This window comes from Sphaerochaeta pleomorpha str. Grapes (genome assembly GCF_000236685.1).
GTDB lineage: Bacteria > Spirochaetota > Spirochaetia > Sphaerochaetales > Sphaerochaetaceae > Sphaerochaeta > Sphaerochaeta pleomorpha.
Genome location: NC_016633.1, coordinates 2,126,042 through 2,182,672 on the forward strand (window position 1 = coordinate 2,126,042; position 56,631 = coordinate 2,182,672).

The 56,631-nt window shown below is 46.7% G+C and carries 53 protein-coding genes, 5 tRNA genes and 1 other RNA gene (2 of these 59 only partly in view); 26 read left to right on the forward strand and 33 right to left on the reverse strand.

From position 1 onward, the window contains the following. The 6 genes in view from bamJ to SPIGRAPES_RS17455 are tightly spaced (at most 28 nt apart) and all read left to right on the forward strand, a layout consistent with a single transcriptional unit that may run on beyond the window. A protein-coding gene (gene bamJ, locus SPIGRAPES_RS09575) for a BamJ family beta-barrel-assembly machinery protein (protein ID WP_014270564.1) crosses the window boundary here: on the forward strand, positions 1–37 show its end. Its footprint begins 914 nt before the window's first position; the window shows 37 of its 951 coding nt (coding positions 915–951); its start codon lies off the left edge, out of view; its stop codon occupies positions 35–37. A 25-nt stretch (positions 38–62) separates the two neighbouring features. Next, positions 63–1,424: a DNA repair protein RadA gene (radA, locus tag SPIGRAPES_RS09580; RefSeq protein WP_014270565.1), complete on the forward strand. Its 1,362-nt coding sequence runs from the start codon at positions 63–65 to the stop codon at positions 1,422–1,424. Then, complete coding sequence (locus SPIGRAPES_RS09585) at positions 1,421–1,630, forward strand: hypothetical protein (protein WP_041384582.1); 210 nt, start codon at positions 1,421–1,423, stop codon at positions 1,628–1,630. Before radA ends, SPIGRAPES_RS09585 begins: the two co-directional genes overlap by 4 nt. A 14-nt stretch (positions 1,631–1,644) precedes the next feature. Beyond that, complete coding sequence (locus SPIGRAPES_RS09590; protein ID WP_155816701.1) at positions 1,645–2,034, forward strand: hypothetical protein; 390 nt, start codon at positions 1,645–1,647, stop codon at positions 2,032–2,034. Positions 2,035–2,062: 28 nt separating this feature from the next. After that, on the forward strand, positions 2,063–2,431 hold the full coding sequence (locus SPIGRAPES_RS17450) for a GGDEF domain-containing protein (protein ID WP_041384584.1): 369 nt from the start codon (positions 2,063–2,065) through the stop codon (positions 2,429–2,431). A 22-nt stretch (positions 2,432–2,453) separates the two neighbouring features. Beyond that, complete coding sequence (locus SPIGRAPES_RS17455; protein WP_041384586.1) at positions 2,454–2,663, forward strand: diguanylate cyclase domain-containing protein; 210 nt, start codon at positions 2,454–2,456, stop codon at positions 2,661–2,663. 88 nt (positions 2,664–2,751) lie between these two features. Here SPIGRAPES_RS17455 and SPIGRAPES_RS09605 read toward each other — a convergent pair whose 3' ends face one another. Further along, positions 2,752–3,945, reverse strand: coding sequence for a TraB/GumN family protein (locus tag SPIGRAPES_RS09605; protein ID WP_014270566.1), 1,194 nt, complete (start codon positions 3,943–3,945; stop codon positions 2,752–2,754). Positions 3,946–4,024: 79 nt separating this feature from the next. On the opposite strand from SPIGRAPES_RS09605, the gene SPIGRAPES_RS09610 reads away from it, so the two are divergent. Next, entirely contained in the window at positions 4,025–4,969 is a 945-nt protein-coding gene (locus SPIGRAPES_RS09610) for a LysO family transporter (protein ID WP_014270567.1), read from the forward strand. Here SPIGRAPES_RS09610 and SPIGRAPES_RS09615 read toward each other — a convergent pair. Then, positions 4,966–5,409: a hypothetical protein gene (locus SPIGRAPES_RS09615; protein WP_014270568.1), complete on the reverse strand. Its 444-nt coding sequence runs from the start codon at positions 5,407–5,409 to the stop codon at positions 4,966–4,968. The two genes, SPIGRAPES_RS09610 and SPIGRAPES_RS09615, sit on opposite strands and share 4 nt — an antisense overlap. 18 nt (positions 5,410–5,427) lie before the next feature. Here SPIGRAPES_RS09615 and SPIGRAPES_RS09620 point away from each other — a divergent pair, with 18 nt between their 5' ends. Together SPIGRAPES_RS09620 and SPIGRAPES_RS09625 are read left to right on the forward strand one after the other, a co-directional pair. Next, entirely contained in the window at positions 5,428–6,132 is a 705-nt protein-coding gene (locus tag SPIGRAPES_RS09620) for a M48 family metallopeptidase (RefSeq protein WP_014270569.1), read from the forward strand. Between the two features lie 90 nt (positions 6,133–6,222). Continuing rightward, the gene (locus SPIGRAPES_RS09625) at positions 6,223–7,434 is read left to right on the forward strand and encodes an FprA family A-type flavoprotein (protein ID WP_014270570.1); all 1,212 of its coding nucleotides are present in this window, start codon (positions 6,223–6,225) and stop codon (positions 7,432–7,434) included. Here the strand turns inward: SPIGRAPES_RS09625 and SPIGRAPES_RS09630 are convergent. Genes SPIGRAPES_RS09630 through SPIGRAPES_RS09650 form a run of 5 tightly spaced genes read right to left on the reverse strand, consistent with a single transcriptional unit; the run spans position 7,413 to position 14,099 of the window. After that, on the reverse strand, positions 7,413–8,153 hold the full coding sequence (locus SPIGRAPES_RS09630) for a gamma-glutamyl-gamma-aminobutyrate hydrolase family protein (protein WP_014270571.1): 741 nt from the start codon (positions 8,151–8,153) through the stop codon (positions 7,413–7,415). The two genes, SPIGRAPES_RS09625 and SPIGRAPES_RS09630, sit on opposite strands and share 22 nt — an antisense overlap. After that, the gene (locus SPIGRAPES_RS09635) at positions 8,150–9,595 is read right to left on the reverse strand and encodes an aminoacyl-histidine dipeptidase (protein ID WP_014270572.1); all 1,446 of its coding nucleotides are present in this window, start codon (positions 9,593–9,595) and stop codon (positions 8,150–8,152) included. The genes SPIGRAPES_RS09630 and SPIGRAPES_RS09635 overlap by 4 nt, the downstream gene beginning before the upstream one ends. A gap of 32 nt (positions 9,596–9,627) precedes the next feature. Then, positions 9,628–10,812 carry an N-acetylglucosamine-6-phosphate deacetylase gene (gene nagA, locus SPIGRAPES_RS09640; RefSeq protein WP_014270573.1) on the reverse strand — a complete coding sequence of 395 codons (1,185 nt, stop codon included), beginning with the start codon at positions 10,810–10,812 and terminating at the stop codon, positions 9,628–9,630. 42 nt (positions 10,813–10,854) lie between these two features. After that, a complete protein-coding gene (locus SPIGRAPES_RS09645; RefSeq protein WP_014270574.1) occupies positions 10,855–12,228 on the reverse strand; it encodes an MATE family efflux transporter in 1,374 nt (457 codons plus the stop codon). Then, a complete protein-coding gene (locus SPIGRAPES_RS09650) occupies positions 12,225–14,099 on the reverse strand; it encodes a YgiQ family radical SAM protein (RefSeq protein WP_014270575.1) in 1,875 nt (624 codons plus the stop codon). The genes SPIGRAPES_RS09645 and SPIGRAPES_RS09650 overlap by 4 nt, the downstream gene beginning before the upstream one ends. 65 nt (positions 14,100–14,164) lie before the next feature. Here SPIGRAPES_RS09650 and SPIGRAPES_RS09655 point away from each other — a divergent pair, with 65 nt between their 5' ends. The 3 genes from SPIGRAPES_RS09655 to SPIGRAPES_RS09665 all read left to right on the forward strand — a co-directional run bounded on the left by SPIGRAPES_RS09655 (position 14,165) and on the right by SPIGRAPES_RS09665 (position 17,593). Further along, a complete protein-coding gene (locus SPIGRAPES_RS09655; RefSeq protein ID WP_014270576.1) occupies positions 14,165–15,097 on the forward strand; it encodes a diacylglycerol/lipid kinase family protein in 933 nt (310 codons plus the stop codon). 274 nt (positions 15,098–15,371) lie between these two features. Continuing rightward, positions 15,372–16,796: an MGH1-like glycoside hydrolase domain-containing protein gene (locus tag SPIGRAPES_RS09660; RefSeq protein ID WP_014270577.1), complete on the forward strand. Its 1,425-nt coding sequence runs from the start codon at positions 15,372–15,374 to the stop codon at positions 16,794–16,796. 5 nt (positions 16,797–16,801) lie between these two features. Next, positions 16,802–17,593: a TerB family tellurite resistance protein gene (locus tag SPIGRAPES_RS09665; protein ID WP_041384591.1), complete on the forward strand. Its 792-nt coding sequence runs from the start codon at positions 16,802–16,804 to the stop codon at positions 17,591–17,593. A 66-nt stretch (positions 17,594–17,659) separates the two neighbouring features. Here SPIGRAPES_RS09665 and recR read toward each other — a convergent pair whose 3' ends face one another. The 9 genes from recR to SPIGRAPES_RS09705 all read right to left on the reverse strand — a co-directional run bounded on the left by recR (position 17,660) and on the right by SPIGRAPES_RS09705 (position 20,989). Beyond that, positions 17,660–18,250, reverse strand: coding sequence for a recombination mediator RecR (recR, locus tag SPIGRAPES_RS09670; protein ID WP_014270579.1), 591 nt, complete (start codon positions 18,248–18,250; stop codon positions 17,660–17,662). 2 nt (positions 18,251–18,252) lie between these two features. Then, positions 18,253–18,570 (reverse strand): YbaB/EbfC family nucleoid-associated protein, encoded by a 318-nt coding sequence (locus SPIGRAPES_RS09675; RefSeq protein WP_014270580.1) that lies wholly within the window; start codon positions 18,568–18,570, stop codon positions 18,253–18,255. 27 nt (positions 18,571–18,597) lie between these two features. After that, positions 18,598–20,211 (reverse strand): DNA polymerase III subunit gamma/tau, encoded by a 1,614-nt coding sequence (gene dnaX / locus SPIGRAPES_RS09680; protein WP_014270581.1) that lies wholly within the window; start codon positions 20,209–20,211, stop codon positions 18,598–18,600. A 115-nt stretch (positions 20,212–20,326) separates the two neighbouring features. After that, positions 20,327–20,425, reverse strand: an RNA gene (gene ffs / locus SPIGRAPES_RS16735) — signal recognition particle sRNA small type. Positions 20,426–20,440: 15 nt separating this feature from the next. Beyond that, a tRNA-Ser gene (locus tag SPIGRAPES_RS09685) sits at positions 20,441–20,525 on the reverse strand. Between the two features lie 43 nt (positions 20,526–20,568). After that, positions 20,569–20,656: transfer RNA gene (locus tag SPIGRAPES_RS09690), tRNA-Ser, on the reverse strand. Between the two features lie 26 nt (positions 20,657–20,682). Next, a tRNA-Arg gene (locus tag SPIGRAPES_RS09695) sits at positions 20,683–20,756 on the reverse strand. Positions 20,757–20,778: 22 nt separating this feature from the next. Then, a tRNA-Ser gene (locus SPIGRAPES_RS09700) sits at positions 20,779–20,865 on the reverse strand. Positions 20,866–20,904: 39 nt separating this feature from the next. Then, positions 20,905–20,989: transfer RNA gene (locus tag SPIGRAPES_RS09705), tRNA-Ser, on the reverse strand. 156 nt (positions 20,990–21,145) lie between these two features. On the opposite strand from SPIGRAPES_RS09705, the gene SPIGRAPES_RS09710 reads away from it, so the two are divergent. Continuing rightward, a complete protein-coding gene (locus tag SPIGRAPES_RS09710) occupies positions 21,146–22,543 on the forward strand; it encodes a M28 family peptidase (protein WP_014270582.1) in 1,398 nt (465 codons plus the stop codon). Here SPIGRAPES_RS09710 and SPIGRAPES_RS09715 read toward each other — a convergent pair. From SPIGRAPES_RS09715 to SPIGRAPES_RS09725, 3 genes are read right to left on the reverse strand one after another with little or no spacing between them, the layout of a single operon-like run. Beyond that, complete coding sequence (locus SPIGRAPES_RS09715) at positions 22,533–23,129, reverse strand: IMPACT family protein (protein ID WP_014270583.1); 597 nt, start codon at positions 23,127–23,129, stop codon at positions 22,533–22,535. The two genes, SPIGRAPES_RS09710 and SPIGRAPES_RS09715, sit on opposite strands and share 11 nt — an antisense overlap. A 2-nt stretch (positions 23,130–23,131) precedes the next feature. Next, complete coding sequence (locus SPIGRAPES_RS09720) at positions 23,132–24,040, reverse strand: aldo/keto reductase (protein WP_081468785.1); 909 nt, start codon at positions 24,038–24,040, stop codon at positions 23,132–23,134. A 1-nt stretch (position 24,041) separates the two neighbouring features. Beyond that, a complete protein-coding gene (locus SPIGRAPES_RS09725) occupies positions 24,042–24,980 on the reverse strand; it encodes an 8-oxo-dGTP diphosphatase (protein WP_041385261.1) in 939 nt (312 codons plus the stop codon). Positions 24,981–25,108: 128 nt separating this feature from the next. Here SPIGRAPES_RS09725 and deoC point away from each other — a divergent pair, with 128 nt between their 5' ends. After that, a complete protein-coding gene (gene deoC / locus SPIGRAPES_RS09730) occupies positions 25,109–25,774 on the forward strand; it encodes a deoxyribose-phosphate aldolase (RefSeq protein ID WP_014270586.1) in 666 nt (221 codons plus the stop codon). After that, complete coding sequence (locus tag SPIGRAPES_RS09735) at positions 25,761–26,903, forward strand: thymidine kinase (RefSeq protein ID WP_014270587.1); 1,143 nt, start codon at positions 25,761–25,763, stop codon at positions 26,901–26,903. The genes deoC and SPIGRAPES_RS09735 overlap by 14 nt, the downstream gene beginning before the upstream one ends. 110 nt (positions 26,904–27,013) lie before the next feature. On the opposite strand, the gene SPIGRAPES_RS09740 is transcribed toward SPIGRAPES_RS09735, so the two are convergent. Continuing rightward, complete coding sequence (locus SPIGRAPES_RS09740) at positions 27,014–27,886, reverse strand: sugar phosphate isomerase/epimerase family protein (RefSeq protein WP_014270588.1); 873 nt, start codon at positions 27,884–27,886, stop codon at positions 27,014–27,016. A gap of 58 nt (positions 27,887–27,944) precedes the next feature. On the opposite strand from SPIGRAPES_RS09740, the gene SPIGRAPES_RS09745 reads away from it, so the two are divergent. The 5 genes from SPIGRAPES_RS09745 to SPIGRAPES_RS09765 all read left to right on the forward strand — a co-directional run bounded on the left by SPIGRAPES_RS09745 (position 27,945) and on the right by SPIGRAPES_RS09765 (position 34,424). Then, entirely contained in the window at positions 27,945–29,309 is a 1,365-nt protein-coding gene (locus tag SPIGRAPES_RS09745) for a glycoside hydrolase family 28 protein (protein ID WP_014270589.1), read from the forward strand. A 327-nt stretch (positions 29,310–29,636) separates the two neighbouring features. Continuing rightward, positions 29,637–30,620 (forward strand): prenyltransferase/squalene oxidase repeat-containing protein, encoded by a 984-nt coding sequence (locus SPIGRAPES_RS09750; protein WP_014270590.1) that lies wholly within the window; start codon positions 29,637–29,639, stop codon positions 30,618–30,620. A gap of 19 nt (positions 30,621–30,639) precedes the next feature. After that, the gene (locus tag SPIGRAPES_RS09755) at positions 30,640–31,608 is read left to right on the forward strand and encodes a hypothetical protein (protein WP_014270591.1); all 969 of its coding nucleotides are present in this window, start codon (positions 30,640–30,642) and stop codon (positions 31,606–31,608) included. A gap of 74 nt (positions 31,609–31,682) precedes the next feature. Beyond that, the gene (locus tag SPIGRAPES_RS09760; protein WP_014270592.1) at positions 31,683–33,170 is read left to right on the forward strand and encodes an alkaline phosphatase; all 1,488 of its coding nucleotides are present in this window, start codon (positions 31,683–31,685) and stop codon (positions 33,168–33,170) included. A 72-nt stretch (positions 33,171–33,242) separates the two neighbouring features. Continuing rightward, positions 33,243–34,424 (forward strand): YibE/F family protein, encoded by a 1,182-nt coding sequence (locus tag SPIGRAPES_RS09765; protein ID WP_014270593.1) that lies wholly within the window; start codon positions 33,243–33,245, stop codon positions 34,422–34,424. Here SPIGRAPES_RS09765 and SPIGRAPES_RS09770 read toward each other — a convergent pair. The 5 genes from SPIGRAPES_RS09770 to SPIGRAPES_RS09790 all read right to left on the reverse strand — a co-directional run bounded on the left by SPIGRAPES_RS09770 (position 34,421) and on the right by SPIGRAPES_RS09790 (position 40,987). After that, entirely contained in the window at positions 34,421–35,524 is a 1,104-nt protein-coding gene (locus tag SPIGRAPES_RS09770; RefSeq protein ID WP_014270594.1) for an ABC transporter ATP-binding protein, read from the reverse strand. The genes SPIGRAPES_RS09765 and SPIGRAPES_RS09770 overlap by 4 nt on opposite strands. An 11-nt stretch (positions 35,525–35,535) precedes the next feature. Next, positions 35,536–37,776, reverse strand: coding sequence for an ABC transporter permease (locus SPIGRAPES_RS09775; protein WP_014270595.1), 2,241 nt, complete (start codon positions 37,774–37,776; stop codon positions 35,536–35,538). Positions 37,777–37,851: 75 nt separating this feature from the next. Further along, positions 37,852–38,934 (reverse strand): ABC transporter substrate-binding protein, encoded by a 1,083-nt coding sequence (locus SPIGRAPES_RS09780; RefSeq protein WP_014270596.1) that lies wholly within the window; start codon positions 38,932–38,934, stop codon positions 37,852–37,854. A 140-nt stretch (positions 38,935–39,074) separates the two neighbouring features. Further along, positions 39,075–39,944: a GNAT family N-acetyltransferase gene (locus SPIGRAPES_RS09785; RefSeq protein WP_172635091.1), complete on the reverse strand. Its 870-nt coding sequence runs from the start codon at positions 39,942–39,944 to the stop codon at positions 39,075–39,077. 80 nt (positions 39,945–40,024) lie between these two features. Continuing rightward, on the reverse strand, positions 40,025–40,987 hold the full coding sequence (locus SPIGRAPES_RS09790) for a bifunctional 4-hydroxy-2-oxoglutarate aldolase/2-dehydro-3-deoxy-phosphogluconate aldolase (protein WP_014270598.1): 963 nt from the start codon (positions 40,985–40,987) through the stop codon (positions 40,025–40,027). Between the two features lie 163 nt (positions 40,988–41,150). Here SPIGRAPES_RS09790 and SPIGRAPES_RS09795 point away from each other — a divergent pair, with 163 nt between their 5' ends. The 3 genes from SPIGRAPES_RS09795 to SPIGRAPES_RS09805 all read left to right on the forward strand — a co-directional run bounded on the left by SPIGRAPES_RS09795 (position 41,151) and on the right by SPIGRAPES_RS09805 (position 43,423). After that, the gene (locus SPIGRAPES_RS09795; RefSeq protein ID WP_014270599.1) at positions 41,151–42,188 is read left to right on the forward strand and encodes a sugar kinase; all 1,038 of its coding nucleotides are present in this window, start codon (positions 41,151–41,153) and stop codon (positions 42,186–42,188) included. 217 nt (positions 42,189–42,405) lie between these two features. Further along, positions 42,406–42,744 carry a hypothetical protein gene (locus SPIGRAPES_RS09800; RefSeq protein ID WP_014270600.1) on the forward strand — a complete coding sequence of 113 codons (339 nt, stop codon included), beginning with the start codon at positions 42,406–42,408 and terminating at the stop codon, positions 42,742–42,744. A gap of 58 nt (positions 42,745–42,802) precedes the next feature. Next, the gene (locus SPIGRAPES_RS09805; protein WP_014270601.1) at positions 42,803–43,423 is read left to right on the forward strand and encodes a DUF2202 domain-containing protein; all 621 of its coding nucleotides are present in this window, start codon (positions 42,803–42,805) and stop codon (positions 43,421–43,423) included. Between the two features lie 29 nt (positions 43,424–43,452). Here the strand turns inward: SPIGRAPES_RS09805 and SPIGRAPES_RS09810 are convergent, their stop codons facing one another. After that, complete coding sequence (locus SPIGRAPES_RS09810) at positions 43,453–44,751, reverse strand: lysophospholipid acyltransferase family protein (RefSeq protein ID WP_014270602.1); 1,299 nt, start codon at positions 44,749–44,751, stop codon at positions 43,453–43,455. 165 nt (positions 44,752–44,916) lie between these two features. On the opposite strand from SPIGRAPES_RS09810, the gene SPIGRAPES_RS09815 reads away from it, so the two are divergent. Then, the gene (locus SPIGRAPES_RS09815; protein WP_014270603.1) at positions 44,917–46,026 is read left to right on the forward strand and encodes a DUF6930 domain-containing protein; all 1,110 of its coding nucleotides are present in this window, start codon (positions 44,917–44,919) and stop codon (positions 46,024–46,026) included. Between the two features lie 12 nt (positions 46,027–46,038). On the opposite strand, the gene SPIGRAPES_RS09820 is transcribed toward SPIGRAPES_RS09815, so the two are convergent. From SPIGRAPES_RS09820 to SPIGRAPES_RS09850, 7 genes are all read right to left on the reverse strand, one after another. After that, entirely contained in the window at positions 46,039–46,386 is a 348-nt protein-coding gene (locus SPIGRAPES_RS09820; RefSeq protein WP_014270604.1) for a cupin domain-containing protein, read from the reverse strand. A 10-nt stretch (positions 46,387–46,396) separates the two neighbouring features. Beyond that, a complete protein-coding gene (locus tag SPIGRAPES_RS09825) occupies positions 46,397–47,365 on the reverse strand; it encodes a Gfo/Idh/MocA family protein (protein ID WP_014270605.1) in 969 nt (322 codons plus the stop codon). 51 nt (positions 47,366–47,416) lie between these two features. Then, positions 47,417–48,202, reverse strand: coding sequence for an IclR family transcriptional regulator (locus SPIGRAPES_RS09830; RefSeq protein WP_014270606.1), 786 nt, complete (start codon positions 48,200–48,202; stop codon positions 47,417–47,419). Between the two features lie 3 nt (positions 48,203–48,205). Continuing rightward, positions 48,206–49,609 carry a glucuronate isomerase gene (gene uxaC, locus SPIGRAPES_RS09835; protein ID WP_014270607.1) on the reverse strand — a complete coding sequence of 468 codons (1,404 nt, stop codon included), beginning with the start codon at positions 49,607–49,609 and terminating at the stop codon, positions 48,206–48,208. A gap of 38 nt (positions 49,610–49,647) precedes the next feature. Further along, entirely contained in the window at positions 49,648–51,171 is a 1,524-nt protein-coding gene (locus SPIGRAPES_RS09840) for a UxaA family hydrolase (protein WP_014270608.1), read from the reverse strand. Positions 51,172–51,270: 99 nt separating this feature from the next. Beyond that, positions 51,271–51,675 (reverse strand): mannitol dehydrogenase family protein, encoded by a 405-nt coding sequence (locus SPIGRAPES_RS09845; RefSeq protein ID WP_014270609.1) that lies wholly within the window; start codon positions 51,673–51,675, stop codon positions 51,271–51,273. A 32-nt stretch (positions 51,676–51,707) separates the two neighbouring features. Beyond that, positions 51,708–52,679: a bile acid:sodium symporter family protein gene (locus SPIGRAPES_RS09850; RefSeq protein WP_081468786.1), complete on the reverse strand. Its 972-nt coding sequence runs from the start codon at positions 52,677–52,679 to the stop codon at positions 51,708–51,710. A gap of 97 nt (positions 52,680–52,776) precedes the next feature. Between SPIGRAPES_RS09850 and SPIGRAPES_RS09855 the strand changes: the two genes are divergently transcribed. Beyond that, positions 52,777–56,028: a helix-turn-helix domain-containing protein gene (locus SPIGRAPES_RS09855; protein ID WP_014270611.1), complete on the forward strand. Its 3,252-nt coding sequence runs from the start codon at positions 52,777–52,779 to the stop codon at positions 56,026–56,028. 98 nt (positions 56,029–56,126) lie between these two features. Then, positions 56,127–56,631: the 5' portion of an ABC transporter permease gene (locus SPIGRAPES_RS09860; protein ID WP_014270612.1), read on the forward strand. Its footprint extends 428 nt past the window's final position; 505 of the gene's 933 nt are visible here — the first part of the coding sequence; it begins with the start codon at positions 56,127–56,129; the stop codon falls past the right edge of the window.

Genomic DNA, 56,631 nt, shown 5'->3' on the forward strand with positions numbered 1-56,631 from the left:
CTATCTTGTATTTGATGTTGAGTTGATAAAGTTCTAAAATCTTTTATTAAAAGGATATATCTGTGAAAGACAGGGCCGTGCAGTTTGTATGTACAGAGTGTGGTAGAATTGAGACGAAGTGGCTTGGACGTTGTCCCGACTGCGGAAGCTGGAATTCTTTTGAAGAAGAGATTGCCGCCCCTCCCCTGCCGAAGGCGGGGAAGTCAGTGGTTATCAACACCAATGAAAGCCCTGTCTTTCTCAAGGATATTGCTATAGACCCTGGTTTTCGATTTGAAACCGGTATCTCCGAGCTAGATCGTGTCCTGGGAGGAGGAGTCATGCGTGGCTCCTCTATCCTGCTGGGGGGAGAACCGGGAATCGGCAAATCAACATTGATGCTTCAGATGATTGAGAAGTGTTCGTTTGGTCGTACCGTATTGTACGTCTCCGGGGAGGAATCACCTTCCCAGGTTAAGCTAAGGGCTGAAAGATTGGGGCTCTCCCTTTCCAACATAGCAATCTTTTGTGATACCCGGATAGAAATCCTTGCCACAATCCTTGAAAAAACAAAGCCAGATGTCGTTGTCGTCGATTCCCTCCAGACTCTTAGTAGCAACGAAGTCTCGTCCCCAGCCGGATCTGTGAACCAGATCAGATGCTGCTCCACGGAACTCGTAGGACTTTCAAAGCGATTAGGAATTTCCCTTTTTCTCATCGGCCATGTTACCAAGGAAGGCCTTCTTGCTGGACCAAAGGTTATTGAGCATTTGGTCGATACCGTGCTGTACTTTGATCAGGCAGGGAGTGGGGTCAGGTTGATCAGGGCGGCAAAGAACCGCTTTGGGTCAATCGATGAAATCGGAATTTTCCATATGTCTGAAAAAGGCCTGCTAGCGGTAACCAACCCGACTTCCTTTTTCATAACAGACAGGGAAGGTCAGAGCACCCCCCCCGGAATCGTCTATACCGCGGTAATAGAGGGTACCCGTACCTTCCTTGTAGAAATCCAGGCATTGACGGTTCCTGCCAAGAGTGGTTTTTCCCGGGTCTACTCAGACAGGATAGATAACGCCAGGGTAACCAGAATCGCTGCAGTGCTTGAAAGACATGCAGGTATCCGTCTCAATGACCAAGATATATATGTGAATGTAGCAGGAGGGATGAAACTCAATGAAGTTTCCATTGAACTACCCCTTGCTCTCGCCCTCTGGTCTGCCTTGATGGGTGTTAGTCTCCCTTCCAAACTCATTTCCTTCGGTGAACTAAGTCTATCAGGCGAAGTGCGGAATGTAGGTTTTTCCGAAAAAAGGGAGAAAGCTGCAGCAGAGCTTGGGTTTTCCAAGGTCTTGGTTCCGAAAACAACAAAATTGAACGGAACTCTAGCTATCTGCCGGTGTGAGAGTGTAAAAGAAGCACTTTTTGTTTGTGGGAAAATGGTGTGAACTATTCAAAGAGGGAATGGAACATCTTTTTTTTCAATCTCTTGATTTTTTCGCTATGTTTTTCAATGGCAATTGTCTTTGTGAGCAGGGAACGAAAAATAGATTTACAGAACGAAGCCACCCTTGCCCTTCTCGTTGAAGAATACGGGGGGATTTCCCATCTCTGGAAAAAATCAGTGAAAGACTTCTCAACTACGATTCGATAATCTCCCTTGTGTTGGTGGATAAAGAGGGCACGATGATTTCCTATGCTTCCCCTACGGGAGAAGTCGGCGATAACGATTTGTCAGGTTCTGATACAGAATTGGAGAGCCATATCAAAACCATGCAGGGGACTTCTTCTGTCTTATCCCTTGAAGGGGGGGAGATCGTAATTGTAGGAAAACAACCAATTGTAATCGGTGATTCTGAATTCTGGGGCAATGCATGCATCGTCTTGAAACTTTCAGCAGTACTGCTAGACTCTGATTTGCAACTATATACTGAACGGGGTTTCGATTACCGACTGAGTGTAGAATTGGGTGAGATCAATGGGGTTTCTTTGGTTTCGCAATCAACAGACAGGGCTTTGAAAAATGCCCTTGAAATAGGATTTGACTTGTTGTCTTAATCATTGGAACCTTGAAATCAGGCCAGTCATGGGCTGGGTTGTAAAACAGAACCTGTTTCTTCAGTCCTTGGTTTCGTTTCTGCTCAGTATCCTGTCTTCTTTTGCAATCACCTCTTCGATACATTGGAAATCTCAAAGGGAAACTCTTCGTTCTGTTTCAAGGACTGATTATCTTACGGGAATCGAGAACAGGAGGATTTTGGAAGAAGAGTTGGCAAAAAGGATGAAGAGAAAAGATAACGCTTTCATTTATTGCTTTGTCGACATGGATAACTTCAAGGAAATAAATGATAGCTATGGTCATCTGAGCGGAGATGAAATCTTACAACAAACCACTAAACGAATACTTTCAAAACTCGACTCCGGAGATTTTCTGGCAAGGGTCGGGGGGCGATGAGTTTGTGGTCCTACTGGAACATATGGATACGTTCCAGGGTACGCTTGATAAAATTCTGGATGAGGCCAGGCAATCTTATATAGTGGATGGTATGGTCATCCGTGCCTCGTTGAGTATTGGTTGGGCGGTTTTTCCAAAGGATGCAAAGTCTCTTGCCAGTCTCTCGAAAAAAGCAGATGAAATGATGTACTCCATGAAAAAGAAACATAAACAGGAACAAGAGGATTTGTAACAAATTTGCCAAATCCATAAACAGATACTGCCAGAAGGTTTTGACTTCTGGCAGTATCTGACTGTAAGCTAATTGGAACCCTGAATCATTATCCGAGCATACTTAAAAGGATTGGGAAGACCACGACATTACCCACTGTTGCGAAGATACTTGTCAGAAGGAATACCAGTAAGATATGGAGAACCCTGTTCTTGTACCAGCCCTTGAGCTTCAAGGCATCGTCGGAAAGTGTCTCGAAATCCTTTACCTTTGGTTTTCTCAGAGTGGCTTCCATGAGTCCGCTTACCATACCGATCCCGATTGCCGGATGCAAACTTGCCAAGGGTGCGGTTACGATACTTACCAATATGTTCAAGGGATGGGCGAGCGAGAGGATAGCCCCCAAAGCAGTAAACGACATGTTTGTTGCAAGCCAGTAGCCAAACATCTTTATCCCCTGGTCCTGCCCAAACTGGAAAAAACCATACAGAAGAATGCCCACGATAAAGGCGGGAAAAGCCCAGGAAAGAATTTTTCCTGCCTTACCTGCAGGAGGAATCTCGGTAATCTCCGAAAGGTCGGCAGAGAGTTGTTTGTCCTCAAGCTTCTGCATGCAGGATATTATTCCGTTCTGGTGTCCAGCCCCGATTACTGCAAGGATCTTTGTTCCCGGTGCCTGATAGATGCTTGTGGCAAGGTACCTGTCCCGTTCGTCGATCAAGACTGTCTTGACAGCAGGTAGCTCCTTGGCCATTTCGTCGAGCATCCCTTGCATAACATCTGATTTTTTCAGTTCTTCAAGCTCAGCTTCAGAGATTTCTTCCTTGCTGAAAACAGCAGAGATGATGGTAGCTATCAATTTGGCCTTGTTCCAGAGGTTCGATTTTCTCCAGGCGCGCTTAAAGGTAATTTGGATTTCCCTGTCACAGAGGCTATAGGGGATTTCCTTCTCTTTTGCAATCCGGGCTGCACCGAGAATCTCTTCGCCCGGGGCGCTTCCCGATTGGTTTCCCATTCTTTTTTGGAAAGAGGCGAGGGCCATATTTGTGATAAGGAGAAACCCCTTTTTTTCCTTAAGGACTTTTTTGATGTCCATGTTGGACCAAGAGCCCTCATCTTCCTTATTTTTGAAACGACCATCGTCTAGCTCGAGACAAATATGATCGGGCTTTTCGCTGTCTATATAAGAGGCAACCTCGTTTACACTTTCTTTGGAAACGTGCGCGGTGCCAACCAGAAGTATCTGCCGCCCGTCTTTGAAATTCAGACGGTGGATAGTATCACTCAGTTTTTCATTTGTCATGTTGTAAACTATACCCAAGGATTCGGGTTGAAACAAGTGAATTTGACACGTTGCAAGTATTCCTGTACATTTTCATCTTATGGACACTCTTATATATCTGGGAAAACTTGCAGCTGCCCTTGTTGGGGGTATGTTGCTAGCCCGTCATGTTGTAAGTCGGAAATTTTCCCGCCAGGCTTCAATAGCCCAGTCTTTTTTTGTCTGGACCTTGCTTTTCTTTATGGGTGTTAACACCGGAAGCATTGAGGGGATTCTTTCAAAGTTGGGTTCAATCGGTTTCTCTGCCTTGGCCTGTACGGTTTTTGGCATCCTTGGGACCGTTATCCTTTCGTTGGGAGCCTCCCGGCTTTTCAACAGAGGGAGTCAGAAACTAACAATCGCCATAGCCCCCCGGAAAGAGGGAAGCCTCTTGCGAAAGTTTTGGGACATCTTCAAGGAACCACTTTTTCTTGTTGGTATCGTACTCTCAGGAATGGTGTTGCGTCTCACGACACCTCTGTTTTCCTGGTTTGAATCTTCTTTTGTCTCCTACCTGTTATATGCAATGCTCGCCTGTGTCGGGATGGGGCTGGTTTATCAGAACATCAGTCTCAAAGGGATGGTATCGGATAAAAAGCTGTTGCTTTTGCCTTTGTTTACCATAGCAGGCTCTTACCTTGGCTCTTTGCTGGTTCCCTTGGTGACAACGTTTACCATAAAAGAATCTATGGGGATTGTTAGTGGCTTCGGATGGTACTCCCTTTCCGGGATAATGATCACGGATTTGGGGTATCCTGTATTAGGTTCCGTTTCCTTTGTGAGCAATTTGCTGAGGGAAAGCTTTGCCTTCTTTCTCATTCCATTCTTCGGGAGACTTGGCAAACAATATTACTATCCGGCAGTATGTACCGCAGGGGCTACAAGCATGGATGTTACCCTTCCCCTTCTTTCTTCCCGCTTTGGTTCTGTTACGGTTGTGGGTAGTATCTACCATGGGGTGGTCATGAGCCTTGTCTCCCCGTTATTGATCCCGTTGTTCTTCTAGACGGCCCAAATCACCTGTACGATAACCTCCAAAAGGTTTTCCTTGATCATCCTGATATAGATCGTGGAACAGCCGTCGCAAGCCTGTCTCTCTAATAGAGGCTGCAGTTCCTCTTCAATCTGTTCAGCTGTCGGGGTAAAGGGAAGCTGTACGAAATTATAGTCACCGGGCTCAATAGCCCAATCCTTTTTTCTTTCGGGAATGGTCTTACCCTGTTCTATAGCTAGTTTGGTTACTTCGTCAGGGGGATCCTGATGTCCTGAGAAAAGGACAGTCAATACCGATGACAGGGCAATGCAGGCTTCTGAACCAATTGCTGATCTGTCGATTCTCTCAAGCATGGTTCCATATGCCTGGAAAAGAGTCTTTGCATTCTCCGAATCGAGAATATATGGCATCTCCTGGAATAAATGGAGTATCATTGGTGTATTGTTTTCCATGGGAGTAACTGTAGCAAAATGAAAAGCATAGGTAAAGTACAAGCGGTTACTTACACGCTCTTTCGACAGCGTAACTGCAAGAATGTCACCATACGGGTACTATCCGATGGTTCGGTTAGGGTCTCTGCTCCCTTGAGTGTCTCTATTAGGTCGGTTGAACGGGTTATTGAGAAAAACTATGGAAAACTGGTGGCAACCGTTGCAAAGCAGCAGGAACTGGGTCGGCTGTATGCCCAAACCTGGGAGAATGGGGATCAATTCCTTTTTTGGGGGAAACTATGTCCTCTCTCCCTGATACCTTCTATTGAAGATTCTGCTGATTATGAAAACGATACCTTCAAGATACGATTCATCGGTGATAAGCCAGAGAAAGAAGAAATCCGAAAAATTATCAAGGAAATGTACAGGTCCTATGCACAGGCCAGAATAGGGGTGCATGTTTTTCGCTGGTCGGAAATCCTCTCCCTCCCGCTCCCCCCTTTCAAGGTGCGGGACAGCAGGAAGCGATGGGGTAGTTGCTCAGCCAAAGGGACTTTGAGCTTTTCCCTTCGAGCCGCTGCACTGGATGAAGGCGACTTGTCCTACCTCGTGCTCCATGAGATGGCGCATCTGGTTCATTTTGACCACGGAAAAAAATTCCATGCTTTTCTTTCTGAAAATATGCCAGATTGGAAAGCCCGCCAGAAACATATGTTTTCTATCCAGAGACAGTCTGAACTCTGAACAGAGAGGCTCTTTTCGAAGTCTTGTTACTGTAGGATACATTCACATTGGTTGGTATTTCGTGTATCTTTGCTATGAGGAGAAGATGATATGAAACCTGATAAGCTTACAAACGGAGTATACCGTGTTTCGGCAAAAATCGGAACAAGAGACCTGTTTGAAGGTATTTGGCCTATTCCCAATGGTGTCATGCTTAATACCTATATCGTGCAGGGAACAGAAAAAACAGCCCTGATAGACTTGGTCAAAGACTGGGATGGAGCCCTCAAAGCTGTAGATGAACAACTGTCTGACCTTAAACTTAACGACTCAGGCGTTGATTATCTGATAATAAACCACATGGAGCCCGATCATACAGGGGCAATGAATGCTTTTGTCAGCAAATATCCGAATGCAGAAATTCTCTGTTCCGAGAAGGCTGTTCCCCTGATTAAGAGTTTTTATAAAATTGAAAAAAACGTTCGCTCTGTCAAGGACGGGGAGACCGTGGACCTTGGTGGCAAGACCTTGAAATTCATAATGACACCGAACATCCATTGGCCCGAAACCATGATGACTTGCGCAGAGGAAGACCAGATTCTCTTCAGTTGCGACGCTTTTGGTTCCTTCGGTCGGTACGAGAAGTGTTTCGATGACGAATTGACGGAAGAAGAAAAAGTGTTGATCCTTGGGGAAACCGAACGGTATTATGCCAACATCGTATCCTCCTTTTCCTCGTTCGTGATACGGGGGATTGCCAAACTCGCAGAATGTCCTCTTACTATGGTTGCCCCAAGCCATGGGGTTGTCTGGAGAAAAGAACCCCAAAAGATTGTTGACTGGTACCTTCGGCTTGCCAAGTACAGCCAAGGTCCACGTGAAAAGGAAGTTACCCTTGTCTGGTCAAGCATGTACGGTAATACCGCAGCGCTTGTCCCTTCCCTAGTGGCAGGGCTCGAGAGTGAGAATGTTTTGGTCCATGTCATAGAGATCCCCAAGGTTCATGAATCCTTCGTACTGGAAAAAGCCTGGAGATCGGAAGGTCTGATAGTGGGGATGCCTACGTATGAATATAAGATGTTCCCCCCCATGTACCATGTTTTGGATATTCTCGAAAGAAGCCATGTTACCGGTCGCAAGACCATACGCTTCGGTTCTTTCGGCTGGTCAGGCGGGGCACAGAAGCAATTCTCGGAATTTGTAGAATCGATGAAACTCGATGTAATCGGATGTGTGGAATATCAGGGGGCCCCATCTGAGGAAGATAAGCAGAAAGCCTATGAAATGGCAAAATCGCTTGCTCAGGCAGTCCTGCTTGCATAGACGAAGGCCGAGAAAAGCGGAAGCATTTTTTCGGATGCCATCATCATTGCCTCAGGGTGCCACTGGACCCCTACACACCAGCTTTTGCAACTAGCCTCAATGGCTTCTATTCCACCGTCCTTTGTAAGGGCGGTGGTTTTTAGTCCTGGTCCCAAATCATGTATTTGTTGGTGGTGGAGGCTATTTACCTGCAAGTCCTTACACTTGAAAATGGAGGCTAACAGAGAATCCTCAGCCAGGGTGACTTGATGGCAGCCCTTTGTAGCGTTCTCGTAATGGTTGTGAAGAAACCCGTTTTCAGTGCGTAAGGTGAAGTCCTGGTACAGCGTCCCCCCGAAACATACATTAATCATCTGGGAACCCTTGCAAATACCCAAAACAGGTTTTTGCCTTGCAAGGGCCCTTTTTAGCAAGGCCAGCTGGAAGCCATCGGTTGTATTGTCGGAAAGGCCACATAGCCCATGCCTCGGTTCGTGATAGAATGCTGGGTCGATATCAGAGCCTCCGGGCAACAGCAGGCCGTCGCAAAGGTCTAGGAGGCTATCTAGTTGGGTTTGCGTTGCCTCTGAGAGAACAGGGAGCAAAATCGGGATAGAACCTGCCTTTACCAACGAAGACGTATAGGCCTCGTTGGTAAAATCGCGGTTCCATCCTATAAATGGGGAGTTTGCAGGGCAGGCGGCAAGGGTCCCTGCAATCCCTATCACCACACTTCTCATTCTATGATGGAAAGGAGATGACGGGTAAAACCACAGATTCTCTCTACAGAGGAGACTGAGATTTTTTCCTTTACCGAGTGCACATCAAACATATCGGGACCAAAGGAAACGGAATCCATCCCAGGTACCTGGCTATTGATAATCCCACATTCAAGTCCTGCGTGTATGGCAGTGATAACAGGTTTTTTCTTGGCATATTCCTCATAGGCCTTTGCACAGAAGGCAGTCAGTTTTGAGGATGGGTTCGGAGTCCAGGAAGGATATGCCCCTTCATAGGAAACCGTAGCACCACAGGACCGCAAAGCCTCTCCCATCCTGTGCGCAACATCATCGCGTGCGGAAAGGACAGAGGAACGGTGACTTGATATTACCGAGAAGATACCGTTTTGGAATCTGAGTATTGCGAGGTTCGAAGAGGTCTCCACGACGCCAGGAATAGTGAAACTCATTGCATCGACCCCATGGGGGGCAATATACAGGCTCCTTATAAATGCTTCACTTTGGGAAGCGTTTGCCGCCTGTTTCGGAAGGGGTGCCTCCACAAATTCCAGTTTGATACCTGGGTCGCTGATCCCAAATTCAAGGGAAAGTTCCTTCCCAGTTTTTTCAACGATAGCAGCAATGGCTGGAGCGTCTGCTACAGGTGCTGCAAAAGAGATGGTACAGGTTGAAGGGATAACATTTCGTTTTGTGCCTCCCTCTGCAGAGAACAGCATCTTGGTCTGTACTTGGACCAGCGCCCTGGCTACTGCTTTGATTGCGTTGGCCCGCTGCTTATGGATTTCTCCTCCGCTGTGTCCACCGAGCATTCCCTTTGAGGTGAGGGAGAACGCTTGGTATCCTGACGGGATGTCTTCCAGCACTGAGGGAAGTTGCGCCCTGACTTCAAGACCCCCTGCGCAGCCGATATACAAAACACCTTCTTCTTCACTGTCGAGGTTTAACAACAGGCGGCTTTTGATGGTTTCCTTTTCAATGCCGAAGGCCCCGGTCAACCCGGTCTCTTCGCTTACCGTGAAAATGGCTTCGAGTGGACCATGTTTGCATTCAGGGTCGGATAGTATATCCAAGGCTATGGCTATGGCAATTCCGTTATCGCCTCCAAGGGTAGTGTCCTTCGCGTGGAGAAAATCCCCGGTAAGAACAAGCTCGATAGGATCGGTAAGGAAATTATGCCTGCTCTCCTGTGTCTTTACACAAACCATATCCATATGGCCCTGTAGCGCAACGGAAGGACGGTTTTCAAAACCCTTTGAGGCAGATTTGCGGATAATGACATTTCCTGTTTTATCAGTGATTGCCTCAAGTGAATACTTTTTTGCAAAAGCGAGCAGGTACTGGCGGACACCATCTTCATTGCCTGATTCACGGGGAATCTGGGAAAGTTCATAGAAATAGTTCCAGACTTGCTCTGGTTTGAGAGCCTTGATAGCAGAATCCATTTTATTTACTCCTAAATGCTTGTTTGTGACTTTCAGGCAAAGCGGTCCCTGATTAGATCCCCGTTGATGAAAAGGCCTTTCATCTGCAGGTTCTGGTCAAGGATTACGATATCGGCCTGGTATCCGGGGACCAGCAAGCCTTGCTTGTTGAATGAGTAGATCCGGGCAGGATTGCTTGAAGACATCTGTACCGCTTGCTGCAACGGCACTTCCCAGTTTACAACATTTTTAACTCCCTGGAGCATCGTCAATGCAGATCCAAGGAAAAGATCCGGGTTGTTGGCGCTGACAAAGGCTCCCTCGGCGTTGAGTACGCAGGGGACTCCGTCGGCCGTGAGGGTTCCTGTGCGTTGTTTGGTCGGTTTGAGAGAGTCGGTAACCATGACTATATTGTCAGAGGGTTTTTCCCTCAGTAATAGCTTTACCAACTCAGGGTGGACATGTACGCCATCACAAATAATTTCACATTGCATGTCTCTCTGGATGAGGATGGCGCCTACTGTTCCTGGGTTTCTCTGGTGCAACCGGCTCATGGCATTGAAGAAATGTGTAGAGTGGAAAATGCCACATTGCATCCCTTCCATGATATTCTCATAAGTAGCATCTGTGTGTCCGGCAAGCAAGACTATATTTTCCCGTCTTGCAAGTAAGGCAAGCTCACGCATTTTCTTTAATTCTGGGGCGACAGTCATGCAGATGACCTTGCCCTCGCCGGCTTTGATCAATTGGTTGAAAATATCGATATTGACAGGCTGTACGCCTGCAGGGTTCTGGGCTCCGAGACGGATGGGGGAGATGAAGGGGCCTTCAATGTTCACCCCCATGATCTTTGCCCCTTTTTCACTTCCCATCGCAGCAACGATTGCCTTTATGCTGGCAATCATACGTTCGAGTTTATCGGTATAGACTGTTGGCATGAAGGCCGTCACACCGAAATCGGCAAGGCGTTCGCTCATTCCCAAAATTGATTCCGGGTCACAGTCTTCCGTGCCATATCCACCAATCCCATGTATATGGGAATCAATGAAACCGGGCATGATATAGCTGCCGGCGACATCAATCATTGTGGTTTCAGGAGGGAAATGCTTTTCTTCCAGCCGGCGCATGTTGAAAATATCACCGATAGTACCGTCTTCTTTAATATAAAGCGCACAATCCTTCAGTTTGGCATAACCGGTTACCAAGGTTCCATTTGTAAGAACAGTCCGAGTATTCATTGGATACCTTCCTTTATAGTAGAATATACGTGCATATACAGCCTAGGTCAATGAAGGTTTTTCCGTCAGGTCGTGAATCCATTTTCCTGCACGTACACGCGAAAGGCCGATAATTATCTTTACAACTTCTTCCATTCCAAGTAATAAGTATAGATTCCATATGGAAAGATGCAGTACCATGGAGCCAATAAAGGCAAGGGGGACCCCAACACACCAGACTCCAAACATTTCAGCGAACATGGAGAACTTTGTGTCTCCCCCCGCTCTAAGGATGCCCACGATTACCGACATGTTTATGCTCTTGATAGGTAATAGCAAAGCATTGGCATAAAGGCAGTAAAGTGCCATGGTTTTGACAGAGCTTCCGATGTTGAACAACCGGGTGAAAGGAAGGGCCAGCTGAGATTCCAGGAGCCCGGAGAGAACCCCGGTAGCAAGTGCAATGAGTATGAACCGTTTTGCATACAATCTGGCAAGGTCTTCTTCCTTTTCCCCTATCTTGATCCCGATCATAATCACTGTTGCATTGCTTATGCCCATCATAGCTACAAAGAAAAGGCTTGCTATCGATTCCGTTACATTGACTGCGGCGATAGCCTCGACCCCCATTTTGCTGTAGGCGATTTTGTAGGCAATCATTCCAAGTGCCCAGAAAAGCTCATTGAGGATAACTGGGGTACACGTAGGGACAACTCGAAGGATGAACTGCTTTTTCCAACGGAAGGCATTTCTCGATTGGATAGAAACGGTTGGATACTTATGATAGATGAAATAGAGGAGAAGCACTATTTCCAGAATCCTGCTGAAAGATGTTGCAAGTGCAGCCCCTGCTACACCCATACGGGGGAACGGCCCTATGCCGAAGATCAAAAGGTAGTTACCCAGTGCATTGACCGCAAGGGAAACAACTGCAACGGCAAGTGGGGTCTTTGCTTTTCCTATTACCCTAAGGGCTGTACCGAAAATCTGGCTTATAGATGAGGCTATGTAACTGAAGGCCACAATCCGTAAATACGTAGAACCTATGGAAACCACTGCCTCGTCATACGTAAAGACATGCATAATCGACCTCGGGATTGCAAATGAGGCAATCGAGAACAATAAAGCCCCTGTAGCTGCAATAGAGATAGACAATCCGAGGACTTTCTGTATCCCATCCAGATTCTTGGCTCCCCAGTACTGGGATAGGAATATGGATGATCCACTGGTGATCCCGAAGAAAAAAAGGCTGATGAGGAAAAACATCTGGTTTGCCAAGCCCACTGCTGCGATTGACGCTTCCCCGAGCTGTCCTATCATAAGTGTATCTACAAAAGAAAGAGAATTTGAAAGCAGGTTCTGTATGACAACAGGAATTGCTATGGCAAATGTTTTCAGGAGAAACTCTTTTCTACTGTCAGCTATCTTGGTTGTCATCTCTTGTACCTGTTTTGCAGCAATAGCCTTGAAACATCTGTTCTTCCTGCTTTCTGCAATGCTTCCATCACGAGCGTCCTGTTTTCTGGTTTGTTGAATTGCAGAAGGGCTCGTTGCAGGTGTCTTTCCCTCCCCTTGGGAATATATATGGCACAGAGGTTTTTCCCAGGCCTGGGATCAATGCCAGTATAGTACATACAGGTCGAGATAGTTCCAGGGGTCGGGTAAAATTCCTGGACCTGGTCAGGAATGAATCCTTTTTTCTGCATATACAGGGCAAGGGTAATGGCACTGTCCAGGGTGCTTCCAGGATGGGCAGCTATGAAATAGGGAATTAGGTACTGTTTCTTACCGGCAGCCTTGTTGGTTGCTTCATATGCCTCGCAGAACTTGTCATAGAGCTCGACGGTAGGTTTTCCCATGGCATCGAGTACCTCGGGGTCTACATGCTCCGGGGCTACTTTGAGTTGTCCGCTTATATTGTTCTTGACCAGATGGTCCATGAATTTGCTTCTTGTAGGTTCCTGGCATACTTCCATGAGATAGTCGTATCGGATTCCCGAACGGATGAAGACTTTCTTTACTCCGGGTACCGCTTCTATGGCCTTTAGGATATCCAGATATCGACCGTGATAATCCTTGAGGTTGCTACAGGGGTTGGGCCAAAGGCATTCTTTCTGGGGGCAGGGGCCGAAGGTTTCCTGCTTGTCGCAGGCGAGTCCCTGGAAGTTTGCGGTAGGCCCTCCCAAGTCATGGATATATCCTTTGAAAGCAGGATGCCTGCTCATTTTTTCAGCCTCTTTGACCAAGGATTCCTTGCTACGGACCTGAATCATTCGTCCCTGGTGGCTGGTTATGGCACAGAATGAACAGGCTCCGAAACAGCCCCTGTTGCTAGTGAGGGAAAACTGTACTTCAGTCAGGGCCGGGATGCCCCCGGCCTTGCTGTAATCGGGATGGGCGTCGAGTGTATAAGGAAAAGAGTAAATCTCATCGAATTCTTTCTGTGTCAAAGGGCGAGGAGGGGGATTCTGCACTACAAAACGATCCATGCAACGTTGAACCAACCGTTCTGGATGCATGGGATTTTCATGCAGGAATTTTGTCTGGAACGCCTGTGCATAAGCTTTTTTCCCTGCTTCCGTAGGGGTGTTTGATGTTTTATCGCGATCGCTTACTTCTTCATAGGTAGGCAACGTGATAATCGGGTATTGGTTTTCCAATTCCGAAAGGCCTTTTTGGGAGGTTGCAAATACAGTTCCCCTGATATCGGTCATTTCCTTGATTGATTGACCTTCATTGAGTCTGTTTGCGATTTCTACTGTCTGTAGTTCTCCCATGCCGAAAATGAGCAGGTCAGCCTTAGCATCGAGGATAATCGGTTTACGGACTGTGTCGGACCAGAAGTCGTAATGGCTCATTCTTCGCAATGATGATTCCAATCCTCCAATGATAATTGGAGTCTCTTTCCCATATGCCTGCCTTGCCCTCGCCGAATAGGTCAAGGTTGCATGGTCGGGTCTGAACCCTGCTTTTCCCCCAGGACTGTATTCGTCTTTGCTACGGATTTTTCCATTCGCAGTATAATGGGAGACCATACTGTCGATATTCCCCCCGCTTATCATGGCACAGAGCCGGGGCTTTCCCATTTTTAGAAAGTCATCGGTTGTGTTCCATCTAGGTTGTGATATAATCCCTACTCGATAACCTTTGTCTTCTAATAGACGTGCCAAAAGAGCAGTTCCGAACGACGGATGGTCAACGTAGGCATCGGCCGAAATAAAGGCGATGTCCAGCTGTTCCCAACCACGGATATGCATGTCTTCCAGGGAAGTGGGGAGAAAAGAATTTCTTGATTGAAGCGTATTCACAACCCCATGATAGGCTATTGCTACCTGGGTGTAAATAGGTTAATTTTTATGGCAAGGAGCTGGTAATGCCCAAAGCAAAACTCTTGATAATACTAAATCCCCATGCCGCTAAGGGAAAAGCCAAAGACCATCAGCAAGAGATAGTCGACTGCTTTTCACAAGGTGGGTATGACTGTTCTTTTGAGCTCACGGAAAAGATGCATGATGCAACAAAACTTGCCTATGACGCAGCCCTTTCAGGACATGATATCGTTGTGGCAGCGGGAGGGGACGGTACCGTTAACGAGGTAGCCGATGGATTGCTCAGGGCCGTATCTGAAAAAGGGGTTGCCTGTCCCGCTATGGGGATTATTCCTATCGGTAGGGGAAATGACTTTGCCTGGGCCTTGGGTATTCCTCTCTCGATTCCCAAAGCCTGCCAGATCATCCTGGATGGAAAAACCCGGCTAATCGATACTGGTCTTTCCCTCGGGGGCCTGTATCCCGAAGGAAGGTATTTTGTAAATGGCGAAGGAATGGGATTCGAGCCTCTGGTCAATTTCATTGCAAGTGAATTCAAGCATGTCTCAGGGACTCTCAGTTATGTATTTGCCCTGATACGAATCCTGATTCATTACCCCAAGCCCTTTCATGTGCGGATGACCATTGATGGGAAGGAAACCGTTTTGGACACCCAGCAGGTGAGCATCTGCAATGGCAGGCGAATGGGCTCTGCATTTATCATGGGTCCCGATGCAATTCTTGATGACGGTTTTTTCGATATCGTGTATGCCAACCAACCCATTAAAAGCAGCCGTCTGGTTCCTATAGCATTAAAATTTTTCAAGGGAACCCAGGTGAAACTTCCCTCTTTCAGTGTTGTCAGGGGAAAAAAGATCAGCTTGGTCTGTGAAAACCAACCCATGCCAGTCCATGTTGATGGGGAGGAGATTTCCAAAGGCTGCATGTCTTTTTCAGCAGAATTGCTTCCCGGTAGTCTTTCTGTGTTTGTTTTGTAGGTTCTCTCAAAAGATTTGATTTGAAAACGGATTGTCAATTTTAAAAAGTGTTGATTTTCATATTTTATTAATCTTTCCTTTTGGCAAACAATTAGCTATTATGTAAATGATTAATTGAGATAAACGAGAAAGCAAATTCTTGTTTTTAAGAAATAGACCATTCATTCTGATGATGTAAATCCGATTGACTTCTAGTAAAAGAGAGTATATTCTAGAAAATGCGCGTCTTATGTAGTTTTTACAGTTTTGACCTAAGATAGTAAGGAGTCTCCACTTGATTAAGGATTTGGTACCGTTCGTACATTTTTATGACCAGGATTTTGTCGATATGTACGACAGGTCATGGGTATGGATTGACGAACTTTGGAAACAAGGGACTGAAGACAATGGGTTCTCTGGCTCCTATCTGTCATACCCAGGACAGACCACATTCAACCAGTATTTATCATGCTTTTCCGCATTGTTTCTTGTATATAGCAATTTGAACAATTCCCCGTTCCCTTTGCTGGATTATTTTTACCAGAAACAGGAAGCAAACGGGGCGATACGTGGTGAGTATTCCATTGAAAATGGAAAACCGGTTTTTTCAGCTTCCAATCCGGAAGGTGTTTTCCCACCGTTGTTTGCGTATGTAGAATATGGATTTTATCATAAAGTCGGCAATAAGAAGAGATTAAAAGAGATTGTCCCCGTCCTGGAGAAATATTTTTCCTGGGTCCAGGCTACTTTCCAAAAATCCAATGGATTGTTCTCTGTTCCTGTTTCTGCCTGCCAGAGCGGGAATATACCAAGGGATCATGTCTATTATCCCCTTGATTTCAACGCCCAGCTTGCAGTGAATGCTTTATATATGTCAGCAATTGGCGACATCCTAAACGATAAAGAATTGAGTTTCAGGTATAAGAGAATCTACTTCTCCCTCAAGACAAGGATCAACTCACTTATGTGGGATAATGAATCCAAGTTTTATTATGACCTGGATATCAAGGAAAATCGTGTACATAACAAGTTCATCGGAGCCTATTGGACCTTGCTTGCCGAGATCCCCAATGATGAAAGGGCTGCCTCGATGATTGAATACCTCCATGACCCTGAAGAATTCGGGACAGACAATCCCTTCCCAGGGGTGCCTGTATCCTCACCTGCTTTCAGTGAAGGTGGTAATGGATTCTGCGGAGGTGTCCTCCCTGTAAATACGTTTATTGTTATCAAAGGGTTGGAACGCTACAATGAATTTGTCTTTGCCCGGGAATGTGCCATTCGCCATATGTATTACCTGCTTGATACCCTGCATCCCGATGCCGATACCATAGGTGATGTATGGGAAGCCTATCTTCCAAACAAGGAAGGCTTTGCAACTACTACGGAAATCGAAGGATTCCCGCGCAGGCGTTTGATGCCTTATGCCGGTTTGGTTACCATAACCCTGATGATAGAAAATATTATCGGGTTGGATATTTCCTTGCCCCGCAAGACGGTTAACTGGACCATGCCTTCCCTGGAAGCCATGGGGATAGAGAACCTGTCGCTAAAACGAAACATGATTACCATTCTCAGCAACAAAACCGAACGTGGTTGGGAAATCCGTCTAGAGTCTGAAAAACTCTACTATTTTACAATTGAGATCCTTGCAGAGAATAAGAAGAAGACCCTCCCGATTCCTTCCGGTAAATGCTCGATGCTCATCGATAAGCTGTAATCCGTATGGCATGGTTTGGTAAACTCTTCGGAGGAACCCTGGGGTTCATGTTCGGTGGACCCCTTGGGATGATTGCAGGTATTGCCTTTGGTCATATGTTCGACAAGGCCGGTGAATATCCCGGTGGTGCCCAGCAACAGGGGAATCCTTTCCAGGACCGCGCACCTTCTTTCTATTCAACCCAAGATCAGTCACAGATGCTATTTTTCGTAGGTGCTTTTTCCATGCTTGCCCGAATTGCTTCGGTCGATGGAAAGGTTACCGGAAGTGAACAGCAAAAAGTCGAGGAGTTTATCCGAAGGGATCTCAACCTCGGGCAGCGGGAACATGATGCTGCCTTGCGTGTCTTTGATGCCGCCTTGACCGGTGGGGGGACTTTCGACCAGTTTGCCGCCCAGTTCTATGAAAACTTTTCCCATGCCCCGAATATTCTTCAGTTGATGATTGATATCTTTTATCGTGTGGCAGCCGCTGATGGGAATGTCAATAAAGCCGAAGAGGATATGATTCGCAAGGGTGCAACTATTTTCCATATTCCTTCTTATTTTGTAGATTCCCTCTGCCGTAAGTATGGCGGATGTTCCATTTCGGAACATGCCTATGCGGTTCTCAATATTTCCACTACTGCTACCGATGAAGAAGTGAAGAAAGCCTATCGTAAAATGAGTATTGAATTTCATCCGGATACCTTGGCAACCAAGGGTATGGGTGAAGAGTTCCTTATTCATGCAACCGCAAAATTCAGGGAAATCCAGGAAGCATACGAGGAAATCAAGAAAGAACGCGGGATTAAATGAACGCACCCTATAAAGAGAAAAAAGGACTCAGCAAACGCTGAGCCTTTTTTGTAGTTACACTCTGATTTAGAATTGAACCCTTCCGCGCAAAGACCTGGCTAGCGTAATTCTGTCTGCATATTCAAGGTCTCCGCCGATGGGCAGCCCGCTGGCCAATCTTGTAATGGTAAGGTCTTGTCTATCCTTGAGGATGTGACGGATATACAATGCCGTGGTGTCACCTTCCTCTGTGGGGTTTGTTGCGATGATTATTTCCTTGAACTGTCCTTCAGAAATCCTTTTAAGCATCTTTGCAAACGAAAGGTTTTCTGGTCCGATGCCGTCCAAGGGACTGATTGCTCCGCCAAGAACATGGTATAGGCCATTGAAAGCCCCGCTGGACTGCAGGGTTATTACATCCTGTGGCGCCTCTACGATGCACAGCTGGCTCCGGTCCCTGGAGTGATCTTCGCAGATTGGGCAAGGGTCAATCTCTGTAAAACTGCCACAGATAGAACAGGGGAAAACCTGCTCCTGGATGGTGGCAATATTCAATCCCAGCTGCTTGTTGTAGGCTGCATCGGTCTTGATGAGGTGATAGGCAATCCTAGAAGCGCTTTTGGGGCCGATCCCGGGAAGCCTTGCAAGGTTCTGTACCAGGTTTTCCAGTGCTGTCATCTTCAGGCCTGTGGCATCAGGTTGCCGAAGGCCCCTGCATATTTCATCCCTTCGCTTTTTATCTTATCCTGCACTTTGTTTGAGGCAGAGTTGAAAGCGGAGGCAACGAGTACTTCCAGGGTCGATACATCCTCTGGGTCGACAATATCCGGGGAAATCTTTACTTTGGTAACCACGAATTTCCCGTTCACGGTCACTTCCACCATACCGGCCCCGGCACTTCCTGTCGCGGTGATGTTCGGGAGGTTTTCCTGCATTTTCTGGACATTCTCTTGAATGCCTTTCATATTTTTCATTAGTTCGAATGGATTCATATCCATATTGCACTCCTTATTGATACATAATCGTTAGGATATCTCACCTCGGAAAACCGAGGCGATTTTATTAATAACCGGGTCTGTCTTGAGTCCCTGGGTTTTTTCTTCCGTTTCTATATAGGCAAAGGATAGTTTTCCTGAATATCCGGAGATTTCCTTGATAAGGAGCCGGAATTTATCCTGGTTTTCCTCTGCCTTGTTTTTGCAGAATTTTGTAGTGAACGTGAGCGTGAGCTGGTTGTCATTATTGTCGATTTTCTTGATCGATTGTGCCACCTGGGAGAGTATTGGTGTGTTGGAAAGCTTTCCTACCAAACTTGGGATGTCCTCTTTGGCAAAGGGACGCTGCACAGGGACAGGTACCACCTGTTTTGGCAGGTTCACAGGTATTGCCTCTGGTTTTTGTATTTCCTGAACCACTGCCTGGCGGGGGATTTGCTTTTCCCTTTCGGTTTCCACCATGGGTTGTGGAGGGGCTGTGGCAGACAGAGCTACCTTTCCCTGGAGTAAGTCATCCTTTAGCTGCGAAAGTCTTTTGAGCAGGGTTGTGGTAGAAGCCAGGTGGGGAAGGGAGCCTAGCCGGCTTACGGCAAGCTCCAGTTCAAAGCGCGGGTTGAGCGAATAGCGTATATCCCTGTAGAGAGTGAGGAACAGTTCCACCCCAGCCTCAAGCTGTTCTTTTGCATAGGCATTTCGAATCTGGGAAGGAATGCGGTCACTCTGTACACCCAGGATGGACTCCTCGGTAATTCCTTCTTTCATGAGGAGCAGACTTCTGAAATACTGGGTAAAATCCTTGATGCATTGTTCAATCGAGACGCCATTCTGGAGCAGGCTCTGTACGGCAAGCAAGGCTTCTTTGTGTTTGCCCCCAAGTAGGTTTGACACTACATGGTTGATCTGGTCGATGCCAACCAGTCCCAGTTTGTCACTTATCTGTTCCAGGGTTATATGCCCGTTTGAAAAAGATACTACCTGGTCAAATAAAGTATAGGCATCTCGCAGGGACCCTGTAGATTCTTTTGCTATCCAAAACAGGGCGTCATCATCGGCCTCGATTTCCAGTTCCCTGGCGGCATCGGAGAGACACATCTTGATGGTTTCCAGGTCGATAAGCCGGAAATGAAACTGTTGGCAGCGGGAACGGATGGTAGCGGGAACTTTCTGCGGTTCAGTAGTTGCAAAGATGAAAACAATATAGGCAGGGGGTTCTTCTATGGTTTTCAGCAACGCATTGAATGCACTGGTGGAAAGCATATGTACTTCATCGATAATATAGATTTTATAACGGCTGGTCTGCGGGGGGAACAAGACTTCATCCTTGATCTGGCGGATATCGTTTACGCTGGTATTGCTTGCTCCGTCGATCTCGATGACATCCACACTGTTCCCACGGGTTATCTCCGTACAGTTTGAGCAGGTTCCGCAAGGATAGGGGGTCGGACCGGAGTCGCAGTTCAGTGCCCTTGCAAGGATACGGGCAGAAGAGGTTTTTCCTACTCCCCGGGGACCACTGAAGAGATAGGCATGCGCTATCCTGCCTTGTTCAATTGCATTCTTGATGGTAGATACCACAAACTCTTGACCCACAAGGTTGTCAAACAACTGGGGACGTTTTCTGGTAGCCGTTACTTCATATGCCATGGGAACTCCCTTCGGAAAAAATACAAGCCAAGTATAGCATGTTTTGGTATAAACGTGTATCGATGCAACAGAAGGTGGATAGTTTTCGGCACAGTGCTTTGGGCAAAAAAAACCCAGCCAACAAATCACCCGTGTCTCATGTACAATTCACTTACCGCTGCTACCTTCCGGTCCTGACGGGGTTGGGTGAACGTACATAGCACAGAATCTGTTGACTGGGAACAAAATACGGAGAGGGGGGGATTCGAACCCCCGGTGCCTTTCAACACACACGCCTTCCAAGCGTGCACCATCGACCACTCGGACACCTCTCCAAGTACGAACAGAACGGTAAAACAAAAAAGTATCCAAGCCAATCGGAGAGAGAGGGATTCGAACCCTCGGTACCGTCAGACGGTACAACGGATTTCGAGTCCGTCTCCTTCGACCACTCGGACATCTCTCCCGGTGATAATAACCGCTAAAAAAATATGAGACCAAAAGGATTTGAACCTTCGACCCTCAGTTCCGCAAACTGATGCTCTATCCAGCTGAGCTATGGTCTCAATACATGTAAAAAAACAAAATCGGAGAAGGGGGGATTCGAACCCCCGGACCCGTTACCAGGTCAACTCCTTAGCAGGGAGCCCGATTCGGCCGCTCTCGCACCTCTCCATTTCAAACAACACAATCAATGCAAAACAAATGATAGAACGGAGAGAGGGGGATTCGAACCCTCGGAGACTTGCGCCTCAACAGTTTTCAAGACTGCCTCCTTCGACCGCTCGGACATCTCTCCATTAAAAGACCATGGCGAAAATGCCATGCGATTATCAGGTTGTTTTGCTACCAATCGGATTCTCACTATATTGAGAGACCCGCTTTTTGTCAAGAAGGTTGGGACTTAAAGGTTGTTTCTTGACAGTTCCTTTCTATATTGACATCATAATTTCATATGAGCCTACCCTTATTCAACCGAAAACAACAAAAAAAACCTCCTTTGGTTAAAGAAACCGAAAAGGAAATGAAGGAAAAGATCGAGACTTTGAAGGCTGGACGTCTAGCCTCCCTCTCAATCTCATTGGCCGATAAACTTATTTCCTTATATGGACCAAGAATTTCAGGAAGTGAAAATGCAAGGGAAACCGCTTCGGCCTTGGAAAAAGAGCTCAAAGGTTTTTGTGATACCACCGAATACAAGGAATTTACCTTGTATAACCAGGCTTACACGCTTTGGTTGAAGGTCTTGGTTGTTGTCTACCCTTTCGCTTTGGCTCTGCTCTGGTTGGGCCTTCCTGTTATGTCCCTTTCTGTGCTTCTTCTTTTTCTGTGGTATGTGGCAAGAGGCTTCATATATTTCAAACCGGTTGGCGAAAAATATACTCCAAAAGGAAGGGGAGCCAACGTGCATGGGGTGCTCGAGCCGAAAAAAGAGGTGCTCCATACAGTTATTTTTTCAGGACACCACGACAGTGCCCGTTTATATAAGTACAACAGCTTGGATAAGCTGATGTATGCAAAAAAAGTGCTGGTTCCTTTGCTTCTGTTTGTTTTTCTCTGCATAGCCTGCCTTACCCAGCTCTTTACCGAGTTGTTTACCGGGAAATTGTTTTCTTTCAACCTGCCGCCAATACCCTGTATCATTCTCAACAGTGCCCTTACCTTCTGTTTTCCGTTTGTTTTACCCCTTTGGGGGTTTGTCACTAGTGAAGGTTCCCCTGGCGCAGGGGATAACCTTGTTTCAAGCTGTATGGGGGTAGAATTAGCCCGTTTTTTTGATTGGAGAAAACGATGTGGGAATACTCTTGAACATACACGCTTGGTCTTCGCCTCGTTTGATGGGGAGGAAGTCGGTTTGAAAGGTTCCAAGCAGTGGTTTTCCGAGCACAAAGACCTTTGCAACCAAGCAATACAGCTCAATTTTGACTGTCCTTACTATGCTGATGAGATTACTTTTCTTGACCGGGATATCAATGGGACCCAGCCTCTTTCCACTCGCCTTGCAAGCAGATGCGTTCAGATTGCCAAATCGATGGGCTATGATGCATCAAGAGAGAGCATACCGTTCCTTGCAGGAGGTACCGATGCAGCTGAAGGCTCTCGGTCTGGCATCGAGGCCTGTACTTTGACAGCTATGGCCTGGGATGATGTATCTAAGCCTGCGGTTTACCATACGAAAGATGATGTTTGCTCGGCGATTGAGCTAAAGGCCATTGAACAAGCCCTTTCCATCGCGATTCGCCTGGTTGAACTTGTTGATGCCGGTACTTTGTATGAAAAGAACAATGATTCAGGGCCCGAAGAGGAAGAGATAATCCCGGAACTGCATTTCGAACGATTGTCTAAACGCTAAATACTATTCTATTTCTTCCGTTTGAAGTTTCAATAACCAGCTGTTCCAGCTCAGTTTTATTTGGCAAAGGTAACGTTCCGGCAATTGTGATAGCGCTTTCGAAACGTTCTTCGGTTATTGTACATTGCACAGAGAGTAATACTTTCTTTATCGGTTCAAATAAATCGTAGGAAGTGGAGAGTGAAAAGGAACACTTTTCGACCAACTCCTCTGTCTGTAACACTTCCAATACTTTTTTTGCACTTTCCCCATAGGCTTTTACCAATCCGCCGGTTCCCAGCAAGGTACCTCCGAAGTAGCGGACAACCAGAAGGGCAACATTGGTAATTCCGCTGCCTTTCAAAACCTCTAGGATCGGTCTTCCTGCAGTATTCTTGGGCTCATGGTCGTCGCTACAGCTGTATTCGTCACCTTTTGGACCGATTATTGCAGCATGGACGACATGAGAGGCCGATGGATGTAGGTTCCTTACTTCTGTTACCAGATTTTTCACCTCTGCAAGATTTGGACAGGGGTACGCCAAGGCAATGAAGCGCGATTTCTTGACTTCCAGTTCATAAAGGGCAGAGCCGAGAGGATTTCTCATCATTACCACCTGTGGTTGAAGATGTTATCTTGTGAAATTGGCGCAGAGGAGGCAAGTTTACCGGCTAAAACTGACAATTCATGCATCTCGACGCCAGAAAGCCTTAGATCTCTACTTGCAAGGTTCTGTTGCAGCTGTGTTTTATTCCTTGCCCCCAGAAGGACAGAATCAAAACCCTGCCCTAATGCCCAGACAAGCGCTATTTGGGCAATGGAGCATCGTTTCTTGCAGCTGAGGTCCCAGAGTTTTCCATAAAGTGCTTTGTAGAGAGGGTAGGATTCAGGGGCATAGCAATAGAAATCCTTTCTCCCATCCAAGGGACTTGCTTCATGGTTACCATTGAGCAAACCAAGGCCTAGCGGGCTATACCCAACCGTTTTGATTTTGTTTTCTTTACAATAGAGCAGAGTCTGCTCAAGGCCTCTTGTCCATAAAAGGTTGCAAGGCATCTGGTAATATCCAATGGGATAGGTTCTGAAGGACTGCAGAAGTGGAAGGGGAAAATTGCTTAGCCCGATTGTCATCACCATATCCGTTTCTGTTATTTCAGCCAAGGCGTCCATGATGGGGGCAAGCGGAACCGTACTGCTTGGCCAATGGAGGTAAAGGATGTCGATATAGTCGGTACAAAGCCTTCTGAGACTTGTTTCAACATCCTTGCGAACCTGCAAAGGACCTTTTGCCATGATTTTTGTAGCAATGGTCAGCTCGCTTCTCGGAATGCTTTTGGAAAAACGTTTTAATTGCTGTCCGGTGAATTGTTCACTTTCACCATTTCCATACCCTTGCGCTGTATCGAAATGGCGAATTCCTGTCTTTAGGGCATAATGAAGCACTTTGATCGAATCGGAACGGTCCTGGTTCTCCCAGAACCCGAAAGAGCCTCCAAACTGCCAGCATCCTAACCCTATTTCACTCGTTTTCGTCTTCCTCTATGGTAATGGTTTTATCAATCATCTTCTGGTCGTCAAAAATAAAACGTCCCTCGAATTTTTTTCCTTCCAGTGCAAGCGGGAGCCAATGCTGGTCATCTTCCCACATTCTATCATAGGGCATCGCAGCAACGGGACACCAGAAAGGACGGGCCTCCTCGGTTTCCTTGGGTATTCCTGTATAGGAATGGGCAAAGAAGACATATCCCCGTTCCGAAAGACCGTCCTTGAACTGAAAATCCAACTTACCGACCAGTACAGGGTCTACGATGTCGAGTTCTGTTTCTTCCTTGAACTCCCTGATAGCGGCTTCCGTTGCAGTTTCTTCCAATTCTATATGACCACCGGGAGCATTTACCAAACCGGTACCCAGTCCCCGTTTTTTATCAATCAACAAGACTTGGTCATTTTCGAACAGGTAGGTGATGACGCATATTTCCTTGGGGTCCCAGAGATCCCAGTCAATTTCCCCGACAGTGTCAGGGACAACCATGGGGATAGGTTCCTCTTGGGGATTATCCAAAGAAGCCAGCCGTTTTTTTTCTTCAGCTGCTGCGGCTTCCTCCGGATGTGCTTTGTAGTAACATTCCTGGCAAAGGTTGTCATCGTGTCCGATAATATGATTGATATCGAGTTTTACATTGCACTCAGCGCAATGGAGCCTGAAAGGCCAGGCCTTCTCCCTGAAAATATAGAGAAGTCCAACACAGAGAGCCAAGTCTAGCCAAGCCAGCTTCTGGGGAAGTCCCCGGGTAAGGATCGTTACGACTCCAACTTCGAAAATCAGGAGGAGAGCAGCCAGATATATGGTTGCAAATCGTTTCTTTTGCGAATTGGGAATTTTTCGTTGTGAAAAATTCAACAATAATATGGCAATCAATGCCCATGTGTAATACTGCTCTATTGTTTCCAGAATCATGGAGAATAGGGTATAGTGCAAATGTCTATTCGTCAAGCTTTTCATAAACGAGCCTCTCAAAGGATAAACATTGAAACCGCTCGGGTTTTGGAGTAAGCTAGGCGTATACCTTAAGGCTGGAGGTTGCCATGGAACTTGATACTATCGCGAAATACATTGACCACACGGTTCTCGGAGCAAATGCTACCCGGGATAATATTGAAAAAATTTGTAATGAGGCTAGGGAATACCGGTTTGCCTCGGTTTGTGTTAATAGTTGCTGGGTGCCTTTGTGTGCCAAAATGTTGAAGGGGTCAGACGTTCGCGTATGTACCGTTGTCGGTTTCCCCCTTGGGGCCATGTCTACTGCTGCAAAGGCCTTTGAGGCTAAGCACGCGGTTGCTGAAGGAGCCACGGAAATTGATATGGTTATAAATGTCGGGTGGTTGAAAAACCATGATGACGAACTTGTCCAGGATGATATTGCAGCGGTGAAAGAAGCCTGCAATAAAAGCCTCCTGAAAGTGATTATTGAGACATGTCTATTGACCGATGAAGAGAAAGCAAGGGCTTGCCGTCTAGCGAAGGCTGCCGGTGCTGATTTTGTGAAGACTTCCACTGGCTTCTCTACCGGTGGAGCAAAAGTAGAAGACATCAAATTGATGCGAAAAACCGTAGGTCCTGTACTTGGTGTAAAGGCCTCCGGGGGAATCCATTCCTATCAAGAGGCTAAAGCGATGATTGACGCAGGGGCAACCCGGATTGGTGCTTCCTGTGGAGTTGCCATCGTTGAGGGACAGAATGCCGCGCATTGAGCAGAAAACTGAGAGTACTGATTTTCTGAAAAGCCTAGGTTTTCCGACTATCGACGTCCATGATACGTTTTCTCATTTTGATTTCACCCTTCCTGGCAGAAGGGTGTTACTTATTGGCCCCATGGGTTCTGGTAAGACTGAGTTTGCGGCCCGTGTCTGGCGTGATGCTGCCATTGCCCAGAAAAAGGGGGACAAAGTCCGTTCCCTCACCAGCAGTGGGGAAGTCGACCGGAGGAAGGTCTTTTTCGTCAGGTCTGAGATCGATGGGGCAAGGTTTTCCGATTATCCTGAGGATGCCTTGTGTTTTCGTAGCGGGTACATTCACTGCGGGGATAATATTGCCCGTATCAGGGACTCTTTTGGCCTTGAACAGGTATTGGCAGATAATCCGACTGTGGGAACGTTTATTATTGATGAGGCGTCTTTTTTCGATGAACGCCTAGCGTATGTGGTAAGGAATCATAGCCAGCAAAGGGGCGTCATGTTTATTTTCCCCACCTTGATCCTGAATTTCCGTCGTGACTTATTCAATTCGACGGCAAGGCTCATGTTGGATATTGCAACAGATGTCATTCCCCTCACAGCCTATTGCGAACACCCGGATTGCATGAAAGATGCATTCTATACCTACCGGTATTACCAAGTCGACGGGAAGGAATGCCCTGCACTCTATTTTGATCCCCTTATTATCGTAGGGGGCGACGAGCACAAGAACAGTTCTTTGGAACCGAACTATGCCGCCCGTTGTGACGAACACCATTTCCTGCCAGGGAAAGAGTATACCTTTTTTCATCTCAAGCCGTTGGGGGAACAAGCTTCCAGGGGTCAGGAAAAAGCCCTGCGGGACGAATTGTATTCCTTGAAATATGCCATGCAACGTTCAATGCTCTATAAGAATATCTGTGAACGGTATGTCGGTGTAAAGGATGAGGAAATTTATTTCAATTCGCTTAAACCAGGCAATATTGCCGAGAAGGCATTGGTTTTCCTGTTTTGCGAACAGAATCTGGTTCCCGAGGAGTTGCTTCTCCGGTTGGTTTCCGAACTTGAACTCGACACAATCTACCTATCGAAAGTTTTGGCCGATAACCGGCGCCCTGTTTCGTTTGGGCAGCCCTTCCTCCTGTAGAATCTGAGCCCTTCCTCCAAAACGCGGAAGGGCTTTTCCTACCCAATAGCTGGAAAGTACAAAAACAGCGCAACATAGCACCTTGCAGGCCTTTCTTGGGGAGTTCAAAATCAAGCTAGGTTTTTAAGTGTTTGTTTGAGTGTCTGGACATTGATATTTTCCAGTAGCCAGGGAACCGAGATGTTTCGTTTTTCCATCTCGTGTTCAAGTCCTTTCCAGTCGAGGACCCCCTCTCCTACCGGTAAATTCCCAATTTTCCAGCCTCTTTCATCCAATGCATAGTCTTTGACATGAAGGATTGCGATTTTTTCCCCGAGGGCATCGAGAGCTTCGGAAAAAAAGGAATGCTGGGCTTCCTGAGTCGGGACCTTCCGTACCGAACCGTCTGGCTCACAGATTCCCGTCCAGGGCACCAGATTGACAGGATCGTAGATGACTTGCAGGTGGGGTGTATCAAAGGTCTCAACCAGACGAGCCAACCTTTGTACCGAACAGATGGTGTGTTGCCTGCTGACCGCTTCGATTCCTATTGTCGATTTGGTACGTTCGGCCGTGTTTAGCAATCGTTCGATAGAACGATAGAAACGAGTGAGAATTTCAGGTTCAAAGGTGCCAAGGTCGAAGGAGCAGTCTCGTTGTATCGACCCTGTTTCGGTCCCGACAAGAAGGCCTCCGCAGTGGCTTGAAAGACGAAGGCAGGTTTCAAAATCCCTGAGTTGCCTTTCTCGTATATCCAAGTCAGGGTGGACCGGGTTGATATAACAGCCCAAGACTGCGATTTTGACGTTTTCTTTTGCAAGGTCTGATTTGAGGTTTTCAAACAGTTCTGGGGTATAGTCCTTGATTTGGGGAAACAGGGGAAGGGCTTTTGCAGGTGCTAGTTGTATATAGCTCTCTTTCTGGTATTTTGAGACTTCCTGAGCCAAGGAAGAGACGGAAGGGAATGTCCCGAGGTCATGTGCTCTAAAACCAATTTGTTTCATATGATTGATTATAGGTAAAACCGATAGCGAAGTAAAGAAATGATATTTGGAGGGAAAAATGAAACAGTATTTTCTTTCAGACTTCGAGGCAAACAATGACGGGGTTTTTGATAATACCGAAGCCTTTGCAGCGGCTTTTACTGCCATTGCTGAGGGAGGTTGCCTGTCAATAGGGCCTGGAACCTGGCGTACGGGCCCTATAACCATCAGTGGGCATGATATTGAGGTGCATATACACAAAGATGCAAAAATCGTGTTTATACCGGAAGAGGGGAAATATATCCCAGTCTATTCCCGTTGGGAAGGTATTAACTGTTATTGCATGCATCCTTGTCTGTATATCCTCAATTCTCATCGGGTGACGATACAAGGGGAAGGTACCCTGTATGGTAGCGGGCATTACTGGTGGGATCTTTCTCTAGGAAAACGCAATCTCAAAATGGAGCCGGCAACAGAAACAGAGAAACGCTTTGCCCTCCTGAATCCTGGGTACAAGAGCCAGGGGGGTGGCGGGGGAGGAAGGCAATCCCAATTCCTTCGTCCTCCCTTAGTCCAGGTAAAAGATTCAAGCGATATTCTCTTGGAGGGCATAACACTTGAGGATAGTCCGTTTTGGACCCTTCATCCCTTGTATTCGAGAAACCTTGTTTTTAAAAACCTCAGTATCAAGAACCCGAAAAATGCACCGAATACAGATGGGATAGACCTCGATTCCTGCGAGAACGTAACAATAGAAGGATGTGTAATCGATGTAGGTGACGATGGCATAGCCCTTAAAAGTGGGAGTGGCCCCGATGGGATTCTGACAGGGAGACCCACAAAGGACGTACGGATTTTTCAATGCACAGTCCGTAACGCCCATGGGGGGGCAGTAATAGGGAGTGAGACGGCTGCTGGTATTCACAATGTAGAGGTTTCAAATTGTCTTTTTGATGGAACCGATAGGGGTATACGAATCAAAACACGAAGGGGAAGGGGCGGTAAGATTTCCCACCTTTCCTTTCTGGGACTCAAAATGGTAAAAAATCTCTGTCCCTTGACGATTAACCTCTATTATCGTTGCGGAAGTTTTTCAAACGAGGATTTTTCTTTGGAGAAGCTCCCTGTTTGTCCCGAGACCCCCTCCGTTTCTGATATAAGGATTACGGATTGCGAGGCTGTTGGCTGTCTTTCCTCCATTGCTTTTATCGTGGGGTTGCCTGAATCCCCAATCACTGGCCTTTGCATTGAAGACTGTACATTTTCCCTCGATCAGGAGGAATCCCATCCTGTGGAGGAGAGCGAGATGTATCTTGGGCTCCCTTTGCCCCAGGGAAGGGGCATGAGGCTTCGTAATGTCCATCTTATGCTCAAAAATGTATCGGTGAACGGAGTGATGAACCCCTTCGAAATTGAGGAGAATGTACGGTTGGAGAATTCCTGATTCTTTGTTTTTGCATGCTTTCCTCATAATCTGATAATACATTCAGTCCATGCTCGAGCTAGAAAAGCAACTTTTTTGCATAGGCCGGGGACTTTGTTTTGGAAGCACCAATTGGGACTGTTTCCTGCAAAGCCCCGGTAGGGGAATGGACTCAACATACTCTATTGCAGAAGCCTTGCGCGGGGTTTTCACCTCATTGCGAAAGGCTCCTTCCCATCGTTGACAATATAAAAATGGTACGTGATAGTATATTTGTTGAAGTGTTGGTGCCCTGTTGTCAAAACAAGTATTGAGCGAGTGCGTTCATGATGCAAAGAAGGTGTCCTTATGGAAAAGGTACTTATTGACTGGTTGCTTGAAGAGAATAACCCTTCAGTTCGATTTGCTACGTTGACTCGGTTGCTCGATGAACCCCTGGATGACCCCGAGGTACAGAAAACCTGTAATTGTATCGGGAAAGGCGATGTAGTTGCCAGAATCCTGGACAAACAGAACAGTGATGGCTCTTGGGGGATTCCCGAAAGGTTCTATCTTGATAAATATACTGGGACAGTCTGGACTCTCTTGGTCCTGTCAGAATTGTATGCCCCTGCAGACGATATGCGTGTTGTGCGCGCCTGTGATTTTATTCTGGATCATTCTTTCAATGCTGAAAGCGGAGGGTTTTCCACCTCAGAAAGTGTAAGGACAAAAACGGGCCTTGCAAGCTTGGTTATCCCCTGTTTGACAGGGAATATGGTCTATAGTCTCATCCGATGTGGTTATCTGGAAGACGAGAGAGTACAAAGAGCCATTGAATGGATCTGTACCTACCAAAGGACAGATGATGGCGATGACCGTCCTCCCCTTGGACCGATGTATGACCGGTACCGCTCCTGCTGGGGTCGGCATTCCTGCCATATGGGCGTCGCGAAAGGGCTCAAGGCCCTTTGTGCAATTCCCCTGGAAAAACGGAATGACCAAGTTGCCTCGAAGATCGAAGAGCTGTGCGAATACTTCCTCATCCATCATATTTTCAAGAAAAGCCACAAGCTGGAAGAAGTTTCCAAACCCGGTTGGCTTCGATTCGGTTTTCCCCTGATGTACCAGAGCGATGTATTGGAGTTGATGGAATTGTTTGCGGACTTGGAAATCCATGACTCCCGTTTGGATGAATCGCTGGAATTGATCGAGAAGAAAGCAACAAGTGAAGGAAAGTGGGTACTGGAAAATTCTTATAATGGACGGTTGCAGGTAGCCATTGAACAGAAAGGGGAGCCTTCGAAATGGTTGACACTCAAGGCACTCAAGGTGTTGCAAGAGTATCGATAAAAAAGGGGGATAGCGTCCTGTGCAAAAAGAAATCCTCGAATTATTGTTACAGTCAAATGAACCTTGGGTTGTTTACCGGACACTCTTGGATTTGGTTGGGTTGCCCGATTCTGATCCTCAAGTACTGCAAGCGAAAAGAAAGCTGCTTTGCCATCCACTTATCCTTGGGCTTATCGATGAAGTGAATGCCTGGCCAGGAACTGTACTAAGCAGTCATAAAAGTGCAGGTCAGCTTTATCATAAGCTCTCGTTCCTCGCTGATCTGGGTATCGTCAAGGATGATGCCGATTTTACAGGCCTTGCCGAGAGGTTCCAAATGGGAAAATCAAAAGAGGGCCTGTTTCAATTACCCATGCAAATTTCGCAACAACATGGGGGTACAGGCGAAAATCTTTTTGCCTGGGCTCTCTGTGATGCCCCGCTTCTTCTTTCTATTGCAGACAGGATGGGGTTTGGCCCAGTTGACGATGGGTTGGCCTTCCTTATATCCCTACAGAGGCAAAACGGATGGCCTTGTGCTGTCTCAAAAGAACTCGGGTCTTTCCGGGGGCCTGGAAAGAAAGCGGATCCTTGTCCCTATGCCACCTTGCTTATGTTGAAACTGCTGGCCTTCTCTCATCCCAATGAATACACTCAGTCCTGCCATCTGGGAACCGAATGTCTTCTTGGTCTCTATCAGGAGAGCAGGATCCTTCATCCCTACATGTTCTTCATGGGAACGGATTTCAGGAAGCTGAAGGCCCCGTTCATCTGGTATGATATCCTGCATGTCTTGGATGTGCTGTCTTTTTTCCCTTGGGTCCATCACGACCAAAGGTTTCTGGATATGTTGGAGTTAGTGACCTCCAAAGCTGACGCCAAAGGCTTTTTTACCCCCGAGTCTATCTGGGTAGCTTGGAAGGAGTGGGATTTCGGACAGAAGAAGGTTCCTTCGCCTTGGCTTACTTTTTTGGTTTATAGGATCATTAAAAGGGTTTCCTTTCATTGATTAGCAAAATATTCATATCTGCCTTGCATTTTCGACACATTTTTTCTCCAAGCTGGCGCTGTATGGAGGAAATGATGAAAAAAAGATTTGTATCGCTAATGGTTCTTTTGCTGTGTGTTCTTTCCTTGGTAGGCGCTGAGGGGACTAAAGAACAATCGACTCAAACAATGCAAGGCTTCGGCTCTTCTGAACGTCCCAAATATGTATTCATGTTTATCGGTGATGGTATGAGCCATGTCCAGATCAATGCTGCCCAGGTGTTCAATGGCAATAACACAAAAGGCGATATTGCCCTTAGCCCCCTGAGTTTCACCCAGTTTCCTGTCTTGGGGTTGCAGACTACCTATGATGCAACTTCCTTCTGTCCCGATTCTGCCTCCACGGCTACTTCGCTTTCCAGTGGTATCAAAACCCATAGCGGAGTACTTGGGATGGGAGTCGATAAAACGACGAAGGCAGAGAATATCGCAGAGAAGCTCAAGAGTCAGAAAGACTGGAAGATTGGGATTGTCTCTACCGTCACTCTCAACCATGCAACCCCTGCTGCCTACTATGCCCATTCCCCTTCAAGGAACAACTATTATGATATCGGCCTCCAGCTGATAGGTAGCGGTTTCGATTATTTTGCCGGTGGTTCGATCAATAAAGCCACTGACAAGGGACAGGCCAGTATCTACGACCTTGCCAAGGCAAACGGCTATACCTTTGTCGATACAAAAGAAGCCATCGAGGCCTTGGATGCAAACAGTGGAAAAGTATATGCCCAGAGTCCTCGCTTGCAAGATGGTGGTTCGATGCCCTATTCGATCGATACTGATGATAGGGATGTATCACTTGCAGGATTCGTTCAGAAGGGCATTGACGTCCTTGACAATGAAAAAGGCTTTTTCATGATGGTTGAGTCAGGAAAAATTGACTGGGCTTGTCATGCCAATGATGCAGCTGCCGAGATTTCAGACATCCTCGCCTTCGATGACGCAGTCAAGGTTGCGATCGATTTTGCCCAGAAGCATCCCAACGAGACCTTGATAGTAGTCACCGGTGACCATGAGACTGGTGGAATGACCATTGGTTATGCTTCCACCGGGTATAACACCGCGTTTGAAATTCTCAAGAACCAGAAACTCTCCTATGTTGCCTTTGACGAAATCATAAAGGGAATGAAGAGTGCAAACGCAAATCTGAGCTTCGACGAGGTAATGGAACTTGTGACCAAGGACTTTGGTTTGGTAGCACCGAATGCAAATGCAACCGACAAAGCCTTGGTCCTTACTGAGGTGGAGTATGCACGGTTGCAGGAAGCTTTCCACCAGTCCATGCTTCCTTCCGATAAGAGGACCAAAGATGATGTCACGGCTCTTCTGTACGGTGGCTATGATCCCCTTTCGGTCACTGTCACCCATATCCTGAACAACAAGGCAGGTATCGGTTGGACGAGTTACTCACACACGGGTACCCCCATATCTGTCTATGCAAAGGGAGTAGGCGAGCAGTTATTCTCTGGGTCTTATGATAATACAGATATCTTTCACAAGTTACGCGATATTGTAGGTGTGAATTAGTCTAGGTTTCTCTCTCACCCGGCACCCTGTTTGCACAAGACAGGGTGCCAACTTCATCAATAAGGCAGTTACATGAAATTACAATTCAATCGAAAGGAAGCGGTCTTCCTTGGTGTTTTTTCTCTCCTATGTCTGGTTTTGGTCTTGCTGCCAACCGGATTCGGCCGTGCAATCTACGTTAACGCCGAAGGGGCGAAGGCAAGGGTAATCAAAACCAATGACACGATGATGTATCAGACAGGGGTTGTGAGGATGGGGGAGCAGCGGTGTACTGTTGAGATTCTCAGTGGACCCCATACTGGTGAACAATATGAAGGGATCAACCTGCTTACCGGAAAATTGGAATTTGACAAAGTGTTTACCGAAGGCCAGCTTGCCTGGGTGTTGCTTGAACAGGACAGCTCGAACAAGGTCATATTTACGAATATGGTCGACCACTACCGGTTGTCCAAAGAACTCCAGTTGATGGGTTTGTTTGCGTTACTGCTCGTCGTCTTTTCAGGCTACACAGGAATCCGTACCATCCTCTCCTTCCTGTTCGCATTCCTTGCCATCTGGAAGGTCATGATTCCCTTTGCCTTGAAAGGGTATAGCCCAATTTTGCTGGCCCTTTTGGTGGGGAGCAGCCTTATGGTGATGACGTTGCTTCTGGTTGGGGGCTGTACGAAAAAAGCGTATGCGGCAATCATCGGATCTGTAGGGAGTTCTTTGATAACCTGCTTGTTGGCAATTCTTTTTACCGTGTATTTTCAAGTGCATGGATCGGTAATGCAATGGTCTGAATCGCTTCTCTATGCAGGATATATGAAACTCGACCTCACCAAGATATTCCAGGCAGCTGTCTATCTCTCTTGTTCAGGGGCTATCCTGGACCTTTCCATCGATATCAGTGCAGCGCTCAGCGAAATTGTAGAGAAAAAACCGGATATCACAGCCAAGGAACTGGTTGCCAGTGGACTTGTTATCGGTAAATCGGTAGTGGGAAGCCAGACAACAACCCTGTTGCTTGCCTATATGGGAAGTTACTTAACGGTCATGATGGTATATATGGCACAGGGGACTCCCATAATGAGTATCCTCAATTCAAAGACGATAGCTGCCGAGATACTCCACACCTTTGTGGGCTGTATCGGCCTGGTATTGGTCTCCCCGCTTACCTCCCTGGTTTGTGGATGGCTGTATATAAAAAAACCTGCCCTCTCACAGGAAAGGGCAGGTGGTGTTTCTTCTACAAGGGAGACCGTAAACTATTAGTCTTCGTTGTTTTCCAGGAGCCTGACCCTGTCGGGGGCAAAATCAATTGAGATCTTTGCACCTTCAGGGTATACCTTCTTGGCATGGGGGTCATCAATCTGTACGAGGACTTCTCCGAAAGAAGTATTGATAAATGCCTCAAGGCTGTTTCCAAGATAGACATTCATCCTTACCGTTCCCTCTATATGCCCTTTCCCAGGTTCCACGACGCGCAATGATTCTGGGCGTGCCATCAAGACGGCTTCATCCCCTACCGCTACGTTTTCACCGGCCTGACTTGCTACAACCTCTTTGTCCCCAAGGATACAGGTCCATAGCTTCCCATCATGGTTTTTTACTTTGACAGGAAAGAATGTTGCTTTTCCTACGAAACCAGCTACGAAACGTGAGTTGGGAGCTTCATAGATTTCTGATGGGGCTCCTATCTGGCGGACGAAGCCATTTTTCATGACAACAACCCGGTCTGAGAGACTCATAGCTTCAACACGGTCATGGGTGACATATACAGCGGTAATGCCCAGGGTTTTCTGGATTTTCCTGATTTCAACACGCATCTGTTCGCGCAGCAGTGCATCAAGGTTGGACAGGGGTTCGTCCAGAAGCAGGACCGAAGGGGCAACGATAAGGCTTCGTGCCAAGGCTACGCGCTGTTGCTGCCCGCCTGACAGTTTCGATGGGGCTCGATCCCCATAGTCGGCCAACCCAACCATTGCCAGGGTTTCCTCGACCCGTACCTTGATTTCCTCAACAGGGACTTTCCTGAGTTTCAATCCGTAGGCCACGTTATCGAATACAGTCATATGGGGAAAGAGGCCATAGCTCTGGAACATTGTTGCAGTATCTCTCTTGTTGGGAGGGAGCATGGTAACTTCCTCGTTCCCTATAAAGATTTTTCCCTCTGAGGGAAGCTCAAAACCCGCAATCATCCTCAAGGTTGTTGTTTTTCCACAACCGGAAGGGCCCAGCAAGGTTACCAGCTCGCCTGGTTGGATAACCAAATTCGAATCATTGACGGCAATTACATCAGACTTGCCTTTTACATCCTTGAATCGTTTCGTAACATGCTCAAGCGTTACCGATACACTTTTCTTTTCGTTCATAGAATACCACCTTACCGGGTCGAAATTGTTTTCTGGGTGAGCTTGTCATCCTTAACCAAGACTTGCATCAAGGCCCAGACAGAGAGGACGATGACAATCAGGATGGTTGACAAGACGCTGGCAAGACCGAATCTCAGGTTTTCCGAGAAATTGAAAATCAAAACGGTCAAATGGTTCCAGCGAGCCGAAATCAAGAAAATAATGGCACTTACAGCCGTCATCGAACGAACAAAGGTATAAGACATGCTCGAGAGGAAGGCTGGACGAATCAGGGGCAGTACTATAGTTCTGAATACTGTCGGAACATCAGCCCCCAGGTCTGCTGCCGATTCTTCGATGGCAGGGTCGATCTGGTGAAGGGCCGTGATCCCGTTTTCAACACCGACAGGAAGTTCCCTGATGATATAGTTGATAACAATGATTGCCCCGGTTCCCACAAGAAGGATAGGCTGCTTGTTGAATGCCAAAATGTAACTGATACCGATAAGGGTTCCTGGAATAGCATACGGAGTCATAATCAGTGTTTCCAAGAACCGTTTGCCCGGGAACTTTTTCCTGACTATGAGCATAGATGCCATCATGGCAAGCAGGCCTGCTATCGGGGTTGCAATCAGGGCCAAGGTAACGGTATCACGGATACTTGTCCACCCACGGCTCAAGGCTTCACCCCAGTTTTCCATGGTGAAGGAGTAGTCGATACCCCAGTTCTTTACAAAGCACCCTGCGATGATTGTCATATACAAGGCAACTATGAATCCAATGAAAATCCAGGAGGCTGTCTCCAGTGTAACCCTAACGCTCTTGTTGGTAAGTTCTGTTAAAGTCGTCGAAGGTTTCCCTGTAACCGTAACATAGCTCTTTTTAGCTACCCAGACCCTTTGCACAAGGAATGCGGTAAGTGTGGGCATCAGAAGCAGGAAGGATAGGGCAGCCCCGGAGCCTAGGTTGCTTCGTCCCGTTACCATCATATACGCTTCAGTGGAAAGGACCCTATAGTCTCCGCTGAGCAGCAAAGGGTTTGCAAAGTCAGCAAGGGAATTGGTAAAAACCAGAAGCCAGGCAGAGACGATACCGGGAGCAGAGAGTGGGAAGGTGATTGCCTTGAATGTCTGCCACCGAGTTGCACTTAAGTCGAGAGAAGCGTCTTCGACCGTTGAGTCAATCTGCCTGAGAACCCCACTTATGGTCATAAATGCAATCGGGAACATCCCGATGACTTCAACCAAGGTGAGCCCTCCCAGCCCATAGATGGAAGTTGATAAGTGGAAGAGCTTTTTGGAAATCAAACCATTGTTTCCAAACAACAGGATTATTGACAGTGAAAGGGAAAAAGGAGGAGAGATAACCGGCATAGTTGCCAAGGTACTCATAATTCTTTTTTTCTTGAAAGAAGTGCGTTCGATGAGGAAGGCAAACATATATCCCACAACCGTGGAAATGGTTGCTGTCATCACACCCAATCGGAGAGATCCCCAGAGGGCTACCAGATAATTTGGGGATAGAGACTCCTTCCAGGTTGCAAGTGAGAAATGTCCATCTTTCATAAAGGAAAGACGAACAGCCTCCAGTAAGGGGTAGGCTATAAATATCAAGACAATCGAGAACAAACCCAAGACCAAGAACCCAGTCATGGGATCACGGGTAAAGGTGAGGACTAGCATGATGCTCAAGAATATGATAGCGGCACCTATGAAGAGGGTTCTTAGAAGGTTGTTGTATCCAGAAGCTATTTTATTAGGCACCAGGATCATGATTGCACCTGAGACCTGATATCCTGTTTCGTCTATCACCGGTACAAAATAGACTTGGGAGTTTGCTGCAGTTGCCGGCACACTTGTATCCGGGTCAAGCGAGTAGTCGGCTTTATAGGTTTTTGAGAGTTTCATGGATTCAAGGTAATAGACGCTCTCAAGAGCCTTTTTAAAATCCTCCGAATTTTTATTTGCCTCCCAGATCGAACGTGCGGTTTCTGATCCTACAGTAGGTATAAAGTCGAAGGAGTTTTGGTCATAGGAAAAATAATAGGCACGTGCACCTGTAATACTTTCTTTTACAGTAGGAACCCACTGTTGGAAGGAAAGGAGGGAAGTGTTGTCAGGGACTGTTTGTGCAAACAGTTCGATTTCTTTGAAGTTTCGGTTCTCTTCATACGTAAGGAAGTTTGAAGAAAGGGAATTATACATCCAGAAATCGGCGGCTAGGAATACTAAGGCAGCTATTAAAAACTGCGTGACTCGTTTTTTTGTAAACATCTAGTCTGTCCGTTTTAAACACACCCTGCAAGGTAATCCTGCAGGGTGGTATGAAAGGTAAATTACAAAGGGTAATTATCTCTTGTTACCAATTTCGTTGGTCCAGCGGTCAAGCAGACGTGTCTTATTGACACTGTCGCCATCCCAAGCCATATCCTGGGTTACCGTATTGATCTCATTGATGGAGAGAGCATCTGGATGTTTTGCAGCTCCCTCAGCTACGAGAACCACGTACCATTCGGTAAAGGTTTTCTGGGCATCTGGGCTGGAGAGAATCCAGTCGTAAAGCTTTTTGGCATTGACAGTATCTTTACCGCCCTTAACCATCGACATGGAAGCGAGCTCGTAACCAGTACCTTCCGAAGGGGCTGTGATGACGACTGGGGAACCGGCTGCCTTGAGTTTTACTTGGTCATGAGCATAACCGATTGCAACAGGGATTTCTCCGGTTGCAACACTCTTGCCAGGAGCAGAACCGCTCTTGGTATATTGGTCAATGTTCTTGTCAAGGGCTGTCATGTACTCAATCATCTTGTCTTCAGTACCAAATACATCAAGCATGGTTGTCAATACGTTGTAAGCTGTTCCTGAAGTATTGGGGTTTGCCATGCGGATATAACCCTTGTATTCTGGCTTGAGGAGGTCTGCCCAGCTTTTTGGAGGGGTAAGGCCGAGTTCTTTTGCCCTTTCGGTGTTGGTTACAAAGGTAAGGGGTCCGACATACAGGCCGATGAAGAAATTATCAGGATCCCTGAACTGTACAGGGGTCTTTGCCGTAAAACGGCTGACATAAGGAGTGGTCAGGCCTTTGCTTTTTGCAGTGATGTGGTCAAGTCCTACGCCGCCAACCCAGATCGAAGCCTGTGGGTTTGATGCCTCAGCTTCAAGACGGGCTACGCATTCTCCGCCGGAAAGGCGAACAAAATTAACTTTAATCCCGGTTTCTGCTTCAAAGAGCTGAAAGAGTTTTGCAGCCAAGGGCTCTTCCAAGGTTGTGTATGCATTTACACTGCCTGCATTTGCAGCAGGTGCTGCCGCTGGTGCAGGAGCTGCAACTGCTGGTGTTGTTGCGGCAGGTGTAGCTTCTTTTGTTCCCTGAGCGAACAGAGCAGGGACAAGGAGTAGCATTACTGCCAAGATAGTAAGCGTTCTTTTCATCGTATCCTCCATTAAATGACAATTACTCTACAAAGAGAGTCTCTTCTTGTATTATATAGGTAATTGTCTTTGATAAGTAATGCTACCGCTCGCAATTCCATGCGTCAAGGAAAATAAAACAGAAGCTAAAATCGGTTTAATTATGATAAAAGTAAGGTATGGTAGTCGACCTGAAAAGAGGTTGAGAATCCTATGCGGCGATAGAGAGACAAGGCTATTGGGTTGTCTGAATCCACATCAAGGTACGCAATCTGTATCTTTTCAAATACCAGGTCGAGTGCAAGGGAAAGCAGTTGCTTTCCCATTCCTTTTCCCCTGTATTGGGGGGTTATGCCGATTCCATAGAGAATTGCCATATCTTTTTCTTCATAATGTATATTAAAAACCCCAATAGGGGTTTCCCCGTAATTACAGAGAAAGGCTTCCCGTTCGGGATTGTTCACAATAGTGGATATATAGGCAGTACTCTGCTCAAGGGATTCATTGAACACTGAAGCAGAGATCCTTGCATACACGGCAAGGTTTTCTGCAGTGATCCTTGCAGGGACAATTTCCATTGGCTCGGGTTTGCTGCTGTTTTCCCAGATTTGTTTAGTCAGCGAGAGCCGGTATTCTGTTCTTGCAATATCAGGGCAATGCTTTTTCGCATAACCTATCCCCTCTTTGCTGTGGGGTTCTACCTGGAGGAGGTATTGCGTGTAGCCATACGGTTTCAAAGTGTTTTCAGAAAGAGAGAGAAGGGAAGAAAACAGGCCCTTGTTTCGAAATTGAGGATGGGTAAATCCATTGACCTCAGCTTCGGTAGGAGAGGGGAGAAAGCAGGTCAAAAAGGAGACAAGGTTCCCTTCTGCATAGGCCAGGTAAAAACAAGGGAAGTCTTTGCTGCAATTCAATTCATTTGAAAGGAAAGGTTTGTTGGATAGGTTATCTTTGGAAAAACAAAGTTCCTGGAGCGAGAGGACCTCTGAGAGTTGTTTCCCTGTAAGCTTGTTTGTCTGTAGGTATTCCATAGGTTCAGAATACAAAAAATAAACCGGTGCGTACATATTCGCACCGGTTTACAGCGTAAAGTTCTAAAAAGTAGTGTTAACTAGGCCCTGACCAAGTGGACTGCGAAGCCGCTCAGGTTTTCCTTGAGATAGCAAACCTTGATGTTTCCCTTTGCATCTCTTGCAATAGTGGACTCATCAGGGGTAAAGCCATGCTTGGCAAGGTAAACAAGGGTTCGCTCGATATCAAAGCAACGGAACCCGATATGCCCGTTCTTTCCGAGGTACATCTTGGGCAGTACCTCGATAGTCGTATTCATAAACACCGAGGAATTTCCCCTTTTGGTGGTCATTCCCAGTGCTTCGAAGCCCTTGATATCTTTTTCCGCTTCCTCTGCATTCTCATTGTTGATACCAAGGTGGGCAAATTCAAGGCCCTGGAGGGCAACGACGGCTTCCTTGCAGATCTGGGCGATGGCATCCCATTGTTCGCCATCGATCAAGTCTGCCTTCACCATCCAGGAACCACCCACCGCGAGCACATTTGACTGTTTTGCATAGGATGCAAGGTTTGCAAGGCTGATACCGCCGGTAGGCATGAATTTCAGCTGGGGAAAGGGACCTGCGAGGTTCTTGAGCATATCAACACCACCGGAAACTTCGGCGGGGAAGAATTTGAGTGTGGTAAGGCCGCGTGCGAGTCCCTGTTCAATGTCACTGGGGGTGCATACACCGGGAACGACTGGGACATTGTTTGCAATGCACCAGTCAACGACCGAAGGGTTGAACCCAGGGGATACGATGAATTTGGCACCGGCGGCAACGGCCTTCTTTGCGAAGTCTATATTGATTACTGTACCTGCCCCTACGAGCATTTCCGGATAGGCTTTGCTGATGCGTTTTATTGACTCTTCTGCAGCTTCGGTACGGAAGGTGACCTCTGCACAGGGCAACCCACCCTTGATCAGGGCTCCTGCAAGTCCTTCTGCCTTTGCTGCATCCTCAATCTTTACGACTGGGACAAGGCCGATGTCGTGAATTTGTTTAAATAATTCTTCATGCATGATTTTCGTTCCTTCCTTTCTTGTTATCTAGATTGAATCTATTACTTGATAATCAATTATGAAACGTTGTTTCAAAATAATATTGACAGATACTAGCATACCCTCTATGATTTCAAATATCAAGAGAAAAGTTACGTTCCTGTTATTATTTAGGAGGAGTTTTATGGGTAATACATTTGTCACATTCGGCGAGATAATGCTACGGTTGAAATCACCGGGACATGAACGGTTTTTCCAGTCCCCTTCTTTGGAAGCCACGTTCGGGGGTGGAGAAGCCAATGTTGCTGTTTCCCTCTCTCTTTTTGGCAAGAATACCCAATTTGTATCCGCCTTGCCTGCAAATGCAATCGGTGAAGCAGCTCTTTGTGAAGTACGGAAATATGGTGTCGATGTTTCAAAAGTCAATATGACCAAAGGTGGCAGGGTAGGGATTTATTTCCTGGAAACCGGTGCAAACCAGAGATCGAGCAGTGTCGTCTATGACCGTGCAGAGAGTTCGATAGCCCTTGCAAAACCTGAAGATTTCAATTTCAAGTCAATCATGGGCGATGCCGCCTGGTTCCATATTACCGGCATTACCCCTGCAATTAGCCAGGGTGCAGCCGATTGCTCGCTTGCGGCCATGAAAGCAGCTAAAGAAGCCGGGGTTACTGTCTCAATTGACCTGAACTACCGTAAAAAACTCTGGAACTACGGAAAAAAAGCCCCTGAAGTAATGAGGGAGCTCGCCAAATATGCCGATGTTATCATTGCAAACGAGGAAGATATTCAGAAATGCCTCGGTATTGAAGCCGGTATCGACGTGACCTCCGGGTCCCTCGATACTTCTGTCTATGAGAAATTAACCGCCGAGGTCAAGAAACAGTTCCCTAATGTCTCTGTTGTTGCTGTCACCTTGCGTGAAAGCAAGAGTGCCGACCATAATGGATGGAGTGCAGCTCTCAGTGGGAAAACAGGATTCTACCTTTCCCGCCATTATGAGATTACCGATATCATCGACCGTGTCGGTGGCGGAGACTCTTTCGCAGCCGGAATAATCTATGGCTTGAGCGAATATCCCCAGGATGAGGAGTATGCAATCAATTTTGCAGTTGCCGCATCTTGTCTGAAACATTCCATCGAGGGTGATTTCAATTTGGCTCGCAAGAGCGAGGTCGAAGCTCTCTGTAAGGGTGATGGCAGCGGGCGAGTCCAGCGATAACTCAGGTTTTTCAATCACAGGGGGAGGCTTGGAGGCCTCCCCTTATTTTTTTCTGAGGATGCCAACTCCTTGCATGGGAAAAAAAAAGCAAAAAAAGGTAAAAAATATGTGTAGCTTTACCCAATCTTTATCCTATGTTCAGTCTTCTTCCACCTGAGAGAACTATTGTTTAGCCAGAACAAAGAAACAAGAGCCAGTTGGCTCAAAGGTGGACAACATGAACATGAAGAACAAAAAGTTTGCAATCGTGATGATCCTGATAGTCGTAGCAGTAGCTTCCGTATCGGCAGCCTCCTATGGAAATAGTAGATTTGCCAATACCGCAGCGACACAGAATCAGTTCTTTGGCAGGGGAAACGCAAATGCTTATTCCCAGACCTGTCTGGTAACCGGAGAGGAACCCCTTGCAGGTACTCGGATGGGGATTGAAGGCAGGGGATATGGCATGTATGGAAGTCAGGGCTTGGATGCCGAACTTCGTGAAACTTGCCTTGTAACAGGGGAAGCTCCCGTTTATGGAAGCCGCCTTGGTTCTGGAATGAGATGGTCAAGGTAACCATTCGGCAATTGATACATGGCCAGCTTGTGCTGGCCATGCTTAAAAGAGGTATGCCATGAAAAAGTTTTATCAGTTTACATTGTTGGCAATAGTAATGGGTCTGTCCGTTTTGGGCTCACTAGGTGCCGAACCCAATGGTGAAGTGCAGAATGTCTCGGCAACTGTACCGTCTGTAGGTACCATGTCTTCCGATTCTGAGGGTATTCTCTACATGAGGGAAGAAGAAAAGCTTGCCCGCGATGTATACCTTGCCCTGTATGATATCTGGGGTATCAGGACATTCTCCAATATTGCAAAAAGCGAACAGAAGCACATGGATGCGGTTGCCACCCTCATCCAAGCCCAAGGCCTTGTTGACCCTGTCGTAGGTTCAAAACCCGGGGAATTCCAAAACCCAACGTTGGCTGCGTTGTATATGTCTTTGGTAGAGCAGGGCTCAAAATCACCTCAGGACGCTCTAATTGTAGGGGCAACCATTGAAGACCTTGATATCCATGATTTGGAAACTTACCTGGCCGAGACCGATGATCCTGATTCCCTCGCTGTCTATTCAAACCTGTTGAGGGGATCGGAGAACCATATGCAATCCTTCTCGAAACAACTCAATCGATATAACATTGCCTATGAGGCACGCTATATAACAGACGAAAGATTGGCAGGGATTCTTTCCCGATAATACATATATACAAGCAAGGACGGGGCTGCCTAACGGGCAGCCTCTTCCTTTCTGAATAGTGATGCCCTGCTTTCAAAGTCAAACAACTCTTCTGTTGCCAAAGCAATTTTCGTTACCGAAAAATTACTGCCCTTGGGAAAAAGGTAGTACGTATCTGTTAGCGTGGAAAGGTCAAGGCAATCTCCCTTACCGAAATATGCATATTCAATATGACAGGAATACATGGAAAGGACAGGCTTTTCCAGTAAGAAATATTCACCGTCAAAAGTCCCTTCCAACCGAAAACCTTCCATGGAATGGTGCAGTACGGCTTCTCCGACAGTAATGAAGCACTTTGCATTCGGTAGGGAATCTACGACAACCTGCAGTTGGATACCGTAGGTTTCCTCTTCGATTTCTTTTCGTACTGCCTCCCTCTCAAATGTATACCAATCGGGGATATGGGGAAATTCAGTAACAAAAGCCTTTTCATCCCTCGCTTTTTCAATAGTCTTCAGTTCCCCCAGTTCAGTCATTTCCCATTTTTTCCCACAGGCCCCACAGCTAAGGGTTGTTCCGCATGAGTCCATTTGGAATTCAGTTTGGCAATGGGGGCATTTATACAGGACTTTGTGCAAACCTTCGGCCCTTTGGGGGTGGTTGATAATGATATTGTTTTTTTTCTGCCAGGCATATTCATCGTAGGCAAAAGCCTCTGCTATTCTCTCGTTGATACCCTGCACCGAGGTTTTTGCCAATTCTTCGACTGTAAAGAGTCTTGTAAGGTCTGCTTCTATCCTGTTTCCCCGCTTTGCAAGATTCCAGCAGGGGCTGTTGAGGTAATTGCCGTGCATATTGAGGACTACGACGGGAACTTTGAGCATTTTGGCCATTTTCCCCAGGGAAGAAGGCAATACGGCAGTGGTTCCAATAAGGGAATAGCGGGCTTCAGGATAGAGAGCCAGGATGCCCTTTTGTTTAGACAGTACATGCTGTATCTGCCGGACAAGCTGGATGTCATTGGTAAATTTCCGTTTGCAAATTCCCCCTGCGTTACGCAAAAGCCATTCTCGTTTGAGAAAACCGTCAATTGCCACCACATAGCTCGAGCGATGGGGAAACACTGCTGCCGTGGTTACTTTGAAATCGAGGAAAGCCATGTGCGTGCATAGGAGAAGATAGGGAGGCTTCAACCCATCCATGTTTTTCTTATTGATATGCAATCGATGACTCCATACCTCGGGAAAGCTCAAAATCCAGGTAAGGAGTTTGAGATAGGGTTTTTGTCTGATAGGCTTTCTTTCCATGTCAAAGCGTTTCTCACTGTGATGCTTTTCGATTCCTGTCATTGCTTCGTCCTTCTCATAAAATTGGTAGCAAGGATATGATTAACCAGCTCTATAGTAAAGTGTGAGTATACCAATCACAAGCAAAACAATGCAAACTTCTTTTTTTCCCAGAGAGATGGACAGTATCGGTTTTTTCGGTATGATTGAACAACACGGAGGATTTTCATGCCAAGTAAAGAGCTGTATACGTTAGCGAAGGAATATCAGGAATGCGAAATAGATAAGGTTTTTTCCGAGAGCGACCTGTTCGCCGTCGAAATGAACGATGGGACGCCTTGCTATGTTTCCATTGTTGAAGGGGCTCTTGCCGGCTATCTTGGAAAGAAAGGGCTTTCTGCCTATCTTCGCCTTTGCCTTGAAGAGAGTGATTCCCCTCCTTTGACCCTAGCTGAACTTGAAAACTCCCAGGAATGTTACCTGGTTACGCTGAACAATACGGTGGAAGACCTTGAAGAAAAGGAACGGGAGGAGCTTGAGGCTTTCAGTATTTCTTTTGGCGAAGGTGCACTGCCACAGTTTCGGACCAAGCGGCAGTATAAATTCCCCTGGTACCTGGAAGAAGCAGATGAGAAAGACCTGATATTGTTACTCAAGGCAGTCCTGTATGCAAAAACCTATTTCTCCAAGTTTGGCAAAGAGACAAAAGATTCTTCCCTCAATCCTTGGCTTGAATCGCTGGGCCTCGAGGATGTTGCTACAACCGAATATGTTCCCTATTTTCAGCAAAGCGGGGATTCTTTCACTGTTTCTGCCAGGATTCTTCCCGATGACGCCTATTCGATCGAATATCCCCAGGCAGAGCTGAAAAACGAAGCAATGGTTGAGGAATTCAGGCTTATGAAAGCAAAACCGGGAAAAGTGCTTTACTACGTGACTTTCCTGTTTCCTGACCCAGTGCTATCATCAAAGAGTCCCTCACCGGTCTTTCCGGTAGTTGAAATGCTCTACGATCCGCAAAAACATGACCTTTTGGACGTATATATGGTTGAAGACTATGAAGAAGGCCATGTTGGGTTTGTTTCCAGATTGCTTGATTATATGCACCAGAATGGGAAACCACAGGCAATTCATTGCTTTGGGGAACGTTCCTATCCATTGCTTTCAATGCTTGGGAAACAGATTGGGATACGGATAATGCAGGGGTCTTTCAACCAAGAACTGGAGAGTCTCAAGGAATTCTTCGTTTTGCAGGGGCAGGAACAGGAAATAGGCGAAGAAAACCCTGACCATGGACATGTCCATGACCACAACTGTGAGCACCATCCTAGCCATTAGGTTCGATTTCGGTTATTTGTCACCGTATTCAGGGACTATGCAGATAAAGACAAAATTGTCCGTTCCCGCATTCAGTACCTGATGTTCAATGTCGGAAGGGACATAGGCCGTTGACCCCGGTGTAAGCGGGTAGTCCTTTCCGTCCATGAATAAGGTCCCTTTTCCCTCTACGGCATAGAGAATATGTTGCCAGGGATGGGAATGCCGGGGGGCATAGCCCTCTTTTCCCAAGGTGAACATTCTCATCACATAGTCCTTCCAGCCCTGATCTGGGCCTATGAGCACCTGCTTTGTCACCCGGCTGATACCTTTTCCCTCAAGTTCTTTTTTGGTGATTTCATCTCTATGCGATACAAACATGGCAATCTCCTTATTTTCCTTGCAGCTGTTTCATTACCCAATCGGTGCGCATTGCGCTCTCCCCTGTGCTCAAACAGATTTCTTTTCCCAACAATTGATTTACAACAGTCTGAATCATAGGTTGTGCAACATGCTCTGGTGGAGTGGGAACTGCAAGTGTCTCGACTTTATCATCGGTTGTCAGTGTTATGGGTGCGCCGATGTCCAATACTGAGAAAGAAAGCTTTCCTTTGCTCCCGTAGATGGTAATGGAATCCTCATCCTTGAATGCGTTGAAACACCAGATTCCTGTTCCGTGGACTCCATTTGTATGTACCCAGCTCCCGCTGACAATATCCTCGGCTTTGTTGACTTGAGCCTGGTTTGCACTCTGTCCCTGCGCTTTTTCGATGGGCCCGAGATACCAGTCAAGCAGGTCGAGCGAATGAGACCCTACATCCAAAAACCTTCCCCCGCCGGAAACAGCAGGGTTAACCCTCCAGGATGGGTTTCTATCATCTTCTTTTATAGTCTGGTACATAAGAAGGTTTACAAAACGGATATCCCCCAGTTTGCCTTCCTCAAGGAGCTTTTTTATGTGCAGGTATTTCGGCAAAGCCCGTCGATAATAGGCACTGAATAGCAAAATAGTACGGGCGTTACAGAACTCGACCATAGCCTGGCTATCTTCAAATGTCCTTCCCAGAGGTTTCTCGCAGTAAATGGGTTTGCCAGCTTTCGCAGCGCGTATAACATAGTCTTTATGGGAATCTGGATGAGTGGCAATATAGATGGCGTCTACTTCAGGGTCGTTGATGAGCTTATCTGCATCGTCATACCAGCGTTTTACCTTGTGGCGACGGGCATAATCCTCTGCAAGCGCACCGTTGCGTCGCATGACAGCAACGAGGGAGGAGCCTTCGGCTTTCTGGAACCCCGGGCCGCTTTTCACTTCGGTAACTGAACCACAACCAATCATTCCCCAACGAATCGTATCCATGGCCATCTCCTTTTTACCCTTTTTCGTTCTTCGTAAAAGAGGGTTCTGAGGCTAGGCTTGCCACCCCAGTAACATTGAAAGCTTATTGCATTCAGTCAATATGGCATTGACTATCAATTCTTTTTCCTCATGGTTGAAACGGAACAATGGCCAGGAAACGCTCATTGCCGCTACAACTTTACCCGTATAGTCCCGAATTGGGGCACCAATGCAGAGCGTTCCCATTTCATGTTCCTCATTGTCTGAAGCCCATCCGTTGTTCCTTATGTCCTCCAGTTCTTTTTTAAGTTCTTCGGGATTTTTAATAGTGTTTGGGGTAAACGGCTTAAGGGGAACTTTTGAAAGATAGGAGTCAATCTCGCTTTTACTCATATCAGACAGCAAGACCTTCCCGATAGCGGTGCAATAGAGTGGAATGCTTTTTCCTACCCTCGAATACATCCTGATAGTAAACGAGGATTCCTTTTTCAGTACATAGACCGCCTGGGTTTCCTCGAGTACCCCCATGTGTACCGTTTCCCCTAGTTGGGTGCAGAGCTTCTGGGCAACAGGCTGGGCAACATTGATCAAATCAATATGCTCCAGCCCATGGGAACCCGTTGAGAACATTTTAAGCGTCAGGCTATAGAGATCTGCAGGGTCTCTATATACATAGCCTAACGACACAAGGGTCGACAGGAACCTGAGTAACGTGGCTTTCGGCAACCGGGTTTCCTTGGCGAGTGACTCCAAATTGATGCTTTGGTTGTGGGAAAGCGTTTCCAAAATAGCGATTGTCCTGACGACTCCGCTGGTCTGTTGCTTTTCCTTTGTTTCCTCAGATTCCTTCTTTTCCATATATTAATCCTCGAAGTATGCCTTTGCATTATTGAATGAGATATTCTTTACCACGGACCCTAACATGTCAAGGTCGTTTGGAATTTCCCCGTCTTCTGCCCAGGTTCCCAGAATATTACAAAGGATTCTCCTGAAGTATTCATGCCTCGGGTAGGAAAGGAAGGACCGGCTATCGGTGAGCATCCCTATAAAACGGGGAAGCAGGCCAAGATTGCCAAGGGTTTTCATCTGTTGTTCCATGCCATCCTTGTGGTCACAGAACCACCACGCAGAACCCAGTTGCATCTTACCCGGGATCCCTCCCTGGTAACATCCCATCAAGGACCCAAGCGTGTAGTAGTCTTTGGGATTCAAAGAATAGAGCACTGTTTTAGGAACTTCGTTTGTTACCGAAAGATTGTTCAAAAAAGCGGAGAGACCTTCTGCCAGTTCTTTGTCATGGGATGCATCAAAGCCGGTATCGGGTCCAAGTTTTTGAAACATCAAACCGTTATTGTCACGGATGGCTGCAAAATGCAACTGCATAACGATGTTCCTTTTTGCATAGGCGCGGGCAAGCTCTGTCATCACAAAGGTTTTATAGGCTTCGATTTCCCCTGCAGAGAGGTTTTTCCCTTCCATCTTCTTTACAAAGATTGCATTGACTTCCTGCTCGCTTTTAAAGATAGCCGGAGCTGTGACCAACGCATGGTCAGAAGCCTTGCACCCCAGGGATATAAAGAAATCCAGCCGGGAGACCAAGGCTTTGACCACATCGCCTACACACTCGATTTTTTGTGATGCTGAAGTTGCCAAGCCTTCGATATAGGGGATGAACGTATCTTTTTCGATATTCAGGGCTTTATCGGGACGATAGGAAGGGATTACCGAAGCGGGGAAATCCTTCTGCTGTGCAATATCCATGTGATAATGCAGGTCGTCAGCAGGGTCGTCGGTTGTCCCTACAGCGTAAACATGCATTTTCTTCATGATACCCCTGACGGAAAGCGTGGGGTCATCTTTCAGTTTCCTATTGGTTTCGTCATAGATTGCTCGCGCGCTGTTTGTGTTCAGGACCTCATCGATACCGAAGTAACGCTGGAGCTCAAGATGGGTCCAATGGTAAAGCGGATTCCCGAAACTGTTTTCCATGGTGGAAGCCCAGGCATAGAATTTATCGAAAGGATCGGCACCTTGCCCGGTGATCAACGATTCAGGTACCCCATTGGAACGCATAGCCCTCCATTTATAGTGGTCACCCCCAAGCCAGGCCTCGGTAATGGTTGAAAAACGCTTGTCCTGTGCAATTTCCTGAGGGATCAAATGGCAATGGTAGTCAAAAATCGGTTGGTCTTTGGCATATTCGTGAAACAGCTTTTCGGCAGTCTTTGTCTGCAGAAGAAAATTCTCATCCATAAATTTTTTCATATCAGTAACTCCTAGTTTCTATATTTGAAATCGTTTTCTTATAGGATGACCCCATCCTTGAATAGCGAAATTTCGGCATATCCGTTTTGTTCGTTCTTGGTTCGATAGGTTCCCGAGGCAACATCAGCAATCATTGCCAGCAAATCGGAGAGGACTGTCTCATTGTCTTCCTTAAGCAGACGACCGGCGTCAAAATCGATCCAGTTTGCTTTCTTCTCAGCCAAAGCGCTGTTTGAAGCTACTTTCAACGTTGGGACCGGGGCGCCAAGTGGCGTACCGCGTCCGGTGGTAAAGATGATGATATGGGCTCCACAGGCCGTCAATGCAGTGGTGGATACAATATCATTACCCGGCCCTGAAAGTAGGTTTAGCCCGGAATGGGTTACCCTGTCACCGTAGTTCAGGATTGCTTCAACCGGTGCCTGCCCCCCCTTCTGGATGCATCCTAGGCTTTTGTCTTCCAAGGTGCTTATCCCGCCGGCCTTGTTGCCTGGTGAGGGGTTCTCATAGACGACTTGGTTGTGCTTTACAAAATAATTTTTGAAATCGTTTATCAAGGTGACTGTTTGGTCAAAGACCTCTTTGGTAACCGCACGGTTCATCAGAAGTTGCTCGGCTCCGAACATCTCGGGAACCTCTGTGAGGATTGAAGTACCTCCCATTGCAGTGAGTTCATCACAGAAACGACCAACCAAAGGATTTGCCGTAATCCCGCTGAAACCGTCAGATCCACCGCATTTGAAGCCGACAATCAATTTGCTCATGGGAACAGGAACCCTTTTATCCCTGGAAATCGTACCTGCCAATTCTTGTAAGAGCTTTTTGCCGGATTCCAATTCATCCTCGACTTCCTGGCAAATGAGGTATTTCACCCGATTTGGATCGGTCGGGCCGACAAGAGCCTTGAATGACTCCGGCGTATTGTTCTCACACCCGAGGGAAAGCACAAGCACTCCCCCTGCATTCGGATGATGGACCAAATCGGACAGGATAACACGTGTAGCCTCATGGTCGTCGCCCAGCTGCGAACATCCATAGGGATGGGACCAGACGTGGATACCATCATAGTTATAGCCGGAAAGTCCTTGCTTTGCCCATTCAATCAGGTTTTCGGCAACTTTATTTACGCATCCTACGGTAGGGACAATCCACAGTTCATTACGTATGCCTATTGCCCCGTCTGCGCGCTCAAACGCCTGGATCGTGGGTATTTTGCCTTCCCATTTCCTGCGATTCACCTCTGCCTTTGCCATGAACTGTTTCGCAACTTCCTCGTTATAGGAATATTCGCAGGTCTCGGCAAGGAGCGTATGGAGGTTGCTTGCATGGACATGGAAACCTTGTCCGATATCTTCTTTTGCCTCCCCGATTGGGTAGCCGTATTTGATTACCTTTTCACCCTTTGCAATTGGACGTAGGGCAATTTTATGCCCCGAAGGGATATCTTGCTGGCAGGTAATTGTTTTTCCTGAAATTTCAAGGGTCTGTCCCTTTGCCAAAGGCTCGATTGCAACTGCAACACTGTCTTCCGGGGTAATCTGTAATAGTTTAAATCGTTCCATTTGCATCTTCCTCCAATGCTTTGAGAGATTCTCTGATTCCTCTGGTCCAAATTTGGACCAGATATTGGTTAACGGTATCTGTTAGTCCTTTAATCCTTGTCAAATCCTGTCCCCACCAAGAAGACTCACTGAGTATCCCCGTTGCGAGCCTCCGTGCTTTTTTCTCTCTATATCTCCATCCAGTGCTATGTATTGCTTGCATTTCTCTTCGTTGAATGGGTTGAGGCATAGGCTCACACTGGTGATCGTTCGGTATTCTTCGATATTCTTTCCGTTCTGGACACCTCTTAAAATTGTAGTGTAAAGGCCTTTTTGGGTATTGATAAGATTTCCAAGGCCTCGTTCCAGTGGCTGGACTATGACAATATTTCCGTTGAAATCAGTTTTCTCGTTGAGAATATCGACCTGCCAGTCAGCAAAGGCTCTCAGGAAGTTGCCTTCCCCGTATTGCAAAATCCGTTCCGCTCGTTGTACGGGTTCTTTTGCTTCAGATATGGGTTTCACGATAGCTTCCTCCTATCATTAAAAGCAAATTGTTACCGATGAGGTTTCTTTCCGAAGAAGAAATGTCCCATGACGGCGCAGATCGATTGTTGGAAAACAATCCCAAATATTACAGGTAGTGAAGTTTCAGGCGGGAAATAGTCGATTGCAAGGACAAGGGCTGCGCTGATGTTTCGCAGCGCGATTGCAAAGGTTACGCTGACATTGTCTTCCTCTGGTAATTTTGCCCACTTTCCGATCACAAAGGCAATGGGAAAGCCTGAGGCTGCAATGATTGCACAAAGAAGTGCTATCGGAAGGTAGGCCCATGAGGCACTGGCGATGAGTTGTTGAGAAACCTGGGAAGTGTTGATTATGATGACCAGAATCAAAGAAAGCTTGGAAAAAGGTTTGAGACTTGGGGTTATATGCTCGTTCACCTTTCCTTTTGTCATATTGTTGATCAGAATCCCGAAAAGGGAGGGGAGAACAACCATTTTAAAGAGCGACAGAATCATTCCCATCGTGTTGATCTCAACGGAGGTCTGCGCCAACAGACGGACTGTAAACGGGGTAAGCAAAGGGGTGAGGGCCGTGGAAACCAAAATCAGGGTCAAAGAAAGCGCTCCATTACCCTGGTAGATTGAACTCCAGATATAACCCGAAACCGCAGTTGGCGTGGCCATGAGAAGTATGTAGCCCGTGATTATGGCAGTGTTTGTCGGGAAAGCAACATTTGCAACCGACCAGGCTATGATTGGCATGATCAGGTTTGTTCCAAGCAGGAATGCGAATATGGGTTTCGGTTTTTTCAGGACCTTGAAGAAATCAGAGGAGTTTATACCCAAAGCCCCACAGAAGGTAAGGAAGGCGAACAAATAGGTAACCGAGGGTTTCATCCACGACACCTTGGCTCCTAGCAACAATCCAAGAATAACCCCGGTGGGGGTAAGTATTGGCATTGCACGCTCAAGATTGCCATTAAAATGCCTTAGTTTTTTTTCCATTGATTGAAATTGAAACATTGTTCCAATGATAACGTCACGTCGGTTATGCTGTCAAGCTGAGATAGGCTGTGCTATAGTTGTTTATCCCTTTTGCTACTTGGTAAGGAGGTTTTTCTTGTCTTCCAAAGATATGAGAAAAATAGGGCTGGTACTTGCTTCCATACATACAGGGGCTTCCAATGGGTTTTGGGCAGATGTCGCTGCCGTTGCCCAGCGATCTGGCGATTCCCTTTTTGTTTTTCCTGGAGGGAGACTTGAATGTCCACAGGATTTTGAATACTTGAAAAATACTCTTTTCAACCTTGCGAACCCAAAGAATATCGATGGCCTGATAAGCTGGGGGTCCTCACTTGGGGGATCAGTCAGCATCGAAGAGGTAAAGGCTTTCCATAAGAGATTCGGTTCGTTGCCCTGTGTGACTATCGGCATGAAACAAGAAGGGATTCCTGATATATCCTTTGATGCCTACGCAGGTGTCCACTCTGAATTGTCCCACTGCATTATCGCCCATAAGGCCTCTAGGATTGCTTTTATCAGGGGCCCTGAAAACCATCAGTCTTCCAATGACCGTTATCAGGCCTATCTTGATGTATTGAAGGCCTTCAATCTTCCTTTTGATCCTTGTCTGGTCTCTGATCCTTTCGGATGGACTGAGGGTTCCAAAGCTTTGGACCAGCTCGTAACCAAAAGGGGTTTGGTCCCCGGGAAAGATTTCGATACGTTAGCCTGTGCAAGCGATCTGATGATGTTCGATGCAGGAAAGATTTTGGAGAAACGTGGCATACAGATTCCCTCTGAACTGCGTATTCTCGGTTTCAACGACAGTAGCGAAAGCCATCTGTTGAAAATTCCCTGCACTACAGCAAAAATGCCAGTCAAACAAATGGCTTTGCTTTCCTGGTCACTGGTGGAGGATATGCTTGACAAAGATACTCTCAGTGGCCCCGATCTGCTTCTTCCTGCCGAATGTATTATCAGGCGCTCTTGCGGCTGTGAAGATTCTCTTGGTGGAATCGAAAAAGCAAGGAACATCTTCGTTTCGGAACAAGCTTTTCTCGAGTGGCTGGCTAACGAATTCGAGATTACCGAAAAGACAATGCAACGTGAAATCATTCCCCTTTTTGCGTTGGCAGCAGCATATACGGGAAAGGAAAAACCGGTTTTGGATGAAATAAAAGCAAAACTTGAAAACCTTTGTTATGCATTCCTTGATGCAGGGGGAGATTCGAACCGGTTGTCTGAGGCTCTTTTTTGGTATGAGCAGTTTTTTGCAACTCTTGGTTTTCGTCAGGAGCTCAGTGGGCCTGTGCGTGATGTTTTTCTAAGGCAACAGGATTTGGTTTCAACAGAACATGCCTATGCCCTTTCCCTCCAGAAAAAGAAACTCAACTCGCTTGAATATGATCTGCTCTGTGTCCGAAGCCTGCATTCTATTTCTGCCATCCTTGAAAAACACCTGCCCCTGCTAGGGTTGCCCCAAGGATATCTTGTCATGTACGTTGATGAGGAAACGAGCAATTTCGTTGGGGGGTATGATAGCAATCGGATTTTTCAGGAGGAAGAGCTTTTTGAAAAAGACCTGTTGCTCCCCCCACATCTTTTTAAGGGGCTTGGCCAGGGGGTCTATGTTGTAGAGCCTTTGTTTATGGAGAATCAATCCTTGGGCTATCTGGTTGCAAAAACGGAAAGTTTTGATGGCAGCCTCCTGGAAGATCTCCGTACCGCCTTGAGCAGTACAATCAAGGGAACCTTTCTAATTGAGGCAGCAAACAAGGCAAGGGAGCTGGCCGAATGTGCCCAGCGATCAAGGACTGAGTTCTTCGTAAATGTAAGTGAAGGGTTGCGCAATCCCCTGGATTCCATTTTACATTTGTTTGATAGCCTAAAAGCGAAAAACATCTCAGATATTGACGTTGAGGAAACATTTCAGGCCGTTGAGAATCAAGTTTCCACGGTAAATCATCTCCTAGATCTCACCCTTTCGCAGACAGGGGCCTTGGGTTTGGATTTCCAAATTCTCAACTGCAGTTCCTTGCTACAGGATTTCTTGTCTGAAGGGAATGCGCAATATAAGGGAAACCTTGACTTGCCTGCGGTGTTTGGCGATAAAAAACGGTTGCTGCAAGTGTTTTCTATCATCCGCAATAGGATCCTGTCTGAAGGATATCATTGTATCGTTACCTCTGATGTGGGGGCGGATGGCTTGCATGTTACCCTGCAATCCGATTTTCCTGGTTGGAAGTCAGATCTCTATAGGCAGGATCCGGGGTTTTCCCTGGTGGAGCGAATCCTTGTGATGAGCGGGGGGCTTTTCTCCTGCAAAGGCAACCAGGTAACGATTTCTCTTCCCTGGCCGACTTTGGGGGGAAAGCTGATTTCCTTGCCCGTGCAGGTTCCTTCGGTTTCTTTTTTCATATCGGAAACTGAGGGAAAACAACTTCCTGGCGGATTTGGGAACCTTGGCCCTGTGGATACATTCAGGGCCTCGGATATTGGAAGGAAAGGAATAATCCCCCCTTCTATACAACTGATAGCCTGGGATGCCAGAAAAGGAGACCTTGAACTACAGCTTGCCTTGCATGTGCTGAGGAGAAACCCCACAGCGGTAAACCTTCCTTTTGTGTGTTTGGGGTGTCCTGACGGGTTTTCCAATATTGCCGATGCCCTTGAATCCCTGGGCCTGATGAGTGAAGGGGGGACTATCTATGTTTTTGGGGAACTGCCCCAAGCTCTTTCCTCCCTAGTTTTCCCTGAATTGCTTGTTCATGTTTCCTCCTTTGCACAATTCAAGGAATTGGCTGCCCAGAGACCCCCTGCACTCATGATTTCAACTAACAGCGACTATGAAGACATCGAGGCAATACGGAAGGGTACAATAGCTTCCTCTGTGCCAATTGTCCTGGTGCGGGAAACCTGGGGTGAGGCAGAGGTGGAGAGACTCTGTTTGATTCCGAATATCCTGATCGCCAATACGAGTATTGTCGACAGCAATGAATTTCACTCCCGCCTGATGGGCCTGCTTTGTGGCAGTGAACTGCTTCCCCCTTTGACCGGGATCCTTGTCAAACGGGCAGTGGTTTACTTGTCCAACCATGCAACCTCACAGATTTCTCGTTGGCAGCTTGCCGAGGCTGTACATGTGAGTGAAGATTATCTGACAAGAATATTCCGAAAGGAAATAGGTCTCTCCCCCTGGGATTATCTCAATCGTCACCGGATGTATCTTGCTACTAAATTGCTTAGGCAGACAGGCCTTTCCATCAATGAGGTAGCAAGCCAGACCGGGTTCCAGGACCAAGCTTATTTTTGTAGGGTGTTTAAGAAAATCAAAGGGTATCCACCGGGGTCTATTCGAACCAAAAAATAAAGGTTGGTCGTCTAAAAAGTCGGAAAAGTACAATAGTCTCTCTGCATTGTTCCCATTCCTTGCCGTATTCTTATGAATAGGCGAGGATGGTTTTTTATATGGGTGTTGAACAAGTAAAAAAGAGAGATAATAGAAAAATCAGGGAGATTAAACGCCATAAATCGGTGTATGCAATCCTTATAATCCCTCTTTCCTATTATATTTTATTCAGGTATGTGCCAATTTTTAACGGACAGATTGCCTTTAAAGATTATATGGCCCTTGATGGGATACTGGGAAGCAGATGGATTGGCCTGGATAATTTTTTTACCTTCATCCACTCCTATTACTTTTGGGAATTGTTGCGCAATACTTTGATGTACAGCTTGGGAAAATTGGTTTTCAGCCTTCCTTTGGCCATTGTGCTTGCCATAACCCTTTATGAATGTTCCCGCCCGCATCTAAGGAAAATCGTACAGACGCTTGCCTATCTGCCTCACTTTCTATCCTGGGTAATTATGTATGGGATTCTTTTGGCCCTCCTTGCCCCGGGGGATGGAATCATAAACGATGTCATTAAACTGTTCGGGGGGAAACCCATAGATTTCTTGACGAATACCAATG

Excerpts from the sequence above, each read along its gene's own strand:
- SPIGRAPES_RS09800 (WP_014270600.1), top strand. The coding sequence starts at position 42,406 with ATGAACATGAAGAACAAAAAGTTTGCAATCGTGATGATCCTGATAGTC.
- SPIGRAPES_RS09765 (WP_014270593.1), top strand. The coding sequence starts at position 33,243 with ATGAAATTACAATTCAATCGAAAGGAAGCGGTCTTCCTTGGTGTTTTT.
- SPIGRAPES_RS09610 (WP_014270567.1), top strand. The coding sequence starts at position 4,025 with ATGGACACTCTTATATATCTGGGAAAACTTGCAGCTGCCCTTGTTGGG.
- nagA (WP_014270573.1), bottom strand. The coding sequence starts at position 10,812 with ATGAATACTCGGACTGTTCTTACAAATGGAACCTTGGTAACCGGTTAT.
- SPIGRAPES_RS09630 (WP_014270571.1), bottom strand. The coding sequence starts at position 8,153 with ATGAGAAGTGTGGTGATAGGGATTGCAGGGACCCTTGCCGCCTGCCCT.
- SPIGRAPES_RS09655 (WP_014270576.1), top strand. The coding sequence starts at position 14,165 with ATGCCCAAAGCAAAACTCTTGATAATACTAAATCCCCATGCCGCTAAG.
- SPIGRAPES_RS09665 (WP_041384591.1), top strand. The coding sequence starts at position 16,802 with ATGGCATGGTTTGGTAAACTCTTCGGAGGAACCCTGGGGTTCATGTTC.
- SPIGRAPES_RS09820 (WP_014270604.1), bottom strand. The coding sequence starts at position 46,386 with ATGTTTGTATCGCATAGAGATGAAATCACCAAAAAAGAACTTGAGGGA.
- SPIGRAPES_RS09785 (WP_172635091.1), bottom strand. The coding sequence starts at position 39,944 with ATGGAATACCTACAGACAAACAAGCTTACAGGGAAACAACTCTCAGAG.
- SPIGRAPES_RS09810 (WP_014270602.1), bottom strand. The coding sequence starts at position 44,751 with ATGACAGGAATCGAAAAGCATCACAGTGAGAAACGCTTTGACATGGAA.
- SPIGRAPES_RS09840 (WP_014270608.1), bottom strand. The coding sequence starts at position 51,171 with ATGGAACGATTTAAACTATTACAGATTACCCCGGAAGACAGTGTTGCA.
- SPIGRAPES_RS09620 (WP_014270569.1), top strand. The coding sequence starts at position 5,428 with ATGAAAAGCATAGGTAAAGTACAAGCGGTTACTTACACGCTCTTTCGA.
- SPIGRAPES_RS09645 (WP_014270574.1), bottom strand. The coding sequence starts at position 12,228 with ATGACAACCAAGATAGCTGACAGTAGAAAAGAGTTTCTCCTGAAAACA.
- SPIGRAPES_RS09740 (WP_014270588.1), bottom strand. The coding sequence starts at position 27,886 with ATGAAACAAATTGGTTTTAGAGCACATGACCTCGGGACATTCCCTTCC.
- SPIGRAPES_RS09825 (WP_014270605.1), bottom strand. The coding sequence starts at position 47,365 with ATGGATACGATTCGTTGGGGAATGATTGGTTGTGGTTCAGTTACCGAA.
- SPIGRAPES_RS09615 (WP_014270568.1), bottom strand. The coding sequence starts at position 5,409 with ATGGAAAACAATACACCAATGATACTCCATTTATTCCAGGAGATGCCA.
- SPIGRAPES_RS09735 (WP_014270587.1), top strand. The coding sequence starts at position 25,761 with ATGCCGCGCATTGAGCAGAAAACTGAGAGTACTGATTTTCTGAAAAGC.
- SPIGRAPES_RS09770 (WP_014270594.1), bottom strand. The coding sequence starts at position 35,524 with ATGAACGAAAAGAAAAGTGTATCGGTAACGCTTGAGCATGTTACGAAA.
- SPIGRAPES_RS09605 (WP_014270566.1), bottom strand. The coding sequence starts at position 3,945 with ATGACAAATGAAAAACTGAGTGATACTATCCACCGTCTGAATTTCAAA.
- SPIGRAPES_RS09625 (WP_014270570.1), top strand. The coding sequence starts at position 6,223 with ATGAAACCTGATAAGCTTACAAACGGAGTATACCGTGTTTCGGCAAAA.
- SPIGRAPES_RS09795 (WP_014270599.1), top strand. The coding sequence starts at position 41,151 with ATGGGTAATACATTTGTCACATTCGGCGAGATAATGCTACGGTTGAAA.
- SPIGRAPES_RS09775 (WP_014270595.1), bottom strand. The coding sequence starts at position 37,776 with ATGTTTACAAAAAAACGAGTCACGCAGTTTTTAATAGCTGCCTTAGTA.
- SPIGRAPES_RS09760 (WP_014270592.1), top strand. The coding sequence starts at position 31,683 with ATGAAAAAAAGATTTGTATCGCTAATGGTTCTTTTGCTGTGTGTTCTT.
- SPIGRAPES_RS09710 (WP_014270582.1), top strand. The coding sequence starts at position 21,146 with ATGAGCCTACCCTTATTCAACCGAAAACAACAAAAAAAACCTCCTTTG.
- SPIGRAPES_RS09750 (WP_014270590.1), top strand. The coding sequence starts at position 29,637 with ATGGAAAAGGTACTTATTGACTGGTTGCTTGAAGAGAATAACCCTTCA.
- SPIGRAPES_RS09790 (WP_014270598.1), bottom strand. The coding sequence starts at position 40,987 with ATGCATGAAGAATTATTTAAACAAATTCACGACATCGGCCTTGTCCCA.
- SPIGRAPES_RS09635 (WP_014270572.1), bottom strand. The coding sequence starts at position 9,595 with ATGGATTCTGCTATCAAGGCTCTCAAACCAGAGCAAGTCTGGAACTAT.
- SPIGRAPES_RS09805 (WP_014270601.1), top strand. The coding sequence starts at position 42,803 with ATGAAAAAGTTTTATCAGTTTACATTGTTGGCAATAGTAATGGGTCTG.
- SPIGRAPES_RS09815 (WP_014270603.1), top strand. The coding sequence starts at position 44,917 with ATGCCAAGTAAAGAGCTGTATACGTTAGCGAAGGAATATCAGGAATGC.
- SPIGRAPES_RS17450 (WP_041384584.1), top strand. The coding sequence starts at position 2,063 with ATGGGCTGGGTTGTAAAACAGAACCTGTTTCTTCAGTCCTTGGTTTCG.
- recR (WP_014270579.1), bottom strand. The coding sequence starts at position 18,250 with ATGACAGCACTGGAAAACCTGGTACAGAACCTTGCAAGGCTTCCCGGG.
- uxaC (WP_014270607.1), bottom strand. The coding sequence starts at position 49,609 with ATGAAAAAATTTATGGATGAGAATTTTCTTCTGCAGACAAAGACTGCC.
- SPIGRAPES_RS09850 (WP_081468786.1), bottom strand. The coding sequence starts at position 52,679 with ATGTTTCAATTTCAATCAATGGAAAAAAAACTAAGGCATTTTAATGGC.
- dnaX (WP_014270581.1), bottom strand. The coding sequence starts at position 20,211 with ATGGCATATGAAGTAACGGCTACCAGAAAACGTCCCCAGTTGTTTGAC.
- SPIGRAPES_RS09830 (WP_014270606.1), bottom strand. The coding sequence starts at position 48,202 with ATGGAAAAGAAGGAATCTGAGGAAACAAAGGAAAAGCAACAGACCAGC.
- SPIGRAPES_RS09745 (WP_014270589.1), top strand. The coding sequence starts at position 27,945 with ATGAAACAGTATTTTCTTTCAGACTTCGAGGCAAACAATGACGGGGTT.
- deoC (WP_014270586.1), top strand. The coding sequence starts at position 25,109 with ATGGAACTTGATACTATCGCGAAATACATTGACCACACGGTTCTCGGA.
- SPIGRAPES_RS09715 (WP_014270583.1), bottom strand. The coding sequence starts at position 23,129 with ATGAGAAATCCTCTCGGCTCTGCCCTTTATGAACTGGAAGTCAAGAAA.
- SPIGRAPES_RS09675 (WP_014270580.1), bottom strand. The coding sequence starts at position 18,570 with ATGGATATGAATCCATTCGAACTAATGAAAAATATGAAAGGCATTCAA.
- SPIGRAPES_RS09780 (WP_014270596.1), bottom strand. The coding sequence starts at position 38,934 with ATGAAAAGAACGCTTACTATCTTGGCAGTAATGCTACTCCTTGTCCCT.
- SPIGRAPES_RS09725 (WP_041385261.1), bottom strand. The coding sequence starts at position 24,980 with ATGATTCTGGAAACAATAGAGCAGTATTACACATGGGCATTGATTGCC.
- SPIGRAPES_RS17455 (WP_041384586.1), top strand. The coding sequence starts at position 2,454 with ATGGATACGTTCCAGGGTACGCTTGATAAAATTCTGGATGAGGCCAGG.